This is a genomic window from Photorhabdus africana (genome assembly GCF_035181445.1).
GTDB lineage: Bacteria > Pseudomonadota > Gammaproteobacteria > Enterobacterales > Enterobacteriaceae > Photorhabdus > Photorhabdus laumondii.
The window spans coordinates 1-55,233 of record NZ_JAXBVE010000032.1 but is presented as its reverse complement, the minus strand read 5'-3'; the positions used below and the strand labels follow the sequence as shown (position 1 = coordinate 55,233).

48 protein-coding genes and 2 pseudogenes are annotated in these 55,233 nt (G+C 42.8%); 26 read left to right on the top strand and 24 right to left on the bottom strand.

Annotation, left to right across the window (positions count from 1 at the left end):
* The first annotated feature begins 151 nt into the window (after nucleotides 1-151).
* The 8 genes and pseudogenes from SLS51_RS17050 to SLS51_RS17020 form a co-directional block, all read left to right on the top strand.
* The gene (locus SLS51_RS17050; RefSeq protein WP_323839847.1) at nucleotides 152-283 is read left to right on the top strand and encodes a hypothetical protein; all 132 of its coding nucleotides are present in this window, start codon (nucleotides 152-154) and stop codon (nucleotides 281-283) included.
* A 15-nt stretch (nucleotides 284-298) separates the two neighbouring features.
* A complete protein-coding gene (locus SLS51_RS17045; protein ID WP_323839846.1) occupies nucleotides 299-556 on the top strand; it encodes an acyl carrier protein in 258 nt (85 codons plus the stop codon).
* Between the two features lie 3 nt (nucleotides 557-559).
* Nucleotides 560-1,288, top strand: coding sequence for a WbqC family protein (locus tag SLS51_RS17040; RefSeq protein ID WP_323839845.1), 729 nt, complete (start codon nucleotides 560-562; stop codon nucleotides 1,286-1,288).
* Between the two features lie 717 nt (nucleotides 1,289-2,005).
* Nucleotides 2,006-2,383: a glycosyltransferase gene (locus SLS51_RS17035; RefSeq protein ID WP_323839844.1), complete on the top strand. Its 378-nt coding sequence runs from the start codon at nucleotides 2,006-2,008 to the stop codon at nucleotides 2,381-2,383.
* 4 nt (nucleotides 2,384-2,387) lie between these two features.
* Nucleotides 2,388-2,774 (top strand): hypothetical protein, encoded by a 387-nt coding sequence (locus SLS51_RS17030; RefSeq protein WP_323839843.1) that lies wholly within the window; start codon nucleotides 2,388-2,390, stop codon nucleotides 2,772-2,774.
* 152 nt (nucleotides 2,775-2,926) lie between these two features.
* Nucleotides 2,927-3,253, top strand: a complete 327-nt coding sequence (locus SLS51_RS17025; protein WP_323839842.1) for a hypothetical protein — start codon at nucleotides 2,927-2,929, stop codon at nucleotides 3,251-3,253.
* A 250-nt stretch (nucleotides 3,254-3,503) separates the two neighbouring features.
* Nucleotides 3,504-3,605 (top strand): annotated as a pseudogene (locus tag SLS51_RS24705) (IS630 family transposase); the annotation flags it as partial.
* Nucleotides 3,600-3,782 (top strand): annotated as a pseudogene (locus tag SLS51_RS17020) (IS630 family transposase); the annotation flags it as partial. The pseudogenes SLS51_RS24705 and SLS51_RS17020, both read left to right, overlap by 6 nt.
* A 15-nt stretch (nucleotides 3,783-3,797) precedes the next feature.
* Here the strand turns inward: SLS51_RS17020 and SLS51_RS17015 are convergent.
* From SLS51_RS17015 to SLS51_RS16935, 17 genes are all read right to left on the bottom strand, one after another.
* Nucleotides 3,798-4,793, bottom strand: a complete 996-nt coding sequence (locus SLS51_RS17015; RefSeq protein WP_323839841.1) for a hypothetical protein — start codon at nucleotides 4,791-4,793, stop codon at nucleotides 3,798-3,800.
* 194 nt (nucleotides 4,794-4,987) lie between these two features.
* Nucleotides 4,988-5,890, bottom strand: coding sequence for a Pvc16 family protein (locus tag SLS51_RS17010; protein ID WP_323839840.1), 903 nt, complete (start codon nucleotides 5,888-5,890; stop codon nucleotides 4,988-4,990).
* 24 nt (nucleotides 5,891-5,914) lie between these two features.
* Nucleotides 5,915-8,011: an ATP-binding protein gene (locus SLS51_RS17005; protein WP_323839839.1), complete on the bottom strand. Its 2,097-nt coding sequence runs from the start codon at nucleotides 8,009-8,011 to the stop codon at nucleotides 5,915-5,917.
* A gap of 9 nt (nucleotides 8,012-8,020) precedes the next feature.
* Nucleotides 8,021-9,595 carry a contractile injection system tape measure protein gene (locus SLS51_RS17000; protein ID WP_323839838.1) on the bottom strand — a complete coding sequence of 525 codons (1,575 nt, stop codon included), beginning with the start codon at nucleotides 9,593-9,595 and terminating at the stop codon, nucleotides 8,021-8,023.
* Nucleotides 9,596-9,658: 63 nt separating this feature from the next.
* Nucleotides 9,659-10,606 carry a hypothetical protein gene (locus tag SLS51_RS16995; protein ID WP_323839837.1) on the bottom strand — a complete coding sequence of 316 codons (948 nt, stop codon included), beginning with the start codon at nucleotides 10,604-10,606 and terminating at the stop codon, nucleotides 9,659-9,661.
* Between the two features lie 118 nt (nucleotides 10,607-10,724).
* Nucleotides 10,725-13,574 carry a baseplate wedge protein gene (locus SLS51_RS16990; RefSeq protein ID WP_323839836.1) on the bottom strand — a complete coding sequence of 950 codons (2,850 nt, stop codon included), beginning with the start codon at nucleotides 13,572-13,574 and terminating at the stop codon, nucleotides 10,725-10,727.
* Nucleotides 13,567-16,278, bottom strand: a complete 2,712-nt coding sequence (locus SLS51_RS16985) for a baseplate J/gp47 family protein (RefSeq protein WP_323839835.1) — start codon at nucleotides 16,276-16,278, stop codon at nucleotides 13,567-13,569. Before SLS51_RS16985 ends, SLS51_RS16990 begins: the two co-directional genes overlap by 8 nt.
* 43 nt (nucleotides 16,279-16,321) lie before the next feature.
* Nucleotides 16,322-16,738 carry a contractile injection system spike tip protein gene (locus SLS51_RS16980; RefSeq protein ID WP_323839834.1) on the bottom strand — a complete coding sequence of 139 codons (417 nt, stop codon included), beginning with the start codon at nucleotides 16,736-16,738 and terminating at the stop codon, nucleotides 16,322-16,324.
* Nucleotides 16,735-17,178 (bottom strand): GPW/gp25 family protein, encoded by a 444-nt coding sequence (locus SLS51_RS16975; RefSeq protein ID WP_323839833.1) that lies wholly within the window; start codon nucleotides 17,176-17,178, stop codon nucleotides 16,735-16,737. The genes SLS51_RS16980 and SLS51_RS16975 overlap by 4 nt, the downstream gene beginning before the upstream one ends.
* Before the next feature lie 13 nt (nucleotides 17,179-17,191).
* On the bottom strand, nucleotides 17,192-18,793 hold the full coding sequence (locus tag SLS51_RS16970; RefSeq protein WP_323839832.1) for a phage baseplate assembly protein V: 1,602 nt from the start codon (nucleotides 18,791-18,793) through the stop codon (nucleotides 17,192-17,194).
* Nucleotides 18,790-19,473, bottom strand: coding sequence for a CIS tube protein (locus SLS51_RS16965; RefSeq protein ID WP_323839831.1), 684 nt, complete (start codon nucleotides 19,471-19,473; stop codon nucleotides 18,790-18,792). Before SLS51_RS16965 ends, SLS51_RS16970 begins: the two co-directional genes overlap by 4 nt.
* Nucleotides 19,460-19,639 carry a DUF5908 family protein gene (locus SLS51_RS16960; RefSeq protein ID WP_323839830.1) on the bottom strand — a complete coding sequence of 60 codons (180 nt, stop codon included), beginning with the start codon at nucleotides 19,637-19,639 and terminating at the stop codon, nucleotides 19,460-19,462. Before SLS51_RS16960 ends, SLS51_RS16965 begins: the two co-directional genes overlap by 14 nt.
* Nucleotides 19,636-20,094 (bottom strand): phage tail protein, encoded by a 459-nt coding sequence (locus SLS51_RS16955; protein ID WP_323839829.1) that lies wholly within the window; start codon nucleotides 20,092-20,094, stop codon nucleotides 19,636-19,638. The genes SLS51_RS16960 and SLS51_RS16955 overlap by 4 nt, the downstream gene beginning before the upstream one ends.
* Nucleotides 20,095-20,107: 13 nt before the next feature.
* A complete protein-coding gene (locus tag SLS51_RS16950; RefSeq protein WP_323839848.1) occupies nucleotides 20,108-21,316 on the bottom strand; it encodes a phage tail sheath family protein in 1,209 nt (402 codons plus the stop codon).
* 61 nt (nucleotides 21,317-21,377) lie between these two features.
* Nucleotides 21,378-22,760: a phage tail sheath family protein gene (locus tag SLS51_RS16945; RefSeq protein WP_323839828.1), complete on the bottom strand. Its 1,383-nt coding sequence runs from the start codon at nucleotides 22,758-22,760 to the stop codon at nucleotides 21,378-21,380.
* Between the two features lie 11 nt (nucleotides 22,761-22,771).
* Nucleotides 22,772-23,836, bottom strand: coding sequence for a phage tail sheath family protein (locus tag SLS51_RS16940; protein WP_323839827.1), 1,065 nt, complete (start codon nucleotides 23,834-23,836; stop codon nucleotides 22,772-22,774).
* 104 nt (nucleotides 23,837-23,940) lie between these two features.
* Nucleotides 23,941-24,390, bottom strand: coding sequence for a phage tail protein (locus tag SLS51_RS16935; protein WP_323839826.1), 450 nt, complete (start codon nucleotides 24,388-24,390; stop codon nucleotides 23,941-23,943).
* A 1,118-nt stretch (nucleotides 24,391-25,508) separates the two neighbouring features.
* Here SLS51_RS16935 and SLS51_RS16930 point away from each other — a divergent pair.
* From SLS51_RS16930 to SLS51_RS16885, 10 genes are all read left to right on the top strand, one after another.
* The gene (locus SLS51_RS16930) at nucleotides 25,509-26,081 is read left to right on the top strand and encodes a type 4 pilus major pilin (RefSeq protein WP_323839825.1); all 573 of its coding nucleotides are present in this window, start codon (nucleotides 25,509-25,511) and stop codon (nucleotides 26,079-26,081) included.
* A gap of 157 nt (nucleotides 26,082-26,238) precedes the next feature.
* The gene (locus tag SLS51_RS16925) at nucleotides 26,239-27,033 is read left to right on the top strand and encodes a prepilin peptidase (protein ID WP_323839824.1); all 795 of its coding nucleotides are present in this window, start codon (nucleotides 26,239-26,241) and stop codon (nucleotides 27,031-27,033) included.
* 39 nt (nucleotides 27,034-27,072) lie between these two features.
* Nucleotides 27,073-28,233 carry a shufflon system plasmid conjugative transfer pilus tip adhesin PilV gene (gene pilV / locus SLS51_RS16920; RefSeq protein WP_323839823.1) on the top strand — a complete coding sequence of 387 codons (1,161 nt, stop codon included), beginning with the start codon at nucleotides 27,073-27,075 and terminating at the stop codon, nucleotides 28,231-28,233.
* A gap of 101 nt (nucleotides 28,234-28,334) precedes the next feature.
* Nucleotides 28,335-28,859 carry a hypothetical protein gene (locus SLS51_RS16915; RefSeq protein WP_323839822.1) on the top strand — a complete coding sequence of 175 codons (525 nt, stop codon included), beginning with the start codon at nucleotides 28,335-28,337 and terminating at the stop codon, nucleotides 28,857-28,859.
* A 103-nt stretch (nucleotides 28,860-28,962) separates the two neighbouring features.
* A complete protein-coding gene (locus tag SLS51_RS16910; protein ID WP_113043217.1) occupies nucleotides 28,963-29,304 on the top strand; it encodes a toxin co-regulated pilus biosynthesis Q family protein in 342 nt (113 codons plus the stop codon).
* 4 nt (nucleotides 29,305-29,308) lie between these two features.
* Nucleotides 29,309-30,913: a PilN family type IVB pilus formation outer membrane protein gene (gene pilN, locus SLS51_RS16905; RefSeq protein ID WP_323839821.1), complete on the top strand. Its 1,605-nt coding sequence runs from the start codon at nucleotides 29,309-29,311 to the stop codon at nucleotides 30,911-30,913.
* A 30-nt stretch (nucleotides 30,914-30,943) separates the two neighbouring features.
* On the top strand, nucleotides 30,944-32,206 hold the full coding sequence (locus SLS51_RS16900; protein ID WP_323839820.1) for a type IV pilus inner membrane component PilO: 1,263 nt from the start codon (nucleotides 30,944-30,946) through the stop codon (nucleotides 32,204-32,206).
* Nucleotides 32,193-32,732, top strand: a complete 540-nt coding sequence (gene pilP / locus SLS51_RS16895; protein WP_323839819.1) for a type IV pilus biogenesis protein PilP — start codon at nucleotides 32,193-32,195, stop codon at nucleotides 32,730-32,732. The genes SLS51_RS16900 and pilP overlap by 14 nt, the downstream gene beginning before the upstream one ends.
* A 21-nt stretch (nucleotides 32,733-32,753) precedes the next feature.
* Nucleotides 32,754-34,310, top strand: a complete 1,557-nt coding sequence (locus SLS51_RS16890) for a GspE/PulE family protein (protein WP_323839818.1) — start codon at nucleotides 32,754-32,756, stop codon at nucleotides 34,308-34,310.
* Nucleotides 34,311-34,316: 6 nt separating this feature from the next.
* A complete protein-coding gene (locus tag SLS51_RS16885; protein WP_323839817.1) occupies nucleotides 34,317-35,414 on the top strand; it encodes a type II secretion system F family protein in 1,098 nt (365 codons plus the stop codon).
* Nucleotides 35,415-36,210: 796 nt separating this feature from the next.
* Here SLS51_RS16885 and SLS51_RS16880 read toward each other — a convergent pair.
* On the bottom strand, nucleotides 36,211-37,524 hold the full coding sequence (locus SLS51_RS16880) for an FAD-dependent oxidoreductase (RefSeq protein WP_323839816.1): 1,314 nt from the start codon (nucleotides 37,522-37,524) through the stop codon (nucleotides 36,211-36,213).
* A 162-nt stretch (nucleotides 37,525-37,686) separates the two neighbouring features.
* Here SLS51_RS16880 and SLS51_RS16875 point away from each other — a divergent pair, with 162 nt between their 5' ends.
* Both SLS51_RS16875 and ldtD read left to right on the top strand, forming a co-directional pair.
* Nucleotides 37,687-38,361, top strand: a complete 675-nt coding sequence (locus tag SLS51_RS16875; RefSeq protein WP_323839815.1) for a TetR/AcrR family transcriptional regulator C-terminal domain-containing protein — start codon at nucleotides 37,687-37,689, stop codon at nucleotides 38,359-38,361.
* A 317-nt stretch (nucleotides 38,362-38,678) separates the two neighbouring features.
* On the top strand, nucleotides 38,679-40,391 hold the full coding sequence (ldtD, locus tag SLS51_RS16870; protein WP_323839814.1) for a L,D-transpeptidase: 1,713 nt from the start codon (nucleotides 38,679-38,681) through the stop codon (nucleotides 40,389-40,391).
* Between the two features lie 19 nt (nucleotides 40,392-40,410).
* Here the strand turns inward: ldtD and SLS51_RS16865 are convergent, their stop codons facing one another.
* On the bottom strand, nucleotides 40,411-40,536 hold the full coding sequence (locus SLS51_RS16865) for a hypothetical protein (protein WP_323839813.1): 126 nt from the start codon (nucleotides 40,534-40,536) through the stop codon (nucleotides 40,411-40,413).
* On the opposite strand from SLS51_RS16865, the gene mepK reads away from it, so the two are divergent.
* On the top strand, nucleotides 40,519-41,067 hold the full coding sequence (gene mepK / locus SLS51_RS16860) for a peptidoglycan L,D-endopeptidase MepK (protein ID WP_011146027.1): 549 nt from the start codon (nucleotides 40,519-40,521) through the stop codon (nucleotides 41,065-41,067). The genes SLS51_RS16865 and mepK overlap by 18 nt on opposite strands.
* Before the next feature lie 45 nt (nucleotides 41,068-41,112).
* On the top strand, nucleotides 41,113-41,760 hold the full coding sequence (locus SLS51_RS16855) for an MBL fold metallo-hydrolase (RefSeq protein ID WP_323839812.1): 648 nt from the start codon (nucleotides 41,113-41,115) through the stop codon (nucleotides 41,758-41,760).
* A gap of 416 nt (nucleotides 41,761-42,176) precedes the next feature.
* Here the strand turns inward: SLS51_RS16855 and SLS51_RS16845 are convergent, their stop codons facing one another.
* The 5 genes from SLS51_RS16845 to pncB all read right to left on the bottom strand — a co-directional run bounded on the left by SLS51_RS16845 (nucleotide 42,177) and on the right by pncB (nucleotide 49,544).
* Complete coding sequence (locus SLS51_RS16845; RefSeq protein ID WP_323839811.1) at nucleotides 42,177-43,367, bottom strand: amino acid aminotransferase; 1,191 nt, start codon at nucleotides 43,365-43,367, stop codon at nucleotides 42,177-42,179.
* 221 nt (nucleotides 43,368-43,588) lie between these two features.
* Complete coding sequence (gene ompC / locus SLS51_RS16840; protein WP_323839810.1) at nucleotides 43,589-44,737, bottom strand: porin OmpC; 1,149 nt, start codon at nucleotides 44,735-44,737, stop codon at nucleotides 43,589-43,591.
* Between the two features lie 505 nt (nucleotides 44,738-45,242).
* Complete coding sequence (locus SLS51_RS16835) at nucleotides 45,243-46,388, bottom strand: porin (RefSeq protein WP_323839809.1); 1,146 nt, start codon at nucleotides 46,386-46,388, stop codon at nucleotides 45,243-45,245.
* 336 nt (nucleotides 46,389-46,724) lie between these two features.
* The gene (gene asnS, locus SLS51_RS16830; RefSeq protein WP_323839808.1) at nucleotides 46,725-48,125 is read right to left on the bottom strand and encodes an asparagine--tRNA ligase; all 1,401 of its coding nucleotides are present in this window, start codon (nucleotides 48,123-48,125) and stop codon (nucleotides 46,725-46,727) included.
* Between the two features lie 204 nt (nucleotides 48,126-48,329).
* Nucleotides 48,330-49,544: a nicotinate phosphoribosyltransferase gene (pncB, locus tag SLS51_RS16825; protein ID WP_323839807.1), complete on the bottom strand. Its 1,215-nt coding sequence runs from the start codon at nucleotides 49,542-49,544 to the stop codon at nucleotides 48,330-48,332.
* A 346-nt stretch (nucleotides 49,545-49,890) separates the two neighbouring features.
* Here pncB and pepN point away from each other — a divergent pair, with 346 nt between their 5' ends.
* From pepN to SLS51_RS16805, 4 genes are all read left to right on the top strand, one after another.
* Complete coding sequence (gene pepN / locus SLS51_RS16820) at nucleotides 49,891-52,503, top strand: aminopeptidase N (protein ID WP_323839806.1); 2,613 nt, start codon at nucleotides 49,891-49,893, stop codon at nucleotides 52,501-52,503.
* Between the two features lie 233 nt (nucleotides 52,504-52,736).
* Nucleotides 52,737-52,991: a CCDC90 family protein gene (locus tag SLS51_RS16815; protein WP_265512478.1), complete on the top strand. Its 255-nt coding sequence runs from the start codon at nucleotides 52,737-52,739 to the stop codon at nucleotides 52,989-52,991.
* Nucleotides 52,992-53,334: 343 nt separating this feature from the next.
* Nucleotides 53,335-54,345, top strand: coding sequence for a quinone-dependent dihydroorotate dehydrogenase (gene pyrD, locus SLS51_RS16810; RefSeq protein WP_323839805.1), 1,011 nt, complete (start codon nucleotides 53,335-53,337; stop codon nucleotides 54,343-54,345).
* Between the two features lie 191 nt (nucleotides 54,346-54,536).
* A complete protein-coding gene (locus SLS51_RS16805) occupies nucleotides 54,537-55,082 on the top strand; it encodes a cell division protein ZapC (RefSeq protein WP_323839804.1) in 546 nt (181 codons plus the stop codon).
* The last annotated feature ends 151 nt before the right edge of the window (nucleotides 55,083-55,233 follow it).

Here is a 55,233-nt window from a genome sequence, read left to right as displayed (position 1 = left end):
CGCGCGTTGGGTGTTTCTGGCCTTTGAAGGGATCAGCACCTTTGAATTTCAAGAACATAAAATGGTGACAGGAATGCAATCTTACCACCATGAGCTTTTGAGTTTATTAGGTGCACAATATAAAGCGGTTTATTCCTGAATTAGGTGCGGAATGAAGGATAAGAAAGAATTATTTGATTTATGTCGTGAAAAATTATCAGTACATAAGATACCCCAAAATATAGAAGTGAGAAGTTCATTACCAACTTCTTCAATGGAAAAAATTTTAAGAAAAATTAAATGAATATAGGTGATTATTATGATAACAAAAGATTATATTGAATTGAAACTTGCTCAAATGCTTAAAGAAATTCTTGAACTAGAAAGTGTTCCTGAGATAAAAATAGATAATTTAATAGAGCAATTTAATATTGATTCTATTGCAGCATTGGAATTATTGTTTAGAATAGAGCAAGAATTTCATATTCAGATTCCAGATGAGGAGTTAAGTGTTAATTTGATTAATTCTTTTCATGGTCTAGTTGTTTATATTGAAAGAAAATCTAATAAAAATTAGAAAATGCGTATATCAATACATCAGCCACATTATCTCCCTTGGTTGCCATTGATTTATAAGATTATAACTAGTGAGATATTTATTTTTTTAGACCATATCAATTACTCCAAGAATGATTGGGTAAATAGAAATAAACTAAAGAATGCTAATGGATCTTTTATTTTAACGATTCCTATAAAGAAAAAAAGCAGTAAGATAATTAAAGAAATATCTATTTATGGAGATGAATGGAAAGACAAACATCTAAAGGGATTTTATTATAACTATAATTCAGCAATGTATTTTGATGATATATTCCCATTTTTAAAGGAAGTATACCGAAGAGAGTGGGTACACGTATCTGAAATAAATTATACTATGCTAAAGTGGGTTATTAATTTTTTGAAGTCAGATGTAAGGGTCATAAAGTCTTCAGAGCTGGGATTATGTAGCATGAAAAACGATTTGTTAATTGATATTTGCAAGATCATAGGAGCAACAGAGTATATTGCTGGTAAATATGGATATGAAAATTATTTAGATCACCAACTTTTTGAAAAGAACGATATAAGTATAAGGCCAATAGAATGGAATTGTCCTATTTATACACAATGCTATGAAAATAAAGGTTTTATTCCTAATCTATCGATATTCGATTTACTTATGAATTATGGCTCGGATTCAAAAAGCATCTTGCTCCAAGGTGGTACATTGGAATATGCCATACGGTGTGACACTGATGATTCCGGGTAATTGCCTTACGTAGTGTCTGTTACAGTCGTTCAACATGGTTACCTTACAGCGAATATACTGGCTGATAAATCAATTCTAAATCTGACTAGGGTGATGTATTTCTGTTGTTCACTCAACTGCTAGTTAGCACCAATTTTGGGGGAAGATAAATGCCTACTCTATCTTTATAAAAAATCGGATATTCTGTACTGCGCTGGCACAGGGCATCATCATGATGTTTATCCCATGTTTTGTGAGTCGTTTTCTGTATCAGGAGTTGCTCATTTCCGGTTAGAGATTTGTTTTGATTTGGTGATTAATCAGATTGCTCAATTCGGACTGAGTTCCCTTCATGTGATTTATTATTTGGAATAGCTATTTAGCCCGTTTTGCTAACAGAGGACTCCTGTTTAACCGATATAATCTGCGATGGTTTACAATATTGGGGCATGTTGGGGTATTATCTTCAGTAATTAATTGGAGATGAGTAAAGCTATTGTGTGTTAGCGAATGAATGACGGAATTTAGAGAATGTGAATCAACAGTGTTACTATTAGTGGAGTGAGGATGGTTAATAAGTTGGGGCGGATAATGTGGAAGATCCTTGCCCATAACTCTAGATGTACCAGAAAGATTACGCCAGTGTCAGACTCTTTTAATCTGATATCAGGTAAACATTAACGCTTAATTCAGGGTGAATGTAGAAATGAAGAAATAACTATATATCAAGCGCAAAGTATGATTGAAATTTGGCCTGGAAGTAAAATAAGAGAAATGCTTTCTATATGTGATATATTCCTTTATCTTACACCTGATGATAGCTTGGAAGGATTTGCTAATGTAATTTCTGAAGCGATGGTTGCGGGTATTCCAGTGATTGCAGAAAAAAAAGGAGGGAATCCAGAACAGATTATTCATGGAAAAACCGGTTTTTTGTGTACTGGATATCGACAAGCAAGAGATTTTTGTCAGCTTCTTATTCAAGATGAGATTCTTCGTGTGAAAATGGGAGAGAATGCCAAAAAGCGCGGGGTAACGTTTGATCGCCATATAATGGGGAGATTATATGATCAAGTGTATTTTAATTTAGCAGAATTAAATGAATATTCAAGGTGAATAGATGAGTAAGCATATTGATTTTATAGGTAATTATTTTGAACATTTAGGCCCATACGATTGTTTCTTTAATGCACTTGTTTATTGGATGGAATATCATAATATATGTACTGATGAACTTCATACTTTTAACTTGGATATTTCTTATCATTCGCCAACAGAAATTTTTTCTGGAAGTGCCGAACCACATATATTTTTCATGTTCTTACAAGAATTTCTTCATATAGAGACAAATGTATATTATCTACAAGAGTTAAATGAAATTCCGCTAAATGAACTTTTTATTTTAGAATCCAATTCATATTTTTTTCAAATGAATTTGACTATTATCAGAGAGAAGATCATACAAAATATGTTGTTTCTAAACGAGTTGGGCCAAATAAATTTCTAATGTGGGATCCTTATGATAATGAAACTATTTTCTCATTTATTTCGGACTTGCGTAACAGAGATAAATTCAAGATCAACGGTTTTTATCTATCTAGATCGAGATACAAACCAAATACTTCAATGATAATTCCTTATCTGTTGAGTAAGGATTATATGAAAGAATATATTATTATTTTTAATCATGCGAGGAAGCGGATTTTATATATGAAGGAAAATAACTTTGATAAATTTCTTTTGAAGAATCATTACGTATTTAGAAAATTCTATGGTTGTTTTCGGGGTATTTTTATGGCAAGAGAGCGTCATTTCAGGAGCAAAACAACGTCGGAGAATGGAGTCGAAATTTTAACTGGATGGAACCGAGTACAGAAAAATATGACTAAATTTGGGTTGCAGTTTGAAAATAGTGTTAGTGAACTCATGATTTCTTTGGAACATGTTTTTGATAAAGAAATAAAATATTTGGATTCCTATAAATAATTTGTTAATGTGATATGGTTTTATCTAGTAAAATCTTGTTATTTCCTACATTTGTGATCCGAAAAATATACTATTGAGATATTCTTATCTGTATAAGTGGGAATTTAAATCTTGCTTTTATACCCGTCATCTTTCAAGTTGCCTCTTTGTTGGCGGCACTCACTCACCCCGGTCACATAGTTATCTATGCTCCCGGGGATTCGCTCCCTTGCCGCCGCGATGCATCTTGAAATCCATAGGGTATATATTAGTAAGTTATGTCGCCAAAACCCTTCGTGCCGCACGCTCTTCTGTCAATCGTTGGGTTGAGTGGTTTACATTATATTGGCTGGAAGGGTTTAAAAGTTTACCAGTCTATTCAGCGTGGTTGAATAAAATAGAACGGTTATGGCAATTACTACACGGGACAGTAACACGAAATCATTATTGTCAATTTATGTGCCAGTTGTTCAATTATGTTGATATCTTTTGGGAATCATTTTCATCGCAGAAAAAACTGGGAAGACAAAGAATGGGTGTAACACTATGATGAAATTTTATTTAATTATTCATTCCTGTTTTGTGAGGAAAGTTTTGCTACTTGTTTGTTAATGCTATTAAGCATAATTTCTATTTTGTTTTTTGTCCTTACCATTGTACCTAAGGTTAATTTTTTTCTCATTATTTTAGAAGAAAGTCCAGAAAGTCCCATTGCGTTATCGCCATAGTTTCTACGCATAAATGCGACCGCATCAGAGTGACTTTCATTGAGAACTTCACGGATACTATTGGTAAAATCTAATATATGTCTGGTTTTATCATCACTCAATCCTTCTAATGCCCTATGGTGTGATATAGCCAGATCAGCAAGTTTATAAGCAGGTAATTTTATTGGTAGTAATTTTTTCATAACTTCTGATGTTAATAAACTTCCGGCGGTGACTTTTAGATTATCTTTATTGAATTTCTTTTTTATTACCTTAGTGATGGGATTTTTATCGTAATTGTTGATATCAATTATCATGTTTCTTGTTTTAGGGTAAGGATGAGCTACTTTCAGCTTTTTATTTAATTTCCCAATCGTTGTATCATTAAGATAATTTAATCCTGTTCCGGCTAATGCGCCAATACCCGCGCCCGCTATAGTGCCAACACCTGGTGCTATAGCACTTCCTATGGCACCGCCAATAGCGCCGCCGGCTATACTGCTTCCGGTACTTAATAGTGTTTGTAGTGCGGTTGTCCCTATATTTTTAGCCACATTATTTCCAGCAGATTCAGGGGAGTCCATTGATTTTAAGGTCCAGTCTAATTGTGTTAAGTGACCTTTGACCACGACCATCCATTTGTAATATTCAGAAATGTTTTCTTCCCAGAATGCATTGTCCTGAATTTGATCTAAGTTAACGGAACTATATCCCATCATGGTATTTAAATCCGACCCGATTTCTAACGGAGCACTGTCTATATCATCATTAATAGAATGACTTGACTGTATTGTAAGCTCTTTAGCGCTATTTTTAAGATGGTTTTTATTTTCACTATATTTATTTTTTGGCATATTATCACCTAATGGTTTTATGATAAGAGAAATAGTGGTAATTTTTACCTATACTCGTCATCTTTCAAGTTGCCTCTTTGTTGACTGCACTCACTCACCCCGGTCACATAGTTTGCTATGCTCCCGGGGATTCGCTCCCTTGCCGCCGCGATGCATCTTGAAATCCGTAGGGTATATAATAATTAAAAATGGGTTTAAATTCCGATCAGTTTTTCAGAATCCTCTTTTGAGATAATAATGTTTATTCCATTGATCTTAACAATGGTTTCTTGACTATTTACCCATATGGAAAGGATATCTTTTATTTTAGCTAAATAAGTTGAATGGGTAATGCCCGAAACTTCAAGAATAATGTTTTCATTTTCCTGACCATCATTATTGTCTGTGGCGGATTGAGTGATCAGATTCACTTTATTAAGGGCAAGGCGAGCATCTTCTGTACCACCTAAGTCGGCACATAATTTATCTGTCAGAGCTTGATTTATTTGTGAGTTGTCCAGACTTAGTTTTTGAACCACAGAAGCGGATATTTTGCTGACTGGGATGACACTGTTTTCAATATTTTGGAGCTTCATTGGCACGGTAATGGAATAGAGTAAGGAGATGCGCGGGCGATTTCCCAGTGCTTGCCAAAAGTTACCTAGGCTGTTTAAATTTTCCTGTTGTGGAATAACCTTGGTATATGAACCGGGGATCCCGGTTAATTGGCGATTATTGATTAATGCATTTAAAACCCGCGTCATAATTTGTGCCGCCTGATTATCCGGTTGGCTATCTGGGCTGGAACTGTCACTTGAGGGTTTATTGGCATCCCAGTAAGTGATTAAATAGTTACAATTGATATTGACCCATCCCGGTAATAATGTGCTGGTTGCCGGGTTATAACGTCTTGCTTCGGCGGATCGTAATTGTAGATCTTCATGTATCTCATAAAGAAATACACTGACTGTCGGTTCTGATTGAATAGAGTTAATTTCAGGTAAATCAAAACGGATGTCGATGTTATTCTCTTTAGTATTTAAATACAGGGATAAAATAGTATTTAATGCTTTGTTAACTTCAATAATAGCATTGTCGTAAGCAATTATCGTTGTCATATTAGCTCCAATTTTATGAAATAGTTAAAATACCAATCTGCCAGTTTTGTTTAATTCAAGTATCACAGCTCGTTCTATATGTTCATTTTCAATTTGTTCACAATTATCATCTGCTGATAATATTGATGATAATAAGGCAATATTTCTGATATTCGCCCCGGTTAGGTCAGCTCGTTTAGCCAGATGTTCAAAATCAATTTCATCGGATAATTTAAGTTGTTTCGGCCAAATGATTTGCCACATTTTTTTACGTAATGTTTCGTCGGGATAAGTAAAACGAGTAATAAAGGTAAAGCGGCGATTAAACGCACTATCCAAATGGCTGCGATTATTGGTGGCTAAAATGACTAATCCCGGATAATCTTCTAATCGTTGTAACAGATAAGAAACTTCAATATTGGCATGTCTGTCTTGGGCATCTTTAGTTTCACTGCGTTTGCCAAATAAGGCATCAGCTTCGTCGAAAAATAGCACCCCAGAATCCGCTTCGGCCAAATCGAAAATATGCGCGATATTTTTTTCCGTTTCGCCAATATATTTATTCACCACAGTAGAGAGATCGACTTTAATCAGATCAACACCAAGCTGTTCGGCAATCACTTCTGCGGCCATTGTTTTTCCGGTTCCTGATTCACCGTAAAATAGCGCACTAATACCGGTACCATAACCTATTTTTTCTCGAAAGCCTGTTGCCAGAATTTGGTCACGGTAATTAATGGCGGCGATAATTTCTTTTAATTGCTGTGCTAATGTATCTGAAATCACTAAATCTTTAAAGCTGCGTTTGGGGGTGATTCTCTGGGCTAATTTGCCAAAGTTTTGTTGAGCGCGGTAATTTAATGCTTTACGTAGATCGGTTTCTTCTAATTGGCCTGATGGTTGCCGGAGTATTTGATATTGATGTGCTTCTTCAAGAATGAGTGGTAATGTTTCTGCTGTAAATGAAAAACGCTGACATAGCCGAGTCATATTGATTTTCTGAGTGGTATTATCCGGTAAATTTGCTTGCAGCATGGTTTTTCTATCCGCGAAGGTGAGTGTTGGCATATTAATTTGTACCATCGGCAGATGTTTAATCCACATTAATGAATCTTGTGGTTCTGTTAGACAAACTACGCGTAATTTGGGTTGATTGAGTAGGGTGGATAATTCGTTGTGCCATATTTTATTTTCTTGTGCTAATAAAGAGAAGTTGCGGATTAATAAACAAGCATTGTGTAGTCGGGTTTCCCGTATTGCATTCGTCAGCAAGTTAGCTATTTCAGTTGGGTTTTCTTCATCTGGCAGACGGGCTAAATCGAGAGTTAAAGTATTGATATCATGAGATGCCATAATATTACTGACCGCTAATTCTCTGGCGCTGTCCTGTTTTCCTCTAAGTATGACCAACGGGCGAATCTCTTCGGTTCCATTTAATAATATCTTTTCAAGTACATGATAAAGAGCTTGTGGATACCAAATTTGTGAGGCAGGAATGCTCCAATAAGCGCAGGTTGTTAGAGGCGGTAAAATAACCCGCTGACCTGATAGAAAATGCCAGACAGCATTGTGGGTTAAGAATTGCGTTTGTAACCAGATAGATTCTTCGTGATTATTGAGTCGTAATAATTGGTGACTGATTAACGGTGTTTGCGGCAGAAAGCTGTTTTGCAGTAATTGCCAATCATTTTGACGTTGGCTAAATAATTCAATTGTTAAAGCAAAACTGGGCCACTGTTTTTTGCTGTTACCATTTAGAGCAGCAAATAGTGAATGATAACGACTGTCAAAATGGGGTAATAAACCTAACAACAAGGCGTCGCGTTCAAATTCAGTGAGTTCAAAACGTTCGACCAATAGTGATAATGCATCAAAGGTAGGGTTTTCTTCGATTTCTGGATGCTTAATAATATCATCCGCTTTAGGTAGCCAATGAGGAACACCGAAGGGTACTGCCAGACGTTGTTCTACTTCATCTTCGGCAAGTAAAAAACTCTCCGGTAATGAATCGTATCGGTCTCTTTTCTGGTAATAATAGTGCTGCAATAGCAGGTCAATACGTTCCAGATGGGAATAAATCCAGCGTAATTCAGGCGTTATAGGTTGAAGTTCACCGTGGTTATTTGTCAGTAGGTAGTCCATATAAACCTTTTAAATGTTTTGCCAGTCAATCCTTAGAGGGCGATCCAGCCAGGGAAATTTGGCGATATTTAATGGCCACGGCCAATCAGTTAACAGCACATCGAATGGTTGATGTTCTACCGTGATTTTGATTTCTTGTTCATTTATCAGCAATTCTCCTGGCCGTTGTAAAAATAGTTGGCGGGCGTCATTGCGACTTAATTTTTTCCAGCCAGGAAGTTGATTGATAACCACATCCAGCCATTGCGTGATTATTAATTGTTTTTCTGGTTCAAGAGAGGTTGATTTACTGTTTTCATCAGCCATTATCCCACAAAGAACATTATTTAGGACTTTTCGTTCTGTCTGTGTTTCTTCGGTTCCCCAAATCAGGTAATCAAGGGAATTAATCGCATCAAACTGGGCCTGACGATGGATAAATTTTTTCTCCTTAAGTAGGTCAAGTTGATTAAACAGCGTGGGCAGCATCGGCCATAGTATTAATATACCGGCATTATTAACTTGGCACGATTCAGGTAATAAAACCGGTTGAGAGTGTGGTAGGTTAATTGTTCGAAGCGGGTTGTTGTTATTTATGCCTGTAATGAAAGTGTTATTTACGCCTGTAATAACAGTGTTATCTGATGCTGATTCTGCGTCAGATCTATTTTTATCTAATTTATCTGAAATGAAGTATTCTGATAAGTACTGGTATTCAGCAACCGATAAATATTTTTTACAGAGTTGTGAAACAGGAATAGCCTGCCAAAGCTGTTTTGACCCACTATTTAATGGAAGCTTATGAGTTATAATTTGATGAAATAATTCAATAATAGGTGTTGCATTAAGTTCATCGTTATTCAGTTCAGTTATGATGCGTGATATGACTTTCGCATCGGGTTTAGGTATTTCCTGTGTATTATGCCGCTGCATGTATCCCAATGCATTGAGTATCAATTGCCCGGAGGAGATAAGCTCCTCCCGGTGTTGTGGTCTGTTTGTTCTTTCAGATAATCTGTAATTGATAGCGTTTAATAAAGCAGGTTGTTTGATTGCCAAAAGTTGTTTTAGGCTCTGTTCAGATAAACAGCTTTGGGCTAATAATAATGCTAGCTTGCTCTTTATCTGTGTTATTTGATTAATTAAATGTTTAATATCACTATTTTTACTGTCTGTTATTGCCTCCATTTGATCTAATATCGACTCTTTTTGATATAAAGTGTGAATGAATTTCTCTACATTGATTGAACTATAATCGCCAAATGAAATAGGATTTTGGGTGGTTTCATTTAGTATGCGTGTATTCAAACCCGTTTTTTCTTTATGATTTATTTTATATTGATTCAGTGCTTTACTTAAAGCTGTATTAAGTTGACGTGGAAACACTGAATTGAAGTTATGTAAGCTTATTTCACCAAGATCTAAGGTCAATGTTTCTAGATAGATATCCTGATTAATAGGATGTTGAGTAAAGAATGTATTGAATAAGCTATTTATATTGGCTTGATTAAGCAGGGAGCCATGCAATACGGTTTTAGCCACCTGTTGATTGTTAGCTTCAATAGTCATGGTAATCCGATTTAGCAGATTTAGCTCCTGAGCCATATTAATCTCTCCTTTGTCATGAGCAAATGATAGATAATTTGAATCTATCTGTGAGAAATGAAGTTAAATCTTCATAATAAATGCCAGAATATAATAAGGGGGGATAATATTAGCATTAGCATCCACATCATGGGTATGCTCATTGCCCTTACCGACATTAGAGGTGTAGAAATAATAAGAATAATTGTCGGCTTCTACAAAAAGGCTTCTGCCGTTTTTTGTTATATAACTTGTAAAATCGTAAGAATTAGGGTTATTGTCAAGTCGTCTGGGGGTTTGAGTATCATAAGGTTGAGTTGCATCATATCTTGCCCCTTCTTTGCTAAAGTAACCCATTCCTCCTATATGTTGATGTTCTGGTATTTGATCTAGGGACAGTTTTGTACCTTTTATTGTGATTGTGAGTTCTTTATTCGTCGTGCTTATTTTAAATTGCTTATTATTAGCAAGACCAGAAACTTTTTTTCCATTATTTTTATTAATATCGGAAACTTTACCGCCTAAAATAAACCGATCGATTAAATTTGGCGTGTCATTATTACCATCACACAGCGCCCAGCCATTAGGAATGTCACTACCCGAAAACATCACAATTATCCCTTTGGGGAGTACATTATTGGAGTCAATACTGATACCGTTTGAATCAACAATGATTCCGCTGCCTGCTTTGACTGAAACACCATTATTATCAACGTTAATCCCATCGTAAGGTTTAATTGCTAACGCTTTTTTATCAAAATGCAGTCCGCCAGTTGAATTAATAACTGCCTGTAAAGTTCCGTCATCTGTCAAACTTAAACCATTACCCAGTTCTCCTGATTGTCCGGGGGCTTGCCCGGTTGCTTGGCGGCCAATATCAGCAATATCAATCAAGTCAGAATAATCGGTTTGGAGGGGAATACTGCCTTCTTTAAAACGGCTTTTTAGATCATTTGTTGAAGGGCCTGTTGATTTAAGATTAGTGTTTTCTGAGTTGTTTTCTGAATTATACGGATTATATTTGTTTTCCATTTTATCACCTTGTATATAATATCAAATAATTCTATTTTTCTCGATTTATCGTTCGCAGTTTAAATCTGAGAATTTTAAACTGATATTCTTTTACCATTACGCTTATGAATGTCAGTATTTAAATTTTTTTACTAGAATAGGGTACATATAATAATTGATTGCTGATAATGACTTCTGTATTCCATTCAGTGCCGGATTCACCAATCACGTCAATACGCTGCTGTGCGGTAGCAATTCGCATACTACCAATACCGGTTGTCGCAGAAGGCACTCTTCCCAAGGTTAAGGTTTCTAAAATATTATATGCCTCGTCCCCTAAAGGAGCGCCATTGTTTTGCCAGCGTTTATAGGTACTGGCAAAGTTCTTAAAATGTTCCGGTGAGAGCCAGTGAATAATCATGGAAAGATGAGCAGGAAACTCAGCCAAAATTTCGGTTTTCACCCAAGATTCCAATTTATAAGGATCAATGCCTTCATTTTCAATGAGTTGTCGATTAATCACCACACTGACCACGAATGAAAAGCGATCAGCTAAAGCGTATTTTTCGCTGGAGAAATACCAACGATAGCGCCATGCTTCTGCCTCTGATGGAAAATTATCTGATGAATTTTTACTGCGTTTAATCAGTATCTTGCCTTGAATGCGATCAAATTTAACGACTGTTGCCTTGAGTTCATAATTAGCTTCTTGGGTTGGTTTGGATGGGGTAATGACATATTTCAGGGTAATTTCATCATTTTCTTCGATCATCGCTGGAAAGGGGCTTTGGGCGCTGGAAGTGATCCAGCGTTCATCTTCGGCATCACTTTGATAGGCTTGACTGGTATAAACCAGTTGGTAATCCATATCTTCCAGCCAGACCAGGCTGTTTAGCCAGCGCAGTTTATCTTGCTCAAATGCCTGTTGTACTCTGCTCAGATTGCGCTCCAGTTCGCTGCTGTTACTGATACTAAGAGAGAAGGTATCGTCTGTAACATCTGTAATCATTTGACCACGCAAGACGAGTTTATTATCACCGTCATAGACAATGAGATTGATTACCTGTCCTTGCAGTAACCGGCCTGCTGTACCTTGCTGGGTAATTTTTAACTGTTCCCCTTCGATCACCAGAGAATCTGGTTTTTGCTCAGTATCGAATCGCTCATCAGGTTTTACCGGTAAGAGTTGACGATGTTCAATCAGATAGAAAGGCAAGTTAGCCAGATTAGGCGTTTCACTAAAACACTCTCCTCCCAGACCTAACCGGGCAGCAATGCGTTTCTGGAGTGCCGACACCTTATCAATACGAATATTGTTACGTTGATAGGCCAGTTCAGGTTGTTGAGCTAAGTATCCCCGTTGGGTAGATAAAAAATCCAGTAAATCTAGTGTGAGAGGCCGGGTGGCGCGCTGAGTACCAAAATAGCCTAATAGATAATCTACAATTGTCAGCTCTTTTGCATAGTTTCGAGTTTGAATCGCGTCTTCATGAGAGATTTGTGAATCGTTGTCAAGCTTTGCTATCAAATCAGATGCGATGTTTTGATGGACTTGCTGACTGACCGTATCGGTCTTAAAAGGCCATTGAACACCGTAGACGTTATTTCCCCGCTGTTTAAAGGCTAATAGTTTTGGCAATAAGTCGAGTTCGGCGCAGCCATTAGCCAGCATCTGTTCAAACGGCAGCATAAATTGGTGTAATTGTATTTGTTGTTGGGTATTGGTATAGGTTTGTAATCCATAGCAAGCAGGTAATTTATTGCTGACCGGATAGTAATCCAAGACTTTTCGATGTTTGCCCCAATTTAATAATTCCGGCTGAGTATTAATGAGCGGCTCTGCAATAATTTTTTCCTCTATTTGTTGTTTGGAAACGATAATATTAATTCCACCTTTGGCGATAATGGTGAGTGGGCTGTCTGATGAGGTAATTAATGCCAGTGGATCGTTGCCCCATAATCTGGGGTAATATCCTTGGGAGATTTTCCAAGACCAATTATCGCTCGGTAGCGGGGAAATTATTTCATCGTGCGGAGTGAGGGCTAATCGGGTGATATTTTGCACTCCTTTAATCGCCAGTAATTGGTTAACCAAGTGGCTCAAATTTAATACGGTAGCGCCGGTGTAATCTTTGACTTGCGGTAATATCGGTATCCAGCCGTGACGTAAATAGGGACCGGCGAATATCTCTTCGTTACTGTAACCCTGATCTTTTATGGTCTGAGTGGTATAACGTGCGGGCTTTGCCTGCACCATTTTTTCCGCTGTCATATAAACCTGGGCGAATATGTCGGCGATATCGTTGACATCGTCATCAAGTTCAATGTCAATCTGTAGCGGAAAATCGGTCGGTTGTAGCCAGATAATATGGCTGACAGATTCCCCTAAATTGCGATTATTTTTTAGGAAAGTCTGCAAACTTTTCTGAGCGAGCGCTTTGTTGTTTTCAGTTTCCCGACTGGGGAGTAAATAGAGCCAATAATTTCCTCTTAACGTTAACCGTTCGCTATCCGGGGTTGAAGTAAAACTGTATTCACGTTTTTCTTTGTTATACCAGTACTGATAACGTTGATTTTCAGGTTCGCGAATAAGCTGTACATCGTTAAAGAAAAAATAACCTGTGCTTTTTTCACTAAATGCGTCGCTGCTATGCAGATCCAGCAAAGCACGGCGATAATCTTCCGCAGTAATCGGTCCACAGGTCAATATTTGTTGTGGTCCAAATTCTTGCGGGAAAATACCGTTATTGGGAGGCTGTTCCTCTTTTTTCGGGGTAAGCAGATCCCTGAGTGGCAGTGAATGACGATAGGCCAGATCGGAAGCACCATAGCAGCACGCTTCTAGTAAGGTGATACCGGGATCACTTTCGTTGGTATTGCTCCAACATTGGCCCGATTGTTGTTCAATAACGGCTTTGGCCTGCAAGAGTAAGGTGTCAAAGGTAATATCGTCTTTCACAATGGGGAATAGCGCATCCTGATTATTCATTATCAACTCCTTGGCTTGGGGAAGTGTCATCAGGCCAGACTAGAATCAGCACCTCGTTATCGGCAGCCTCGATACTTTCACCCACGGAACTGGTGAAGCGGTTGGCGATTGTCATACTTAAGTCAGTGACGCGTTCTACCAGAGGCGATTGTTGGATGGTGGCTAGCAAGGGGTAGTAGTCAATGCGATTACCGGTTGTGACGCCGATAGCGGTATTTTCTCCCCACGGCATGTATTTTCGGCTTAGTTCCTGTTGTAGCTGATGATGACCGTAGTCAGGGTTAACGCCCGGGGCAAACACCAGTTGATAGTGGATCAGGACATCAATGTAGGTGGGATTGCTAATTTCAATGGTTGTCCAAGGGCTGCTGAGTCGAGCTAACCAATCGACCATCTCTGTCAATCGAGCCGGATTTAGTGTTGGACGTAATGCATCATCGTTATCTTTATAACGGCTGTCAGGGATAACAATCAGTCGTTGTATTTCCGGTGCCGGGATTTTGGTTAATTCATTGACAGAGGGGTATTGGACATCAAATAAGCTGACAAAATGATCTTTCAGTAAGGTGGCAATATTTCCCCAACTGAGCACCCGATTACGGTGTGACAAGCGGGCAGAGATGCGTGTCAGGAAGGATTGTTCGGTTTCTGGTGGGCGACCGTTCCAGGAGGCCCAAGGTTGCGTGACGCGATTGATTGCAACGGATGCGTTGACCGGTTGTTTAATGCTGTTGGCGGTCAATCCGTTGATAAAATGCGCCTGCTCAACGGTTTCTGTGTTGATTAACGTTGCCGTGGTGGCGTTATACAGCAGGCCCTTAATGTGTGGATAATCTTGAGAATCAGTTTGATCAGTTATCTCTGCTTTCAGCCAATATCGTCCCGCTGGCATCCGGGCGGCCTGATTTGAAGCATCCTGTGGTAATAAGGTCCGCCAGATACCCCGGTCAAATAGGTGATGAGTTTGATCATCAACTAATTTATCCAATTTGCTCCAGGTATTGCTGGTGTTGAGGTAAGACCAGGATAAATTGAGCGCCTTAAAACCGACTAATTGCCAATAGAGAGATAAAGTTTGCCCCGGCAATATACCCGCAAAGCCTAAGTAGAATGCTTCGTGAGTGAGTGTTGGCGTTTCTGTGTTTGCATTCCCCCAACCAAAAGGGGTCAAAGGATAGATGGCGAATTGCTGCGGTGCTATTTCGGCACGGAATTGAATCTGCAAGGCACTGATTTGTGGAGTATAGGGGACGTTTTTGCCCGTGGGATTTTGCCAATATTGGGCATGCATAAAATCCTGTTCCGCCAGTTCTATGCGTACTGACGCAGGCCAGTCGTTGGGAGATGAACTGTCTGCAACAGGGTAATCCATCGTCGGTAAGGTAAAACTCAGGTTTTGTCCTTGTGGTTCTTTATCTCCATTAAATAATGGTTGAGCCTCATTAAGTTTTTCTCTCGTTTGAGGTGTAACTAAGTAGCCCTGTATTTTAAACGCATTATTCTCAGGTTCAGGTTTATACCCTTTATACCACGCTTTAAAACTGGTTGTAGGCAAGCCAACCCATTGCGGCGTCAGGGTCAGCGTCGCGTTTTCAGAACCATACCATTCAGGGGCAACCAAATTAAAACCGGAGCCTAGCGACGGTGATTGACCAAAGGGGAAGCTGGTGGTATCCGTTTGTTCAATACCACTGTCAGAGGCGTAGTTCACACTGCGGTTGCCGTTAATCTTAATTTCAATACCGGTAATTTTAGGCAGTGTGGGTTGCTGAGTGGTGCCTAATTGTAATACCGGTACGTCGAATGTCATGCCATCAAGGTTATCTGGCGGGCTGATAGGATCATCAGTGGATGATAATCCCAGTTCAATTGTGTTTTTGTTAGCAGGATTAGGATTTACCGACAACGATAACCAGTGATCTTCCGCACTGATTTTAGCGGTGAGATGTTCAGCTTGACCGGCCCAATCGTTTTCCAGCGTCAATGTGATATGACGTTCTCCCGCGGACATCGCAAATAAAGATGAGGTCATTAGATAACCGGATAGAACCGGCCCGTCATTGGCTGTTGGACTAAAAAGTTGAATGCCCGTTTCAGGTAATGCCATGTTATCGGAGAGGTTAAAAGGGATTGCCGATTGCCAGCCATTGTTACCGTCTTTCCGATACCAACGCAGGTCGGTTAGTTCTCCTTGGTTCGCCAGTAAATCTGCTTCTGATGCATAGTGTAATGGGTTGCCGACGCTATCCTGCCCGGCATCAAACAGGGTTCCTTTAGGGATAAGATATTCTGTGTTATCTGTATTCAGGGTAATGCCTAAAGCAACGCTATCCGCTTGGGCTTCTCTGGGGTTCAGTCCCAATAATTCCCGGTAATAAAGATCACGGTGTCGTGCCGGGAAGGTGTTTAATAAGCGTTTGGTTGTTTCTAATAGTTTTAAAAAAGCCAGTACAAAAACTTGATGTGCGGGTAAGAGGCCATTCGCTTGGTTAGCGTGTTGGTAAATATCGGCTAATTGCTGAGGACTATTTTCTTGAATAAAGTAAAAACTGTCCCAGAACTGTTTTTTCTCTTGATCGAAAGGGATGATTGCGGTGTATTCCTTAAGCCAATTTAAAATATCCAGCGTACTTCTTTCATCAAGTTTAAATGCAGTATCTGGCACAATAGCAGAGAGTTTATTGTTTAACTCGGCCTGTCCCATATTTATTCCACCTGTTGTTTAAAAATAAGGTTGAAGAGGTTATTTATCCGGCAGTGACAGTATATTGACTGGCAATAAAACGGCCTTTTCCCATACTCGGCGTTGTCACATCCGGGCCACTCGATGGATTATTTGCGGGTTGTGTCGGGGTAAAACGGGCGATAAATTGCTGCCCGATAATAATTACCGTGACAGGAGTGCGGCAAAAGTTTACCTGCTGGCTGGCATCCAACTGAGCAATGGTGACCATTCCCATGCCGGGTACCGGATGGCTGGGGGTAATATATTGCGCTTGAAGCTGTACTTTTTTTTCGTCACCCACAATAACGATTTTTTTGCCCTGAATTTTAGCGTGTCCGCTGCCTCGAATGGTCGCCGGCCCCAAGATTGTGACTTGCCGGTTGCCGAATAACGGTTCAAATAGCAGGTTGTCGCCATCAACCACCAGTTGTTTACTCATAAGCTCACCCGTATTTGGCCCTCGTTAACCTCAAGGACGCCTTCAATCTGCTGGTTGATGTTGCTGCCTCTCAACGCATAGGTAACCTGAACATGCAGGGTATTGGGTAAGTTTGTTCTCTGGTTTACTTGAATCGCGGTAATTTCTGCGCGTGGTTCATAGCGCAGTACCCGTTCTTCAATGCGGGTTTGAATGTCTGCCATCAATTCATCACTGATATTGGCGAACAGGTAATCATTCAGACCACAGCCGTAGTCTTCACGCATAATGCGTTCACCGGGTTCAGTCAGGAAAAGGATATTTATACTCTGACGGACATTTTCTGCTCCCTCCGCTATGATGACGCCAGATTGTATTTCAGGTGGGTTGTCATTGATAAAAAATTGTGGCGGAAATGCCCAGCCGCGACCATAAATATCGGTCAATATTTTATTTGTCATCTTACTTGCCTTGCTATTGTGTTAGGTTAATTTTCGCCCCTTTAATATCAACGCCAGATTTTCCGGCGGCGGAGAGGGATTTTTCCGCCTGTAGGTTAATTTCTTGCGCATGAGTAATGAGATTCTTCGTTGAATTAAGCGTGATATCTTTGTCCTGTTGCAGGGATAAGGTATTTTTTCCGCTATTAAATGAGAGCGTTTTATTTTGATTATTGAAGGCGAATGCTTGCTGATTATCCCCTTGTTTTATCACTAAGGTTTTTACCGGATTTTTTTCACTCGGTTCTAGCGGGGATTTATTTTTCGGGTTGTGCATCGCGCCTAATATCACCGGGAAACGGGGATCGCATTCAAAGAAACCGATAATCACTTCATCCCCCGGTTCCGGGTAGAAGCAAAATCCACTCTCATGACTGGCGTAGGGTTTACCTAAACGGGCGAAAAGTACCCCATTAGTTAAATTTAGGGCCGGTATTTTGACCGGAATACGGTCCAATGATTGGCGATCTGGCTGGTATTTTTCTACAACGCCGATGTGTAGCTCTTTTACTGGCGGTACAGCATGCTCCGTTTCCGGCAATAAGCCGAGTGTTAATCGGGTACGCCAGCCTTGTCGCTGAGAGAGTGTTTGACTGACGCCGGTGATAATACCTTTACCATCCATCCCTTGACCAAAGCCGCTTAACGCCAGAACATCCCCCGGTTGATAACGATCATCGCCTTCGACTTCAACATTGCCGGAGACATTATGGCTTCGCCGGTTGTCCAGCATGCCTTGTGCAAGGTGTCTGGCTTGTTCATTATCCAGCGGGTAGCTGAAAGTCCATTGCCACTCTTGATTGGTCAGATCTGACAGGCCATCTATGGCAAGTTGACCACCGCCAAGGCCGCTGTTTTTGGCCTGAATGGCCTGAGACAGTTTTTGTTGGGTAATGTCCCAAGAGTGCACGCTCACCGTTTTAGGGCTTTGTTGGTTATCCCATTGTAGATTTGCTTCAAATAGCACAATGTCCTGATCGCTGGCCCGCTGACGAACAGTATGCACGGTTGATTGATTAAGGGCTTTCGGCGTGATCAGCGTGACAGCCTCGTTACCGGGTAACAACCAGGTATTGGTGGCAAGCAGCCGATTTTTTAAAAAGGTCCAGTCATTGCAACGGAACTGCACCATTTGTTCATGCACCGTTTTAAGTTGAGGTGCCTGTTTTATCGTGGCAGTTATCCCTATTTGACTGCATAACTTTCTGATAATTGCCTCATCACTCTGTTGACTGAATAGTTGCGAATGAAGGCCGTGAGTGAGTTTTTGTAGCGGATGCTTGGCTGTCAGGGTAATTAGGCTGTCCTGACCTTTGAATTTAAGCGCTTGCCGAACAATGATCCCCTTAAACAATACTGTTTTTTGCATCTGGACGATAAGTTCATGATTTGGACGGCAGTTTGCCAGCTCAGCCTGTGCTTTGGCACCAAAAATTTGGCTGGCATCACCGGCTATATTCAACGTGATGTTGGCCGAAGGGATACCATTGATGTGATGGTTGACAGTCAGCGTGATGACAGAGAATTGGTTGAGGGTTTTTCCATCTATTTTAATGATTATTGCGGGTATTTTCATGCATCCCCCTGCGCTTGCAGTGTTTGACCGGGAGTGAAGTCATCAAGATTATCCAGATCGTTTTGCCAGGCGAGGGTCAGGTAATCAATGCCGCCCGCCAGAGAGGCTCCAGCACCTAAGGCGATCAAGGGCAGGGAGATCATATCGGTTACGCTGACCGCGGTAACCGGTGGCGATTTTAATTGTTGCTCGGTGGCTTGAATAACCAAGCTTTCGTCTGCGACTAAGGATAAGGTGGCGCTAGCCCGCAACGGCGTCGCATCACGATCAAACAGGGTGTAATGAATCGCAAGGCCGCTGGCCCGGCAGGCAAAATAGCCTTTGTTTTCCCAACGCATTTTGCCCCATTTAATTTTAAGAAAGTGGGGCACGTGAGTGCTGGCATCGACCGCACACAAGGATTTCAGGGTTGCCAGTTGGGTTTCTACCGGGGTGTTATTGCCGGGCATAGTGGCATCAAACAGCAGAATTAATGACAAGCCAGCCGGTTGCGATAACACATAGCGGCTGCTTTGACTGGCACTGTTAACACTTTCATCTTGTTGATAGCGAGTCTGATAATCGAGTTGGATGGCGTCAGGGTTATACATGGCTTGTAAACTGCCCACCGAGGCTTTACCTTCCCGGTCTTTGAAGGCGGTGAGAGTGAGTCTGGACAGGCTGCGTTCAATTAAGCTCATAGTAACCTCCGGCTTCACGCAATGCCTCTAATACTTCCTGTTTCACTATCTCAATCAGGCGGGCATTATCCAGCGTTTCCTGAGCTAACGTCCGTGGAGGCGCGGGGTCGTTCACTGAGTCGGTGACTTTGACTTGAATAATCAGTTCCTTAATTTCGACGGTCATATTTTCACTCCTAACCAGCGCATATCTTGATAACGTAATTCCAACGAGTTCACTAAAACAGCATTGCTATTGGCATCGAAGTCGCCGGTGGACCAGCGAACCGGCAATGCATTACTTAATGTCCAGCTTGCCACCGGTAACGCATCTTCATTCAGTAACATGATGACAACATCGGCATAGACCGCTTTTTCACCACGCAGGACGCGATCAAATACCAAAGTCAGCGGTGTAATTGTCATCACGCCGCGCTCCAGAAGCAGGCTGCCATGTTGGATTTTCTCGGCCAGCCAGGTGTTTCTGGCGTTTTCTCCACCTTGACTGTATTGGGTGGTTTGCAGTTCGCGGCTCAGGCCCGATATGCGCTGAAAGGCAATGTCCAACGGGCTGGGGATATTGTTAAACAGAAAACTGGCGATAAAACGGTGTGACACTGACGGGGTATAGAGGTTATGCATGTTTTGCCCCTGTTTAACTAGGTATGGTTCCGGTACGAGTATCAAATGTCAGATTCAGCTCAATGAATTCCGCCGGAATTAAAACGGCCAGTCTGATCTTGATGATCATCTTTCCGGCCTGCAGATCCGCTTCACTCATTGATTCGTTAACCCCCAGTAATACTTCAAATGCTTGATCTTCTTGGGTACCCCGCAGCCCACCTTTTAGCCATAACTGACGCAACCAGTTGTGGGCTTGACCTTTAAATTTCATCCAGGTAATGGCGTTATTGGGTTCAAAGACAAAGGCCCGGCCCAGTTGAGTCATATGGGCTTCGATATAGGAAACCAAACGGCGGATTTGAATATAACGCCAGGGGGAGCCGGGGGTGTTGTCCAAGGTTCGGCATCCCCAGATCTTGATGCCTTTGCCGGGAAAACTGCGCACCAGATTCAGTGAAGTACCCTCTGGGTTGAAGAGAGCATCAGCGTCAATATAAGAACGTACTGGGCTGATGACTTTGGCTAACGCGACATTGGCCGGTGCATGCCAGACGGCCATTTGGTTATCGTAGTGTTGGATGACGGCAGCAACCGCAGAGGTTGGTGAGAGCACGATAGGCTGGTTGTTTTCTTGGTAAGCACTTTTCACTCTTGGCCAATATACCGCGCCCCATTGTCGATCAGCGGAAGAAAACTGTTTTAAACACTCCGCGGCTAATGTGGGATTGTCCGGGGCATCCAGTAATCCCATGATACCGCGCCGACTTTTGCAAAGATCGAGTACTGATTGCCACGATTGTAACCAGAGCTGAATTTTATTGTGTTGGCCGAGTTTTGGACTGACATTATTTATCTGATTAAGATGGGCAATCTCAGGGACAACAATCAATGTGATTTCGTTCTCTGTGGCAATTGCCTGTTTAACCCAATCCTGTTGCAGCGCGGTGAGTAATGACGGAAGATCTTGTCGCTGTTTATCAGAGCCCAGAGACAGGACATAAGCTTGCTGACCGCCATTTTCAAAGAAGTGGCGCACGGAATAGTAGATTAATCCTGACTTATCCCAGATCAGGGGAAAATCGGCCAGGCTGTTTAGTTTGATGGTAAGGTTATCGTTAGCATTTTCGTTGGTGATCGGTCGGGTATAACCAACAAAGACCGGCACACCGACGAATTCATTATTTGGTTTCAGGGATATTAGGTTTTCCGTTATCGTAACGCTTGGCTGTTTTATCTCCATTAGCATTATCGTCTCCTCAATTGGCTGAATAGACGCGGTATTAAGCCGCGTCTCAGTACGGTTACTGTGCTACATTTTGGCTAAACTGGAGGATAATAAATTCAGCCGGGCGTACCGCCGCCATGCCAATTTTGACGATCATTTTCCCTTGTTTAATGTCCGCATCGGACATAGTGATATTCTGACCAATCTGGACAAAATAGGCCTCTTGTGGCTTGTTCCCCGCTAACGCGCCTTGTTGCCAAAGTTGATGGAGATAGTTGTCAATGGCTGATTTCACCCGTTCCCAGGTGGGTTGGCTGTTAGGTTCAAAAACGGCAAATTGCATAGCTTGCTTGATGTCCCGTTCTGCCGCGTTAAATAAACGCCGAACTGGAATGTAGCGCCAGTTGTCATCGTTTTGCAGAGTCCGTGCACCCCACACGACAAAACCTTTGTGGCTGAAATAGCGAATAGCGTTGATGCCTTTCGAGTTCATCTCCCCTTGTTCATCGTCAGTAAGCCGTTCGGCCACATCACTAATCCCGCTAAGTACAACATTCGCCGGGGCTTTCCAGACGCCACGGTTGGTATCAGTGGCGCAATACACGCCTGCCATGACTGCGCTGGTAGGAATGGCGTTGCCGCCGGCGGCTATTTTGTCCTGTATTGCTTTAACCGCTTGTTGGTGGACCGTTGGATTTTTCTGTTTGAGTTGTGCCAGATTTTTGACTTCATCCGGTTTTGTTTTTGCATCTTCATAACCGGATATTGCTATCTGGCTATCTTCCGCTTGAATAAGTTGTGAGATTTTTACCGCAGGGTAATACGTCGCAGTTTGTGATGCTACGTTAGTACTGAGTGCGGCTGTTTTATCCCGATTGTCAGCGATCAGGAAATAGCCAGCGTTTAATAATGAAGGTGTCAGGCTGCTATATATCTTACTCTGGTAATTAGCATCCTGTTCAGGACAGACGATTAAGGTAATTTCCAGAGCCTGCTCAATGAGTGCAGGAATTAAGGCCAGAGTGTTAGCATCGTCGGGATTAGTCATGGGCAGGATATAACAGGGGCTTCCGCCATTTTGGAAATACAGTTTTATCGCATCACTGCTGGTTGTGTAGGTACCCGTTGTCACCTCGTAAGTGTAATCGGAGTTTGTATCATCCGCGTCAAGCGCGATATTGGCAGTAGCAATAGTTGCTGCATTGTCTTCAACGTTCCCAGAAGGCGGTGGCGTTGGTTTTGTTGCTGTAATGGCGATTGACGTAATACAACCTAAATTAAATTGATTAGTAAAATCCAGCCAGTTATTAACGCGCGTTGCCTGTAAGGTTGCGGCGGTGGTTTTCGGAGAAAAACGGCCAATAAAAACGGGTATTGCGGTATTTCCTCGGTTAACAGAGAGGGCTAATGACGCATCTTCTTCAATATAGACGCCGGGATAGGTTGGTGTTGTTGGCATTATGCCTCCAATTATTGTGCGATATCCTGCGTGAACTGCAAGATAATGAACTCGGCTGGACGAACCGCCGCCAGACCCACTTTGACAATCATTTTGCCTTGTTTGATATCGTCATCGGTCATAGTGATACCTTTACCGATTTGGACAAAGTAAGCTTGTTCGGCTTTGTTGCCCATCAGCCCGCCTTGCTGCCAGAGAGCATAGAGATAGTTATCGATAGCCCGATGAACGGCTTTCCAGGTGGGTTGGCTGTTAGGTTCAAACACCGCGAAACTCATGGCATTTTTAATGTCTCGCTCTGCGCTGTTAAACAGGCGACGCACTGGGATATAGCGCCAGTTATCACTGTCATCAAGTGTGCGAGCGCCCCAAACGGTGGTACCCGTATTCGGAAATTCGCGGATGATATTAATGGCTTTGCCAGCGTTATAGATGCCTTGCAAATTATCGGTCACTTTAAATATCGGTTGCATCCCACCTTGTAACACGACATTAGCCGGTGCTTTCCAAACGCCACGGGAGCGGTCAACCGAGCAATAGACACCGGCAATGGCGGCACTTGGGGGGATAGGAGTATCGGTTGCCCAATCTGCCGTTAGCCAAGGATAATAAACGGCGGCAAACGGGTTTTGGTCATAATCATTTCGGGATGTGCCATCAGATTTTAGTGAGGTCGTTGGGCCATCAAAAATGGCAAATAGACCTTTGCCCGGTTGGCAAAGTACACTTACGGCATCTTTAATTTTTTCTCCAGCAGCAACCAGTAATGTCACATCATCAAGTACGGGAAGCTGCTTTTCTAAATCTTGAGTTCTGATGAGATAACCATATCCCCCGCCGTTAATAAAATAGGCTCGCAGTGAAACATCAATGATATTTTTAGGATCAAATGGTTCACCTTTTAGTGTCAAATAATCCAGCCAGCTATTAATACGGGCGGGGGTATCCGTGGGTAAAAATGAGTTGTCATTTGCAACGGCAAAAACAGGCACTGCTGTTGATCCTGAGCTAACCGAGAGTGCGAGTGAGGCGTCTTCTTCAATATAAACGCCGGGATAGGTTGGTATCGTTGGCATGTTGCCTCCAATTATTATGCAATATTCTGCGTGAATTTCAGAATGATGAATTCAGCCTAATCCATACATTGTGATGATCATTTATCGGCGTATTGGCAGCCTGATTAGGCCGCTTGAATGGTCACCCGATCGGCTGTCAGAGTGATTTCCTGAACTGCAATCTCGTTACTGGCGGCATCAAAAGAGGGGGAGGTTAATGAGGTTGGAAAGGCATTTGCCACGTTCCACGACATTAAAATTTCAGTTCCTGTTTCATTGGTCAGGCTAATAGAAATATCTTTTTTTTCAACTTGATTAAGCTGAATAGAATTAATCCAGTCAAAAAGTTTCGTATCGCCAGAGAATATACCTTTGCGTAAAGTAATATTAATCGATTGACGTTGGCCTGGCATTTTATAGTAATTACCGATGCCATCTTTATATTCGATGACGTCATGGGAAATGTCGAGTCCGGAAACGCTGGTAAAAGGGATTTGTTCATCACCAATCGATACAACAAATCGATAAGTAGGAATGGGATAGTCAACAACAATTTGTTCTGGAGTGATAGCCATGATTTTTCCTTTGTTTATTATTTACATGTGTACCCGTTATCTTTCAAGTTGCTTCTTTGTTGGCTGCGCTCACTCACCCCGGTCACATCGTTATCTATGCTCCCGGGGATTCGCTCCCTTGCCGCCGCGATCTATCTTGAAATCTATAGGGTATAAAATATTAAGAAAGCGATTTTTACTTTGTTTTCATTTGTCATGAATTATGGGTATAGCTACCGCAATGACCTGAATTTAATAGGTTATAATTCATGCAAAATGTTTGTTTAGTGATTTAAATAAACCACTTTTAGTTGAATAGTTAAATAGTTAAATTATAGGTATAAGGTCTGTATATCATTTTTATTTTATGATTATCATTAATTAATAGGGGGCGCAAGATGAATTTATTAATGATGTTACGTATCTATATATTTATATTTTTTTTGTAATTCAGGAGGGGTAATTAATAGAGTTATTTTCTATTTATCTGGATTAATGACTTAATTTTATTTTTTTATCTGATCAACTTATGATCATTATGTGTATTTCGTTCTGTTATTTAAAAGATGAGTGGGTGTTATTTGGCTTTAATTGAGTTTTTAATTCCCGATTCATTTCTCAATAAATAACTAGTAAAAATTCGCTGTCGGCATTTAAAAAAAGCCTTGGTTATTGAAAGGTGTTTTTCTTTAGCAAAGAACGCTGTTGCATGTCCTATTTTTACGAAAATGTGATCTGTGACAGCTTGGTACAACAGTAAGTCTTAACAACAAGCTAATTTTATATATAAAAAATATTTATCAATTGTTATTTTCCGCTGATTGGCAGAATAAAATCCATTGATTTTTTAATGAGCTGTATCATTAGTTTTAATCGATGTTTGCGATCTAAATTAATAAATTTGATAGTTTTTATCGATCGATTGCATGATTTTTGAACGATTTAAACAATTTTATTTTCTAAATGATAACTTATAGTATTAATTTCATAATGAAACATTGAAATTTTATAAATATTTTTATCAATGAAATCATAACGTAAATGTTTTATTTCTTTTGCAAGTATGTGAGTGATTCACCGGCAACAGTTCTTAAGAACGAGTTGTAGCACATCTATTTTTCGATTTTGGAGTGATCAGCATGAATAAGAAAGTCAATGTATTGCGTGGTGCCAGGTATCAATTAGGTTTTACGCTGATTGAAGCATTAGTTGTGATGATTGTTGGTATTGTGATATTAGCCGCCGCCGCCGCGGGGATTGGTAAGTTGTTTCGGGCTTCGGAAATCTCAACCGAATCGTCGAATATTACTCAGATGGCCGCAAATTTGAAGTCAATTAAAAATGGTGCCAAAGGCTATGACAGTTTGGATAACAAAATTGCCATTAATTACAAAGTCGTGCCGACCAATATGACTCAGGATGGTAAGTCCGGGATTATTTTTAATAGTTGGAATGGCAAGGTAACCATTTCTCCGGGAGATACCACCGCTCAGACTTTTAAGATTGAGTATCAAAATGTGCCTGATGAGGCTTGCCAGCAACTTTCGCTGAAATTGCGAGTGGCGGGTTGGTCGAAAATGACCGTGGGTGGTGGAGGTGGGAAAGGGCAACAGTCAGCCACGGAAATTAAATCAGATTCGACTTTGGCGCAAATTGAAGCGGCGTGTAATGCCAATGATGCGAATACCGTGACGTTGGTTTCTGCCAGTTAGGACATGGATTGATGGCTTGATATGACGTGTGGCTTGGCAAGCTTAGTGAAGGCTTTTCAAGCAGCATTTTCTTGGTGAGGGAAGTAGCCGGTTTCTCTGGTTTTGTTGTTGTTTCCCTTATCCCATCGTTGTGTGCTGAATCTGCCGGGAGATCATCATGATGATAGGGTGGTTGCAATCTTCTACTGGGTGTTTGGTGCTGGCATCAGGGTTGCTAGGGTTGTGCGTCGGAAGTTTTCTTAATGTGGTGATCTGTCGCCTGCCGATGATGATTTTCGCTGAAATCAATAATGAGGTTGCCAGCTTTAATCTCTGTTTTCCCCGTTCCCATTGTCCACGTTGCCGCCACGTGTTAGCGGCCCGCGATAACATTCCCCTGTTGAGCTATTTGCACCAAAAAGGGCTCTGTCGATACTGTAAGGGTGCGATTTCTATACGTTATCCACTGGTTGAAGGCGCGGTAGCGGTGCTCTTTTCTTTACTGGCTTTGGACTTGGGGTGGAGTTATTCGTTGTTGGGGTTTTTAGTGCTCAGTTCGATGTTGGTCGTACTGGCGGTAGTCGATTTCGAATATATGCTGCTGCCCGATCAACTGACACTGTCTTTGTTATGGCTAGGGCTGCTATTTAATTTGCCATCCACCGGTTTTGTCACGTTGCCTTTGGCTGTCATTGGCGCGGTTTGTGGGTATCTGTTTTTCCGGCTGGTTGAGTGGATCGCCCGCCGATTGACTCGGCGCGATGCATTAGGCATGGGAGATGCCAAGTTTCTGGCGGCGCTTGGTGCCTGGTTAGGGTTGGAAGCGCTTCCAGTCGTGATTTTGCTGGCGGTGGAGTTCACGCTGGTAAGTTATCTGGCAATGGGGTGGTTACGCAAAATTAAAACACCACAGATACCTTTCGGGCCGGGTCTGGCAGTGGCTGGATTAATTGTTGCGCTTTGTCATCGGTAGCTAGCCGTGGTGCAGCTTTATAAATAAGAAGGGCTGTTTATGCATGATGGTAAGTCTGTATCTGTATTGATGATATGCCGCCGTAATGCCGGTTTCACTCTGTTGGAAGTGACGATTGCACTCATGGTACTGGCGTCAATGATGGTGGTCGGTGTGATTTATCTGAATAGGCAGAGTGATATGTTGGTAAATCAGGTGGTAGCCGGGCAAATCCAGCACCTCGGCGATGCCGTGGTGGATTATGTCAATAATAATTACACCGCTTTAACTCAAGGGCCTACGTCGGCACCAATCCATTGGGCGGAGATGCGCCCTTATTTGCCACCCGGATTGGATCAAAATACGGTCAATCCGCTTGGTCAGAAATATGATGGCGTATTACGTGTCGTTGTGCTGCCTAATGGCAAAAAACGCATCGATCCACTGATTTACACCGTTCCAGCAATAGCGGGCGGAAAACAGCCGGATGTGGCGGCACATGCAATGAAAATCGTGCAATTGATTGGCGTTGGCGGCCTCTATCTCGATTACCAAGATCGTGACAGTCATAATCCAGTCACTTATTGGAACAGCTACGGTCAGGTCAATGTACCGGAATCTTTTGCCGGTTTTTTCAATCAACGACCTACTGAAATTGGGCGCATTTTTTACGCTCCATTTGTTAGGGATGCATCAACTTATGGTCCCGGTACCTTGGCCGGTGATTTGCTTCATCGGCAAAAAATAGATGGGCATCCAGAGTGGAATAAGATGGAGACCAGCATCAACATGAGTGGCAATCGCCTTGATCAGGTCGATACGCTGTCGATGCAAGGGACCGGTATGGTTGAGGGGGTGAATAAGGTTGCTTTCGCTTCCCGTTTTCAGCAAAAACAATCTTATATCGCGCAAGGTAATGATGGTGCAATGGTTGTTAATCCAACACATGGCACGTTATTTATTTTGGATGGTAATGCTAATCCCGCGAGGAAAGGCACCTTGGCAGCCGGTGATGTTCATGCGGATAAAAACGTGGTTGTTGGTAATAACTTGGTGATAAGTACGAAAACGGGCAGTTTTGCCGGTGGGGGATGTCCTGCGTTAGGTAGCGTATCCATGAGTAAACAGGGAGAGTTGTTGATTTGCCAGCATGCGGGTTTTGGTATCCCAATTTTGCAATGGAAAGATGCCGCAGGGCAGAAGGCAGAGTACGGAAAATAGAGTACGGAAAACAGGGTATAGGGAACGGATGATTGGCTGTGTTCAATGTTGATTTTTCTGGTGGGTGGATTTCTACGTTTTTAATTTGCAGGAGAACGAAAATGTGGCCATTAGCGATTGTTAGCGTTGTGGTTGTGTTTTTCATGCAACTAATTTTCGGTCAGTTGTTACATGAAGTGCGTGTGCAGTCAGTGCGTGCCAGGACCGATGTTGCAGCGCTGTTTCGTAGTTATGCTTCAGCCGGGGTGCAATTACTTGATCATCCTTCTCAAGGAAAGGTCAGGCGCCGGAATATGCAGCAGGCATTAACCGCTTTGCATATGGAGTGGGTCAACACCGATGCTTGGTGTGACAATTTTTCCAGTCAGTGTCTTTGGGGAGGATTTATTTCAGGGGCTCATGTCTATATTTTCCGCAAAAATATCAGCACCGGTGACAATGTATTGTTGCACGGGGCTTTCGCAGAATTGCTGAGATGGGGAGCAGAACCCGATCAGATAGGTTTCAAGCGTGGCTCTTGGCTTATCGATGGCAAGGGAAAACGCATAGAAAGCCAACTTGCCAGACGATTACCGGGTGATGTTCGGGAATTTGTTTCTGACGGGGCGCTGGTGGAAATATTGTAGCTGGTAGAAATATTGTAGTTGCCATTCCGCAAGCGGGCTTTCTTCGGGTAACTGACCTATTAATGGGTTGTTTGGCTACTGATTTTCCTTTGGAGAAAGATCGATGAATAAAATAATCGCATCTGTTTTTATGGCGCTTGTCTCTCTGTCAAATGTCGCCGTTTATGCCACACCAGTGCCAACATCGGTTCCTCTGGCGGCAGTGTGGACAGCAACGTCGGGGCAAACGTTGCGTGATGTTATACAAGCGTGGGCCAGTAGGTCCGGTTATGAGGTGGTGTGGGATGCCTCCTATGATTTTCCGATCCGGGCTAATCTGCGTTTCAGTGGCACGTTCATTCAAGCGGTGAGTGCGTTGTTCGACGCTTACACAATGGCGAATCGTCCTTTCAACGTCGATATTTATCAGGAACAGCGGCTTGTCCATGTACAGGCTCAGGGGTAATAACATGGCTATTCAGTTTTTGGCGTTTTACAGATGGTTATTGTTGCCCTGCGTAGCCGCTGGCCTGTCAGGTTGTGCCGCAATCGCTAAGGTCGATCAGCAGGCAGATACCGAGATGGCGCAGGCGACGGAGATTGTTAAGGGGTTACGTGATAGTGCCGCAGCAACGTCGGTGCATGTGCATGTGCATGGTTATTGGGTGTCAACTAAGGAGATCCCCTCGAAGAAGGAGAGTGAAACCGTCTCTTGTCGGTTGACCCTTGAGGAAGCTGAGCCGATTACCTTGGGTGAGTTTGCGGATAAGATCAAACGTATTTGCGGTGTACCCGTGGTGATCAGCGCCGATGCCCGGCTTGCTGTCTATCCCGGTTCGACATTGGGTGAAAGAGGGAGCGAGCGGGGCGTTGTGGTGGTCAATTCAGGCACACAGCCGGTATCTGGAGAGGGGGCGCCGGACGTGTTGAAAATTCATGTGAATTGGCATGGATCGCTAGTGGGGTTGCTCGATTCGGTTGTTTCGTCGTCTGGTTTGCATTGGAAAGTACATCATGGTGCAGTGCATATTTTCAAAACAGAGACGCGGGTGTTTCAAATATATGCATTGCCGGGTACGGATGCATTGTCTTCCAGCGTGACCGCGACGACGAGTGCGACGTTTGGCAGTGGAGTAAGTGAGGGTGACAGTGGTAATAGCGGTAGTACTCAAACCCTGGCAACTTCTTTGACCCGTTCGGTGATGGATGAGATCCAAAAAACGGTATCAGCCATGCTGACACCGGGGGAAGGTAAGCTAACTCTATCGATGGCGACAGCATCGTTGGCGGTAACCGATTCACCCGAAGTACTCGATAGGATTAAGGATTACATTGATCAACAGAATAAATTGCTGACCACGCAGGTGGTGCTTAATGTCAAGATCTTGAATCTGACTTTCGATCGCGTTGATCAGTATGGTGTCGATTGGTCGCTAGCTTATAAAAGTGCTCGTATAGGATTGAGTAATGAGAGCAGGAATAGTGTTATTGATGACGGCGGAATCAGTACCAATATTCACATCCTCAAAGGACCATTCAGTGACAGCGCTTTGCTAATTAAGGCGTTATCAGCACAAGGCAAAGTATCCATAGTGACTCAACCCTCTGTGACTACGCTGAATTTGCAGGCAGTACCGATGCAGGTGGCAACTCAGACCGGTTATGTTGCATCCATTTCCAATACTTCAACGCCACAAGTCGGTACTTCGGTGGGGATTGAGCCCGCAACAGTGACGACGGGTTTTAATATGTTGATGCTGCCTTATGCTATGGCGGATAAGCAAATATTGTTGCAGTACAACATTAGTTTGAGCGATTTAAAGAGGCTGGAGAAATTTGGCAAGGAAGAGACCGGTCAGGTGCAGTTGCCGACGATAGATTTACGTGCATTCAGTCAGAAAGTGCGGCTGCATTCAGGTGAAACGCTGGTGTTATCCGGGTTCGAGCAACAGTCAGATACCAGTGATCGCAGTGGTTTAGGTAGCCCGGATAATCAGCTTTTGGGCGGGAGTCGTCAGGGTAAAAGGAATCATAATGTGATCGTGGTCATGATTACGCCTATAGTGGTAGATTAAAAGATGACCGAGATAGGCGTGGAGCGTGTCATGCAAATCAAGTTATATGGTAAGACTCTGGTGGCTGGCATCATCTGGCGGCCACCGGTAGCGGTACTGGCGCGGGCTAACATGCGCAGAAATGGAGTTGCAGCGGGGTTTACCCTAGCCGTTCGCCATCGTGTTGGACGAGGTGTTCAGGTCGGTTATGCGTCAAAGGAGGCAGGAGAACCCGGTTATTATTCATTGGCGGCTGTCTTGGCTAAAGTGGTGGATAAATCTAACTGGATCGGCGCGTTTCACTTGTCTGATGCGTGTTATGCGTTAGTGGCAGTACACCAGGGGGCAATCATGGCTGGACGTGATTTGATCGGAACTCGCGAAGAGATCGAGACGAAGTTGCGTGAGACGGTACAGCTAGTAGAGGATGCTAATGGGCTGTGGCATGCCATCTATGCACCGAAGGAGTTTGAATCACTGTGGCCGGAGATGCCATTAGAGCAGCTATTATCGAAATCGATATTGAAAAAGTCGGTCGGTCAGCTAGAAAGTTTAACCGGCGAAATGTCGAAGTATCAAATTAAGGTCTTTGCCATGACCGCCGGTTTAACACTTTTGTTGGGGGGCGGTTGGTGGATGTGGCATACCTATAAACAGAATAAGGTGGTGGAACTACCTGATTTACCCCGTGAGGTGGTGGAAGCCCTACCACCGCATCCGTGGCTTGCACAACCGCAAATGGCATGGCAATTCTCTATATGGAAGAGGGTGTTAGCCAGCGTGCCCTTGTCGCTGGCAGGTTGGCGGGTTGAATCGATTAGCTTGGATACTGATACGGTTTCCGTGAGTTATCAGCGTCATGAAGGCATGCCGATCAATATTTTTCAGGTCGCTGCCATCAATATTTTCCGGGCTGGTCCAGTGATCTCCAATGGGGGAGAACAGGCACAGGTATTGATACCGATTGAGCAGCAGAGTGAGGATCGGGCAGATGATGATGTATTGCAGTCGTCCGATCAGGCGTTGATTGAATTGATCTCTTATTTTCAGGCGCTAGATTTGCCCCCTCCGGTTTTGACTGAGAGTGCTTCCGTCTTGCCCCCACCACCGCCTCCTAGAGCAGAGGGAGAGACACAGGTGTGGGCCAATCCTGATTGGCGGACTTATAGTTGGACGCTCTCTTCTCAATTACCTCCAGATGCTTTGTTTTCAGGTAAGCCTTTCCCTGGACTGAGGGTCACTAGTGCCAAAGTGGTGTTAGCTGATGGTTTTCCTCAGTGGGAACTCAATGGAGTTTTCTATGCAAAAAATTAGTCAGTTTATGATCAGTCTGTTGATGGTGTCGGTATTTTCGTTGGCATATGCACAAGTATCATCCACTGAGCGTTCAGCAATTCAGGCGAAACCTGTTGCACAGAAACCGGTATTGCCAGAGATGACGGCGAACAATAGCGTTGCTGCGCAATTGGAGAAATTACAGACAGATTTGATGTTACTTAAAGCCGAAACCGCAAGGGCAAATGCGCAGGCTGAACTCGATAAAATTTCCAGAGTCGTGAATAGAGGCAGTGTTGTTAATAACGATTTGCCTTTAGTTAAGTCAATCTTTGGACGTAACGGGGTGTTGATTGCCACGCTCCGGTTTCGTTTGGGTGGCATTATGGATGTGAAAGCGGGTGATTGGTTACCGGATGGTTATAAGGTGAGCCGCATTAATACGGGGGTGGTGACTTTCGCTAAACAAGGACGATGCTATGACGTGGGCCTTACCGCAACCAACGATGCATCGTTGTTGGATAGTCTTGATTTAATGGTAGCGCCACCGTTGCCAAGTCGTTAATTGCTGAGTAGGCGGTTTCCTATGGAAATAACAAGCTCCGAGTTGCTGTGTATGGTCAGGCAGGGTGCAAAAGTTCTATCTGCCCTGAGCGGTGCACTTGAAGTAGAGTTAGCTAACCGCAGTTTGATCTGTCTTGTTGAGTTGTCGCAGCCGAAGGGGCAATGCGTGCTTGCTGTGTCTGCTTCCCACCGGCTTGATCCCCATGTGCTGACCTATGAAGAGACGGTCAAAAGACATGGCCTTATCTATCAGACTGTCACTTGTGGCATGGGGAACATATTGGAATTGTATCGTCTCAGTAAGAGCGAAAGTCATGGACTGGGAGGGACTGAATCGGATGTTCAGCGTTATATCATTCGCTTAATCGGCGAAGCGACTGAGGAACGTGCGTCAGATTTGCATATCGTTGCTCGCCGTAATTATTGTGAAATTCGTTGCCGTATCGATGGTTATTTGCGGTCAGTAGGACAGTTGCGCCCGGAGGAAGGATTGCGGTTGTGTGCGACGATTTACCAAAGTATGTGTGATGTGGCGGAGCCGACTTTTAAGCCGATGCAAGCACAGCGTGCGCGAATGAAAGATGAATTTCTGGCCGAGTGCGGGCTTTCTGGGGCACGGATTAATACACGTCCCCTTGATCGTGGCATGTTAATGGTGCTGCGATTGCTGTACGCGGATAGCCCCGGTACCGTGTGCACCTTAAGCGATCTTGGCTACTTGCCGGAACAGTGTCAGATATTGGAAGAGCTGATGGACCATCGGGCCGGTGTAGTGCTGCTATCCGGCGCGACGGGTAGCGGAAAGAGCACCACTTTGAAAGTGGTGATGCAGAAGATGATAACCGAGCAAGCAGGCATCCATCTGTTGACCCTTGAAGATCCACCCGAATATGAAATTGAAGGCGCTAATCAATCGCCTATAACCGGAGATCGAGGTGATAGCATGATTGTCGAACAGGAATGGGCGATGGCAATTGCGGATGCAATGCGGCTCGATCCTGATGTGATTATGGTCGGTGAGATACGCGACGCAGTGACTGCAAAGATGGCATTTCGTGCAGCAATGACCGGCCATCTTATTTGGACCACGATACATGCAAACGATGCTTTAGCGATCTTGCCTCGCTTGCAAGATGAGGCGGTGATGGAGTCGCTATTAATGGATTCGCGGCTGGTGATTGGTTTGGTCAGCCAGGCGCTGATTCAGGTGTTATGTCCTCATTGTAAAGTTCCCCTGCGAGGGCATGAACAAGAAGTCTCCGAGCGTCTGTTGAAACGACTAAATCTTTATTGTCAGCCGGAGTCGGTTTGTCTACAGGGGGAAGGTTGTGACCATTGTAAACAGTGCGGCACCTTGGGCCGAACAGTAGTCGCTGAAGTGATACGCACTTCTCCTGGCTTAATGCAAGCTTATCGAATGGGTCACCATCACGAAGCGACTCGATATTGGATCTCGGAGATGGCGGGATTAAGCAAGATCGACGCACTTATTCGCAAAATAAATGACGGAATAATCGATCCCCGTGCTGCAGAACGTGTGATGGGGCCGATTATTCCTGCGATCCATCAAATAGAGTGAAACGCTATGTCCATGACCGATTTTGTTGAAAGCCTGAACTATCGATTTGCGAAGATCCAGTTTGGTAAGAAAGCGCGAATTCGTTTTTACGGGCATCTGATCATGATGCTGGAAAATCGTATCATGCTGATTGATGCATTACGTGAAATGTATAATATTGCCAGCAACGAAGGCCATAAACCCAACAATGGTTGCGCATTGGTGTTAAGTAGTTGCTATGAATCGGTCAGTCAGGGCAGTACCTTGGCGGAGAGTTTACAGCGATGGATTGGCCCCAATGAAGTCGCGGTGATTGCTGCGGGTGAGCTTTCTGGCGACATACGTAGCGCTTTTATGGATGCGATCGCCATGATCGAAGCGGGTAGCAAGATCCGCAGTGCTGTTATTGGCACATCTATTTATCCACTTATACTCATCGGGATGATATGTGTATTGCTGCATATTGTGGCGGGTAGTTTGGTGCCCAAACTGGCCGCTGTTTCTAAGCCTGAAACATGGGATGGTGCGGCTTATACCCTTTATTTGATGGGAACATTTGTCAACGATTATGGATTTTATTCGCTGATATTTCTGGTGATATTGATCATTTTATTGTTGTTATCGCTATCTTTTTTGGGGGGACGACTGCGAACGGTGCTTGACCGGTTTCCGCCGTGGTCACTGTACAGAACCATTCATGGCAGTATGTTCATACTGAATGTGTCGTTGCTGATCCGTTCAGGGATGATGTTGCAATCGGCGCTGGAATTGCTGCTGGAACAGGCGGGTTCCCGCTGGCTGTATGTGCGTATCGCAGCTACGCTCGAACATATTTCAATGGGGGCTGGTTTTGGTGAGGCATTGCGCGATACCGGTTACCGTTTCCCTGATAACGAGGCGATCAGTTATCTGAGGTTATTGTCACGGTTACAGGGTTTTGATCAATCAATGGCAAAGTTCGCTCGGCACTGGCTGGATGAAACGATCGTTAAGGTTCAGATAGTGACGCGTGGATTTCTGTTGGCTTCAATTATTATGATTGGTGGCATGTTGATGCTGGTGGTGACGGCGGTATCGGGCATTGAAAACGCCATTGATCAGTCGTTATCTATGCCTTCTGTTTAATGTTGAGATTGATGATGAAAATCAGTCGGGATATGGAAACTAGAAACGTGTGATACATGTCGTGAGAATGTGTTGAATGAGCTAAGAAAAACTTGCGGGCCGATTATCCTCTGAGCGCTTAATGACAAAGATGTGGCGGAAATAATAATGAAAATATAAGAATAATAATGATAATAAATTTATCTATAATTCATTATCTGATTCTATTAATGGAATGTTTTTTATTTTTAAGATAATGATATTCCAGGTTAAATGATTAAATACTGCTGAATATTGATGTTTGTAGCTAAGAATGATAATTGATTTTTAATTATTTTCATTAATTATCAATGAATTATCTGGATATTATAAATGACAGAATTAATAGATTTATACCTGTCGTCTTTCAAGTTGCTTCTTTGTTGGCTGCACTCTCTCACCCCGGTCACATAGTTATCTATGCTCCCGGGGATTCGCTCCCTTGCCGCCGCGATGCATCTTGAAATCCATAGGGTATACAAACGCATAATTCCCTTAAGTTTTTATGGCCCGGATAATATAGGGTTAAGCCATTGTAAATTTGGCAAAAACCTACCAAATAATCCGGGCGTGGATTTTTATTATATTTTTTAGACAAAGATATTCCGGCCGATACGATGGTAAATAATCGATTCTGCCTTATCAAGTCTTTATTTTTAAAAAAGAAGTTCTCACCGGTTTACCAAAACCAGACGCTATTCCTGAGCCGACGCAATATTACTGAAAATTCTTTGCTAATCGTTCATGTAAGTTATCTGGAGGTAAAGTGAAAGCCTCTTTATTGCGTACTACTAAAAGAGTGTGTAGTACCTAATTTTATTTTTCCCTGGTGTTGCGCAGATTTTGTTATCGGGAATAGCACTCGCTTTATTGGCGGTAAAGTTTGTGCAACCCGAAGTACAGTTCGAAACAGTATTCGCTTGATCATCGATCGATCGGCTGCATTTAGCGCGGCACGTAACGAAGTCTCAACGGCTTCATTAGCATATGTCCGCATTTGTTGTTCATAATCTGAAATCGCCTTGATTAAGTTTTCATGACCAGATGCTACGCGAGTTAGCGTCTGTGTGAGTAAAAGTGCGTCTCGAAGCGCTATGTTTGCTCCCATTCCTACCATTGGCGTCATGTTGTGAATAGCGTCACCAAGTAGAGTGACAACGCTGGAACGCCAGGGTAAGAGATGCTTCATACTGCGTAACGGAATCACAGAGATGTTTTCCATATCACTCTGCTTAATCAGGGTATGCAGGTTTGGGTCCCATGAAGCAATATGGGAGCGGATCAGATCACACAGAGATTCAGCAGGAAAATCAGTAATCGCATTCGGATAGCTATTCGTTGCTGCTGCATAGGCCCACATGACAAAATCACCAATTTCTGTCGATGTGGCCTTTACTTGAGTGTTGATCGGAGCACGCCATAGAGAGACAAACAACCCTCCAGGGCTTTTAGGCACGATATTGTTGGGTGATCCATCTAGCAAATATTGCGGCAATGAGGCAGCAAGAGCCGGAGTAAGGCGTACACGTCCAACGATGAGGGTAACACCAATATCAAGTCTTTTTATCGCGGGGAGGTACTGCTTGCGTACTTTTGAATTGCTTCCATCTGCACCAATAAGAACATCAACGTCTTCGTGACTTCCATCGGTGAAAAAAAGCCTGACTTTACCGTTTTGCATGTGTTCATAACGCTCGAACGTTTTGTTCCATTGAACGGTATCTGAGAGCCCTTCGTTTAGTATTTCTATCAGTTCAGCTCTGCTGATTGACATCCGATCTTCGGTAATGATCTGTCCATCCTCCTGATGAATATCTCTCTGAGCTGTGAGAAGAAGACGCAGATGTTCATCATAGAATCTTGTCTGTCCACCAACAGGTTTTGAGATCTTTTTAAAGGTTTGCCAGTTGGTTTCCGGGAGGCATTCCTGCATTGCTTGCTGGCCGAATGTATCGACGTAAATTCCATAACCGGGAAGTATGGATGACGTAGCAGAGCCTCGTTCATAGACTTTCACCTTTATTCCGTTTTTGCGCAAGCCATGTGCCAGGCATGCTCCACCAATCCCTGAGCCAATTATTCCAACGTTCATTTCTTTTTTCTCCATAAGTAGTACGATGTGATTCTGAAAGAATCATGGTGACTGTAGCTGGCTAGGACCATTTGATCACAGCCATCGGGTTGTGTTACTGCTATAGTCTTAATAATAGTATACCGTACCGTTCGGTACCAATAAAATTTAGGTTTTTTTTACATGACAAATACACCTAAAGCCCAAACAGATCACAAAAGAACCCGTTCGTACTCTAGAATTTCAGGAGAACGAGTTAACGAGCTGTTAAAAATTGCTGCTCAAGTATTTGCAGAACGGGGTTTTGATGGTGCCAGTATCAATGAGATGGCAAAGCGTGCTAATGCTTCGAAGGGAACCTATTATAGTCGATTTCCTTCTAAAGAAGAGCTGTTAGTCGCTGTTGTTCGGCAGAGAATAGAAGAGGTTGAAGGCGGTCTGGACAAGACCATGAATCCCGAACCCGATATTGGGAAAGCGTTAACCATTTTTGCAGAGGAAATTTTTACGGTAATTCTTTCTGAGGCGATGATTGCAAATTACCGGGTGGTCACGCTGGAGGCCCAACGTTTTCCACAACTAGGTAAAATTTATTATGAGAAGGGAGTCAAAAAGATAGTCGATTTTCTTGTCGAATATCTGGTACGAAAGGTGAAGGAGGGAAAATTGAACATAGTAGACCCGAAAATCTCCGCGGAGGTGTTTATCGATGGCATCATTGGAACGCCAAGGCTTAAGGCTACTTTGGGCATGGGTTTACCTACTCCAGAGGAGAAATCTCAGCGAATTGCTATCGCTGTTCAGTCATTTCTCGCTGCATATGGTACTTCCTCATGTGATAGTACTTCTTCATCATGATAGTCGCGCTGTAGTAAACCAGATGTAGTAAATCAGAAATTATCGTAGGAATAGCGCTGAATTAAGGGCCTGCCTGTTATCAGGTAGGTCTTTCTGCTGAATTAAGAAAGCGGTTTGCATACCTTGAATGATAGACGAGATGCTTTGGCGTCTTTTTTGCTGTTTTGTGTTTGGTTGGCTGGCGATAGCGTATTATATTTCCTTTGTAGATAAATAGTTTACAATGTAAATAACTTGTTGTTTTTCTTTGATTAGAGTTTGAATTTGTCATAATTAAAATTAACTCATGAGAATGTTCTGAAGGTGGGTATGTTGATATGGTAAAAAGAGCGATAAAGCTACTGTGTATTTCGGTTATTTGTAGCACATCGATAATAGCTGGATATGCTTTAGCTAATCATCAGAATAGGCTTATTGAAGGTGATATTCAAAATCTGCCCAAAATGCAGATTGAAAAGATATCTGAGATAACAATACCTGAACAAGTACAAATTCAAACTGCTACAATTTCAGAAACAGAACGTCGTAAAATGCTGCGAAGCTGGTTACCGGCACAAATTAAGCCCGTTTTTTTTGACCGATTGGTTAGTTTGTACTCCTCTAACCAGATGCAACCTTTGTGGCTAGATAAAATCGCGGTTCAACGCTTTGAACAACAACTTTCAGAACTGGCATTGGCTGGGTTTCAACCGCAATTTGGTCAATGGCTGGTTGAACTCAATGATGCTCAATTGAGTCAGATGGGACGTGATCTCATCTTATCGGATGCTATGCTAGGTTATTTACAATTTGTCTCAGATGTCGGCCATCAGGGCCAAAGCTGGCTCTACCGCACTGTACCATACAAAATTGTATTACCTTCACCAGTCGTTATAGATCAGTGGCAGCAAGCTATTATCGACCACAATGTGGCCGCTTATGTCGCCGCACTGGCACCACAACATCCTCAATATGAGAATATGCGCAAGGAGATGGTGAAACAACTGGCTGATAGTAAACCGTGGCCACAGCTTTCTGACAAAAGTGCGCTAAAACCGGGGCAGAATAGCGCTGATGTCGCTGTGTTGAAGGAAATACTTATTCGTCTTGGTATGTTGAGCGAACTGACAACTCAATCAGATAATATCTACGATCCTGAACTGGTGACTGCGGTAAAAAATTTCCAGCATTGGCAAGGGTTGGCACCGGATGGTGTAATCGGTAAACGCACAAGAGATTGGCTAAATACTTCGCCTCAAACCAGAGCAGGATTGATGGCGCTTAATATCCAGCGTTTACGTATTATCCCAGGAGATGTGTCCACAGGAATTATGGTCAATATTCCCGATTATTCATTGCATTATTATCTTAATGATCAGGAAGTGTTGGACTCGAAAGTGATCGTTGGTCGCCCAAGCCGGAAGACACCCATTATGAGTAGTGTGCTGAATAATGTGGTGATTAATCCTCCCTGGAATGTGCCAACTAGCCTGGCAAGAAAAGATATCGCACCACGAGCAGTTGATGATCCCGGATATTTTCAACGGCGAGGATACGTTATCTTTTCAAATTGGCGTGCTGATGCCAGTGTAATCGACCCTTACACTATTGATTGGAACGTGATTACGCCTGCTAACTTTCCTTATCGAATATGGCAAGCTCCGGGGCCGACTAACTCATTAGGTCGTTATAAATTTAATATGCCAAATTCTGATGCTATCTATTTGCATGATACGCCGAACCATAACCTGTTTAACAAGGACATCCGAGCGATCAGCTCTGGTTGTGTACGGGTTAACAAGGCTTCAGAATTAGCAAGCATGTTATTGGAAGATGTAGGTTGGCATCAGAGTAGAGTGAATAATATCCTGAAACAGGGCAGTACCGTTTATGTAAACATCCCACAGCGTATTCCAGTTTATTTGCATTATTTAACTGCTTGGGTAGATGAGCAGGGGGTACCTCAGTACCGTACCGATATTTATGACTACGACAATAGTGTGAGACAAGGTGCCCAGTTTTTGTCAAAGTTGTTACCTTTACAAAACTAAATGCAACTAATTTTTGTTATTAATTGTCATAGTGACCAGTGACCAGTGACCAGTGACCAGTGACCAGTGACCAGTGACCAATTGCCTGTTGGCCTATTTTTTCTATAATTTGGGTAGATGTTTCTTCATGGATATTATCGATCATAATCGCCGTAAGTGGCTTAGTGCGGGAGCCGCTGCTTTAGGTTTGAGTTTGTTGCCGGGGCATACTTTTGCGACTCTGGCCACTCCACGCCCACGAATTTTACGTTTTGACAACTTACATACGGGTGAAACGATTAAAGCCGAATTTTTTGACGGCTATCGTTACAACAAAGAAGAGCTGGCCCGCTTGGATCATCTGTTTCGAGATTACCGTCAAAATAGCGTTAAGACGATCGATCCTAAATTATTTGATCAGATTTATTTGCTGCAAATGATGATAGAGATTAATAAGCCTGTACAACTCATTTCTGGTTACCGTTCACTGGTAACCAACAATCAGTTGCGCAAGCAAAGTAAAGGCGTGGCTAAACAGAGTTACCATACTCGCGGGCGGGCGATGGATTTTCATATTGAAGGTATTGAGCTTAGTCGTATCTGCAAGGCTGCTCTGAAAATGAAAGCGGGAGGGGTAGGATACTATCCACACAGTAATTTCGTTCATATTGATACAGGTCCCGTCAGGACGTGGTAATCTGGTGAGTAACTATTTTGTTTTGACTATGGAGTAAATGAAATAATGAAATACCAAATTATTCCTGTTACTGCTTTTATGCAGAATTGTACCCTTATTTGGAATGAAGATAGTAAGGAAGCGGCAATTGTTGATCCGGGTGGTGAAGCAGAAAAACTGATCGCCGAGATAGAACGTCGTGGTCTGAAATTGACCCAGATTTTATTGACTCATGGTCATTTTGACCATGTTGGTGCAACAGCGGAGGTCGCTAAACATTTTAATGTGCCGGTCTACGGGCCACAGCAGGAAGATGCTTTCTGGATCGAAGGCTTGCAAGCTCAAAGTCGGATGTTTGGCATTGAAGAATGCCCATCATTTGAACCTGATCGCTGGTTAAATGAGGGTGATGAGCTGCGGGTGGGGGGCGTTGATTTGTCTGTATTGCACTGTCCGGGACATACGCCGGGGCATGTTGTGTTTGTGAATCATGTAGATAAGCTGATTTATATGGGAGATGTTCTATTTAAAGGAGGGGTTGGGCGTAGTGACTTTCCACGTGGTAATCACCGGCAGTTAATTAACTCAATTAAAGATAAACTTCTGCCACTTGGTGATGATTATGAATTTATTCCGGGGCATGGGCCAATGTCGACGATAGGTTGTGAGCGGCAGACTAATCCATTTTTACAGGATGAAGTATCAGGTTGGTGATGTGGCGTAGCGTTTATATTCAATATACCCATCATCTTTCAAGTTGCCTCTTTGTTGGCTGCACTCACTCACCCCGGTCACATAGTTATCTATGCTCCCGGGGATTCGTTCCCTTGCCGTCGCGATGCATCTTGAAATCCATAGGGTATAAGTGTCAATTTGAGGGCTGGCTGATAGTTGTTTGATAGCAACTATAACTGATTGGAGACTTCAATTAGATTTTGATCCAGATCACGAAAATAAACGGACATAATGACTCCGTTTGCTCCGGTACGTTTAACCGGCCCTTCAAGGATTTCAACTTCATTCCGATGTACTCAATAAGATTAATATCACAATTGTGTCGGACATCGAATCTTCTGAATGATAAAAGCCGCTGAATTTCAGCGACTTTTCATCGTGAGGTAAATGTTAATTTAGAGTACTGCAACAATGGCTTCACATAGTGGAGCCATGTTTTCTAACGTCAAGCCAGCGACGTTAATACGACCGGAGCTGACAGCGTATATACCAAACTCATCACGCAGACGTTCTACTTGTTCTTTTGTCAGGCCACTGAATGAGAACATCCCATTTTGGCTAATAATAAAGCTGAAATCCTGTTTTGCCCCTTTTTCCTGCAAGGTATTGACAAACAGTTGACGCATACGCTGAATACGTTCGCGCATGGTGGTCAGTTCCTGTTCCCAAGCTGCTTTCAGGTCTTCATTTGACAAAATGGTAGTGACAATAGATGCACCATGAACGGGTGGGTTGGAATAGTTAGCACGGATAATCGCTTTAGCTTGGCTGAACGCTTTTTCTGCTGTATCACTGTCACTAGCAACAATAGTACAGGCACCGACACGTTCATTGTACAGGCCAAAGTTTTTGGAGTAAGAGCTGGCAACAATCAGTTCATTATGATTTTTCGCAAAAATACGTAGGCCCTCTGCATCTTCATTCAGGCCCTTGGCAAATCCTTGGTAAGCGAAATCAAAAATAGGCAGCCAGCCTTTCTCCGCAGATATGTCTGCCAGTTTAGCCCATTGTGCCGGGGTTGGATCGACGCCTGTCGGATTGTGGCAGCAGCCGTGGAACAGAACAACATCACCTGCCTGAGCTTCAGACAGGCTTGCCAACATACTTTCGAAATTCAGCGCGTGTTTTTCAGCGTCATAGTATTTATATTCACAGACTTCCAGGCCAGCGGCGGAAAAAACGTTTTTATGGTTTGGCCAGGTTGGGTTGCTGATCCAAACCCGTTTAGCATTAGTCTGTTTGGCAATGAAATCCGCAGCAATACGTAAAGCACCGGTACCGCCTGGGCTTTGTGCTGTGCGGGCGCGTTTATCTGTAACGACTGGGTGATCTTTGCCAAACAGTAATTCTTGAGTTACGCGACCAAATTCGGCTAAGCCGCTAATCGGTAGATAATTCTTTGTTGTTTCGTTTTCCAGTAAATATTGTTCAGCTTTTTTAACACTGGTCAGAACCGGAGTTTTTCCTGTTTCGTCTTTATAGACACCGATACCAAGGTTGATTTTATTTGTACGAGGATCAGAACGGAAACTATCGGCTAAGCCAAGAATAGGGTCGGCAGGCGCTGCGGTAATTTTCTCAAACATGTTTGTAATTCCAAAGCTCAGAGTTAAGCCCAAAAGGGCAGTCAGGTTAACGCTGCTAAAACAGTTTGCCAACTATTTGTCGCAAAAAGAAGATAATCTTGTGAGGCAGTTTGCGGAGTGAGAAAAAGAAAGAAAACATAAGACTAAAAAAGCAGCACATAAGCGCTGCTTTCTCTTAATGATGTTTAACTTGTTCAGCTAAATCTATTTACCAACGGTAATTAGAATTGGTAAATCATACCTACGCCAACAACGTTGTCAGTGCTGATACCCGCTTCTTTGGTGAGTTTATTGCTATCCAGCAGGTTGATTTTGTAATCAACATAGGTAGTCAAGTTTTTGTTGAAGTAGTAGTAACTACCAACAGAGACATATTTTACGAGATCGCGATTGTCGGATTCTTTCTCGTCATTACCGAGGTCACCGAACAGGTTTTTACCTCTGGACTGAACGTATGCCAGAGATGGACGTAAACCGAAGTCGAACTGATATTGAGCGGTCAATTCAATGTTCTGGGTTTTGTTGGCGATGTTTTCCATATTTGTGCCATTAACTTTTCCACCAAAGCGGGTCATGTTACGGGTTTCACCGTACATGGCCGCCAGGTAGATGTTGTTAGCATCGTATTTGGCACCAATGTTCCATGCTTCAGCGCGATCACCTAATGCATCAGAATCATACTCAGTCTTAGAAGTCCCTTTTTGTGCAGAAGTACGGGCAGAGTTAGAGTATGCACCACCGACGCTGATACCGTAACCTACGTCATAGGTTGCAGCGAAACCATAACCATCACCGTTGTCTTTACGGTTGGCACGGCCATTAGCAGTGTTGCCACTATTTTCACCCTGATATTGCAGAGCAAAATTCAGGCCATCAACCAGACCGAAGAAATCGGTATTACGGTAAGTCAACAGACCAGTAGAACGACCAGTCATGAAGTTATCAGTCTGCGCCATTGAGTCGCCACCGAATACTGGCAACACATCGGTCCAAGCGTTGACTTCATAAACCACACCGTAGTTACGGCCATAGTTCATTGAACCGTAGTCGGACAGTTTCAAACCAGCAAAAGCCAGACGAGTTTTAGTTTCTTCGTCAGTACCTTCTGCACGGTTACCTTTGATATTGTATTCCCAACGGCCAAAACCGGTCAGTTGGTCATTAACTTGAGTTTCGCCTTTGAAACCCAGACGAGCAAAGGAGTTATCGCCATCTTCGCCGCTTTTGTTGTTAGCGAATTTGTGCTGAACTTCAACTTTACCGTATAGATCCAGTTTGTTGCCGTCTTTGTTATAAATTTCAGCTGCATTTGCTGCGCCAGCAGCTAACAGAGCTGGGATTACTACTGCAAGAACATTGCGTTTCATCATTATTATTACCCTCATTGGTGTTATTCGGACACCTGCCACTGCCAAAAATAATTCTTTAAAAATTTACGGAACTATTTGTGAGAGTTTAGTGTCGTCTGTTTCGCTGTCAAGTGTTTCATTGGTTGTTATTTTTATCCACTCACAAAATGCTATAAAAAAGAAAATTTAGTAAAAATGTGAAATAAAGTGTTTCAAAATGTAAATGAGAGATTATTTTTTAATCTCTGGTTGGTCCAGTTGATCAAAAAAGTGAAAAATGACTCGCAGTCAGTGGCGGAGAAAAATTACCTGTTGATCTTAATAAAAAGAGTAAAATGTGGTGTTTATTTCATCAATCATATTTCTTATATGTAACTTGCTGATATGCTTATTGATGTGTTGTATATTATTTTTTAACAGATACCTGATAATGATTATTCTTGAAAGGAAGTAGTGCTCACTTTTAGTGAGCACCATAACATGTTAATTGGATTTTCTATTAATCTACCTAATTTATTTCAGACTGTTAGAATTGATATACCAAACCTATACCCACAGCGTTATTCGTGTTGACATCAAGATATTTGGTGAAGGGGGTGTCATGTACTAAGTTGATTTTGTAATCAACATAGGCAGACAAATTTTTGTTAAAGTTATAATAAGAACCAAGAGAGAGATATTTTACCCAGTCTTGATGAGTGAAAAAAGTTGTTCCCTTGGATTGAATATATGCCAGAGATGGGCGCAGACCAGAATCCAACTGATATTGGGCCGTTAATTCGATATTACGCGTTTTTGCAGAGACAGTATCTTGGTAGCCGAAAGAGGTCATATTGTGAGTTTCGCCATACATGGCAGCCAGATATAGGTTGTTTGCATCATATTTGGCACCAACGTTCCATGCCTCAGCCCTTTCACCACGAGCAACAGAGGTAACGAGCCTTTCATGTGTAATAGGGCGGTCAGCATTGGAGTAGGCTCCTCCTACGCTGATACCATTGCCTATATCGTAGGTAACAGAGAGGCCGAAGCCGTCACCATTACTACCACCATTGGGCTTACTACGACTACCGTATTTACTGTGTGAATTGCGGCTGTTTTTGCTGTCTTCGTCGTTCTTACCTTGGTATTGCAGGGCGAAGTTCAGACCATCAACCAGACCAAAGAAATCCGTATTACGATAAGTCAGGACACCGGTAGCACGATTAGTCATGTAGGTGTCAGCCTGTGACATGGAGTCAGCACCGAATACTGGCAGTACATCAGTCCACGCATTGACGTCATAGAGAACACCGTAATTACGACCGTAGTCTAGAGAGCCATATTTAGCCAATTTTAGACCCGCGAAACCTAGACGGGTTTGATTACCTTCGGAATCATTTGCCTCAACTTGGTTGGCCTGAATATTGTATTCCCAACGACCATAACCGGTCAGTTGGTTATTGATTTGGGTTTCACCTCTGAAACCCAGACGGACGTAGCTTGCATCACCATCTTCACTATAGATAGGGTATATATCTGATTTTTGGGTAATTTTAGCGAATTGATGCCGTACATCAACTTTGCCATAAAAATCCAGTTTATTACCGTTTTTGTTATAAATTTCAGCGGCATTTGCTACACCAGCAGTCAACAGCACTGGGATGACCACGGAAAAGATACTACCCTTCATTATTGTTACCTTCATTTAATTACTATCGTTAATGACCATCATTGGTGTTATTCGGATACTGTTACTGACATAAATAATTCCTTTAAGAAACTCGTTGAAATTATTTATGAAAATATCGTGTTGTCCGAGTCGGGGCACAGTTTTCCATTAGCCGTGGATTTTATCTATCATTTAATTGATACAAAGTGACGATTTTTGTAATAAAGTGAAAATAATATATTGCAAAATGTAAATGAAATAGGATTTTTGATCGTGTCTTGAATTGGAAGAATAAAAAAAGCCAGCTTTTGCTGGCTTTATACATAATGATTTTTTAATGTTTGTTTTACGCAATCATTAGAAGTTTGCGCTTCTTGGTGTGCGCGGGAAGGGGATGACATCACGTACATTTGGCACGCCAGTCACGTAAGCAACCAGACGTTCAAAGCCCAGCCCAAACCCAGAGTGAGGTACGGTGCCATAACGACGCAAATCACGGTACCACCAGTAATCTTCTTTATTAAGCCCCATCTCTTCCATACGCTTATCCAGCATATCCAGACGCTCTTCACGCTGTGAGCCACCGATAATTTCGCCAATGCCTGGTGCAAGTATATCCAGTGCCGCGACAGTTTTACCGTCGTCGTTCATTCGCATATAGAAGGCTTTAATATCTTTTGGATAGTTTTTCACGACAACCGGAGCTTGGAAATGTTTCTCTGCCAGATAACGTTCATGTTCCGAAGAAAGGTCAACTCCCCAGAAGACTGAATTTTCAAATTTCTGGCCACAGTTTTGCAGAATTTCAATGGCATCGGTGTAATCAATCTGAACAAAGTCAGAATTGATAAATTTTTCCAGGCGGGTGATAACATCTTTATCTACGCGTTCAGCGAAGAATTGCAGATCATCAGCACGCTCTGCCAATGCGGCTTTGAAAACATATTTCAGCATATTTTCAGCTAATGTGGCGGCATCATTGAGGTTAGCGAAGGCGATTTCTGGTTCAAGCATCCAGAATTCTGCCAGATGGCGGCTGGTATTAGAGTTTTCAGCACGAAAAGTCGGGCCGAATGTGTAAACTTTGCTTAATGCACAAGCGTATGCTTCACCGTTTAATTGTCCAGATACGGTCAGAAATGCTTCGCGGCCGAAAAAATCTTGGTTGAAATCCACTTCACCTTTGTCAGTTAAAGGCAGATTTTGCAGATCCAGCGTAGAGACGCGGAACATTTCGCCGGCACCCTCTGTATCAGCCGCCGTGATTAATGGAGTGGAAACCCAGAAGTAACCATTTTCATGGAAGAAACGGTGTAGTGCTTGAGCAAGGGTATGGCGCATACGAGCAACGGCGCCAATCAGGTTGGTACGTGGACGCAGGTGAGCCACTTCGCGCAGATATTCAATGCTGTGGCGTTTAGCGGCCATTGGATAGGTGTCAGGATCTTCAACCAGACCGATCACGACGATTTTCGTCGCTTGCAGTTCAAAGTTCTGCCCTTGACCAAGGGAAGCAACCACTGTCCCTGTCACTTCGACAGAACAACCGGTAGTTAAATGCAGAACTTCATCCTGATAATTGGGCAAATTATTATTAACGACGGCCTGTAATGGATTAAAGCAGGAACCGTCATAGACGGCGAGGAAAGAGATGCCAGCTTTAGAATCTCTCCTTGTACGTATCCAGCCGCGAACGGTGACTTCACTATCAACCGCAACCCGGCCTTGCAGTACGTCGACTACAGGCGCTACGCTCATAGATTTCTCTCTTCTTTATCAGTTCAAGTTTATGAAAATAAATATCCCCACAAGGGGCAACTTATTCTATGTTACTTGCCCTGTTTCAGGAAACAAGGGGAAATCATCAATTTAAACGGTGAAATAGGGGGGAAAGCGCACTTTTCAGATGTGCTGCTGCCTTATTTGCCAGCAGCACAGTGGTATTTTTTAATGAAACTTGAGTTAACAAGCTTGTTTAACCTGGGGTATATCAAAAGCGGCACGTAGCCTGTTTACAAACTCGTTATCTTCACAAATGGTTTTGCCAGGGCTGTCAGAAAGCTTTGCGACCGGTTTGCCATTGCACTCGACAAGTTTGATGACGATGTTCAGTGGCTTAACCCCTGGGATATTGCAGGTGAGCTGTGTACCGATACCGAAAATCAGGTTTATTCTGTTGTGGAAATGACGATAGAGCGCTAGCGCTTTTTGGAAGTCCAAGCTATCAGAGAACACTAAGGTCTTCGTCATTGGGTCAATACCCAGTTTTTGATAGTGGGCGATCGCTTTTTCACCCCATTGAACGGGATCACCCGAATCATGGCGTAAGCCTTGATAATTTTTGGCAAACTGAGTATCAAAGTCCCGCAGAAACGCGTCCATTGTAATGCAGTCAGTCAAGGCAATACCTAATTGGTTAGGATATTCTTTCAGCCAACTCTGTAATGCTTCTCGTTGACTGCTAGCCAGATCCGGGCTGATTTGCTGATGAGCTTGAAACCACTCATGCGCTTGTGTTCCAACAGGGGGGAGCCCAAGCTGTTGTGCAAGTTGGTAATTGCTAGTACCAATCAGATAAGGGAAATGCTGTTGCAGCTCACTGACGACAGCGTGTTGAACATGGTGTGAGAAACGACGGCGTGTACCGAAATCCATCAGTTTAAAACTGGAGAGATCGATTCCTTCATTTTCAGCATGTTGATAGAACAGTTTGATCAACTTGCGTAGCTGGTTGACGGCATTTTCCACCGCGTTATCTGGTAAGTGATGACGATGAATTAATTCACTGATTAACGCCAGTAATGGGACTTCCCACATAATCACTTCATGCCATAATCCTGAAATATGGATAGCTAATTGGCCGCCATTTGTAACAGAAATATTGACTTGCTGTGGATTAAAACGAAAGGTTTTTAACCAGACCAGATAATCAGCCTTGAAAAAAGGCAGACTGGAAAGGTAACTAAATTCAGCATCGGTTAATGCCAGATCAGCCATCCTATTAACTTGATGACGTAATTCTGTGGCATATTCACCTAGCAGTTCGTCGCCGCGGCAGCGAAACTCTGCAACAACAGGGATGTGGCTGTAGCGGTGGTACACTGCTTGTTGCATATGAAGTTTATAAGCGTCAGTATCAAGCAGTGATTTAATAATTGGGGTAGCGTCTAGTGTCATAGCGCGTTATGCATCCTCACGGAGCGTATTCGTATTAGCTAAATCGATAAAGTTGGAAGAGTATACCGGGATTATTTTGTTATTGAAGTCACATAATGTCATATAGTTCACCAAAATATCGAGGCTAAAAAGGGTCTTTGGTTAAATGTTATCATGTTATTTGATCATTAAGTGATAACAAGCACCAAAGAGTAAACATATTCCTTACATAACATCATACTCGTTCTTAATGAATGTTAAACGCCAGAAGGTGCGTTATTCACTCTTGAAATTCAACCTCTTTCTATGGCAGCGTAAGGCCTAGTATTGAATTAATTCCATCAGGCATGAAACAAAAAGGTTTCTTATGACACAACAGCGACAAGCTAAGTACCGCCGGGATTATCGCGCTCCCGACTATACGATTTCTGATATTGAACTCGATTTTAATCTTGATGCCGATAACACGGAAATCACCGCAATCAGCCAGATAAAACGTTTGAGTCATGAAATAACGCCATTAGTGTTGGATGGTGAAGACTTGACACTGAAAAGTCTTCATGTGAATGGTCAACCGTGGGCGCATTACCGCGAGCAGGAGGGGGCGCTAGTCATTGAGCAGTTGCCGACTCAGTTCACTTTGAAAATTGTCAATGAGATCCATCCATCGAAAAATACGGCGCTGGAAGGCTTGTATGTTTCTGGTGATGCACTTTGTACTCAGTGTGAAGCAGAAGGGTTTCGCCACATTACTTACTATCTCGATCGGCCTGATGTATTGGCTCGTTTTACAACGCGTATCACAGCCGATAAAGCCAAGTATCCGTATCTGCTTTCAAACGGTAACCGGGTTGAACAGGGAGAAACCGATGATGGACGCCATTGGGTGAAATGGCAAGATCCATTCCCAAAACCATGTTATCTGTTTGCTCTGGTCGCGGGTGATTTTGATGTGTTGCGCGATACTTTTATGACGCGTAGTGGCCGTGAAGTTGCATTGGAGCTGTTTGTTGATCGTGGCAATCTCGATCGGGCTGATTGGGCAATGACTTCCCTGAAAAATGCGATGAAGTGGGATGAAACCCGTTTTGGTCTTGAGTATGACCTCGATATTTATATGATTGTTGCGGTGGATTTCTTCAATATGGGCGCTATGGAGAATAAAGGGCTGAATGTCTTTAACTCCAAATATGTGCTGGCAAAATCTGAAACTGCGACTGATAAAGATTATCTTAATATAGAAGCTGTGATCGGCCACGAATATTTCCATAACTGGACCGGGAATCGCATTACTTGTCGCGATTGGTTCCAACTGAGTTTAAAAGAGGGATTGACAGTATTCCGTGATCAGGAATTTAGCTCTGATCTTGGCTTTCGTTCTGTTAATCGTATTAATAATGTGCGAATTATGCGTTCGGCACAGTTTGCGGAAGATGCCAGCCCAATGGCCCATCCAATTCGCCCGGATAAAGTGATTGAGATGAATAACTTCTATACCCTGACTGTGTATGAGAAGGGCGCCGAAGTTATCCGTATGATTCATACCCTGCTAGGTGAAGAGCAATTCCAGGCAGGGATGCAGCTTTATATCCATCGTCATGATGGTAGTGCCGCAACATGTGATGATTTTGTTCAGGCAATGGAAGATGCATCAAATGTAGATTTGTCACTTTTCCGTCGCTGGTATAGCCAGTCTGGTACACCAGTATTAACCGTCCGCGATGAATATGATGCAGAAAAGCAGCAATATAAGTTGCATGTCAGCCAGATGACACCATCTACCGCCGATCAAAAAGAGAAGCAGCCTCTGCATATTCCCTTGGATATTGAGCTCTATGACAGCAAAGGTCATGTGATTCCGTTACGTTATGATGGTCAACCGGTCCACAATGTATTGAATGTGACTAATGCAGAACAGACGTTTGTATTTGATGATGTGCCATCACTGCCGGTTCCCTCTTTATTACGGGAATTCTCAGCACCAGTGAAGCTGGATTACACATTCAGTGATCAGCAATTGGCATTCTTGATGAAACATTCCCGTAATGCGTTTTCACGCTGGGATGCGGCTCAGTCATTGATGGCAAACTATATCAAACTGAATATTATCCGTTACCAGCAGAAGCAGCCGATCGAACTGCCAATGCATGTGGTGGATGCTTTCCGTGCAGTATTATTGGATAAAGAGATTGATCCAGCTCTGGCTGCTCATATTCTGGCTTTACCATCAGAGAGTGAGATAGCAGAACTGTTTACGATTATTGATCCTAAAGCGATTCATGAAGTTTTGGACACAATCACCCGTACTTTGGCTCAGGAAATGGCTGATGAATTTGCGGTGGTTTATAACGCTATCCATATCGGTGCATATCGCGTCGCTCATCAGGATATTGCTAAGCGCTCTCTGCGTAATATCTGTCTCTATTATTTGGCTTTTGGTCATCAGGAACAGGCTGATAAAGTGGTATCAAATCAATATCATCAATCTGACAATATGACTGATGCATTGGCGGCATTATCTGGCGCGGTGCTGGCAGAGTTACCTTGCTGTGATCAACTCATGGCGGAATTTGATGGTAGATGGCATCAGGATGGCCTGGTGATGGATAAATGGTTTAGCTTGCAGGCAAGTAGTCCGTCGGCAGACGTTCTGGCTAATGTGCGTAATCTTCTGAATCATCGTTCATTTAGTATCAGTAACCCAAACCGGGTACGTGCTCTGATTGGGGCATTTGTTAACAATCCAGTTGCATTCCATGCTGAAGATGGCAGTGGTTATCAATTCTTGGTGGAGATTTTGACTGATCTTAACAGCCGTAACCCACAGGTTGCTTCTCGTTTGATTGAACCGCTGATTCGCCTGAAACGTTATGATGAAAAACGTCAAAACATGATGCGTAGTGCGTTGGAGCAGTTAAAAGGGTTGGAAAATCTGTCTGGTGATCTATTTGAAAAAATTACCAAGGCATTAGAAAGCTGATAGCTATTTATTTATCGGGCTAATGGTTATTTAGCCCGATATTTTTTCCAATTTATGCCCTATGGATTTCAAGATGAATCGCGGCGGCAAGGGAGTGAATCCCCGGGAGCATAGCAAACTATGTGACCGGGGTGAGCGAGTGCAGCCAACAAAGAGGCAACTTGAAAGATGACGGGTATATCTTCTGGATAATAAATTTCTGCTTGCAAGCATTGGGTTGGAGGTAAAACGCAGTGGATATACATACAGCAGTTAAGGCACTCAAAGCGTCTGGTTTTAACGATGAGCAGTCTGAAAAAATCGTTGAAGTTATTACAGAACTGCAAAACATAAGTGTTGTCACCAAAGCAGATCTAACAGTTGCTACTGAGAGCATTAAAACCGATATTGGTACTATAAAAACAGATTTAGATTGGATTAAGAAACTGACATTAGCAGTTGGTATTGCTGTTGTTATTGCGGCATTGAAATACATTTTTATTGGTTGATGCTTGTAGTATGAAAATTGCTCAAGATATTAAAGAGCATCCATTGGTTTGCTCCCCTTTGTAGTTGTTCGAGAGAAGCTAAGTATCTTGGGCAAAAATGTCAACGATTGTAGTCACCAGTGTATTCTTGTTTCACGCGCAACATCTGGGAGAGATTTGCGCCTAATTAGCATATTTCTGTAGATTCAGCCCATGTTATTCGGTTACCCTACCTGCCGAAATATTTGGGGGTTGAAAGTGGGCGTTTTTTAGCTCAGAAACTTCCAAATGGTATATGCATGTGTCATGTGTAGCTTTATCTTTGTAATTTAATGTTTATAAATTAATTAATGGGTTTAGAATTATGTGCTACCCACTAGTCAGGAAAGCGTTGTTCCAGCTTGATCCGGAACGGGCACACGAATTAACCTTCCGCCAGCTCAAGCGTATTACCGGTACTCCTTTTGAGTTTCTGATCCGCCAGTCAGTGGCGACAAAGCCTGTGACTTGCATGGGCTTGTCATTTAAAAATCCCCTCGGTCTGGCTGCGGGTCTTGATAAAGATGGCGATTGTATTGATGCATTTGGTGCAATGGGATTTGGTTTTATTGAAATTGGCACTGTAACCCCACGTGCTCAGGCAGGAAATGATAAACCGAGGTTATTCCGTATCGTTGAAGCAGAAGGGTTAATTAACCGTATGGGCTTCAATAATCTTGGTGTTGATAACCTGGTAGAAAATGTTAAAAAGGCAAAATATGGCGGAGTGATTGGGATCAATATTGGCAAAAATAAAGATACGCCAGTAGAGCATGGAAAAGATGATTATTTAATCTGCATGGATAAAGTTTATCCTCATGCTGGTTATATCACGATTAATATTTCTTCGCCCAACACGCCGGGCTTAAGAACATTGCAATACGGCGAAGCGTTGGATGATCTATTATCGGCGATTAAAAATAAACAGAGTGAACTTCAGCAAAAATACCAAAAATATGTCCCTGTTGCGGTAAAAATCGCGCCGGATCTCTCTGAAGAAGAGTTGATTCAAATTGCAGATAGTTTAATTCGTCATAATATCGATGGTGCTATTGCCACTAATACAACGTTAGACAAGAGATTAGTCGAAGGACTTAACTATTGCCAACAAGCTGGTGGGTTAAGTGGTCGGCCGGTTCAGTTACGTAGTACAGAGATTATTCGTCAGCTCTCTCAGGAATTAAGCGGTAAAATTCCCATTATCGGTGTTGGTGGAATAGATTCACTTGTCTCTGCCAGAGAAAAAATAGTGGCGGGGGCTTCTTTAATACAGATTTTCTCTGGATTTATCTATCATGGTCCAAAATTAATCAAAGATATCGTCAATCATATCTAAATCTTGCTGTTAATTTATCATTGGGGGTTTATTTTTGCTCCCAACTCATTTATATTTGCTCTGAACACCTAAATTTTATCTGTATCTTCGCATGTCTTTTAATTATGGCAGGGCTTATTTCACTGAATAGCGGGCAAGTTATTTACAATCTGTTTGGCGATGTAAGTTTTTCTGGCATAAAAGGATAACTCATGAACATTAAACCCGATGACCAATGGCGCTGGTATTTTGATACTGACCATGACCGTGTAATGCTCGACCTGTCTAATGGTATGGTTTTTCGTTCCTGTTTTCCTGCTAAGATGCTGATACCCTATGCAATGGGAGAAACTTCCTTTTCTGTAGAAGATGCGACGCTTTATTATTGTTTTGAAGAACAGACACGCCGAATTAATATTTCAGATGAATCCAGGGCGGAATTAGTTCTTAATGCGTTAGTGGCTTTCCGCTTTATTAAGCCACAAATGCCAAGAAGCTGGTATTTTTCTCGTTTTGCCATGATAGAGAAGCCGGTACAAGGAGAACTGATTCAGGTACGGCTCCAGGATTGCGCGACAGATGCTATATTCTTGGTTGTAGAGGCTGGGGATAGTGCGAGCCTTTGTCTGCTAGCTCAACCACAATTAACATTATCCGATCGGGTAATGAATTTTTGTGATCCAATTAAGATTATGAATGATCGATTGATACCATTTGTGGAACCTATTTATATGCCAATTTATGGCACTGCGATTTGATTTGGGTTTAAGATCCCATTGTTCTGTGATTTCCAAGAGTAAACCGTCATTCCGCACCGTATTTCTGATTTCAAAATAGTGTGATCTTACACAGGTTTTTTGTATTGATGACATCGGTGGGGTTGACGGTAATCGCCAATTTTGATCTATT

Excerpts from the sequence above, each read along its gene's own strand:
- SLS51_RS17050 (WP_323839847.1), top strand. The coding sequence starts at position 152 with ATGAAGGATAAGAAAGAATTATTTGATTTATGTCGTGAAAAATTATCA.
- SLS51_RS17045 (WP_323839846.1), top strand. The coding sequence starts at position 299 with ATGATAACAAAAGATTATATTGAATTGAAACTTGCTCAAATGCTTAAA.
- SLS51_RS17040 (WP_323839845.1), top strand. The coding sequence starts at position 560 with ATGCGTATATCAATACATCAGCCACATTATCTCCCTTGGTTGCCATTG.
- SLS51_RS17035 (WP_323839844.1), top strand. The coding sequence starts at position 2,006 with ATGATTGAAATTTGGCCTGGAAGTAAAATAAGAGAAATGCTTTCTATA.
- SLS51_RS17030 (WP_323839843.1), top strand. The coding sequence starts at position 2,388 with ATGAGTAAGCATATTGATTTTATAGGTAATTATTTTGAACATTTAGGC.
- SLS51_RS17025 (WP_323839842.1), top strand. The coding sequence starts at position 2,927 with ATGAAAGAATATATTATTATTTTTAATCATGCGAGGAAGCGGATTTTA.
- SLS51_RS17015 (WP_323839841.1), bottom strand. The coding sequence starts at position 4,793 with ATGCCAAAAAATAAATATAGTGAAAATAAAAACCATCTTAAAAATAGC.
- SLS51_RS17010 (WP_323839840.1), bottom strand. The coding sequence starts at position 5,890 with ATGACAACGATAATTGCTTACGACAATGCTATTATTGAAGTTAACAAA.
- SLS51_RS17005 (WP_323839839.1), bottom strand. The coding sequence starts at position 8,011 with ATGGACTACCTACTGACAAATAACCACGGTGAACTTCAACCTATAACG.
- SLS51_RS17000 (WP_323839838.1), bottom strand. The coding sequence starts at position 9,595 with ATGGCTCAGGAGCTAAATCTGCTAAATCGGATTACCATGACTATTGAA.
- SLS51_RS16995 (WP_323839837.1), bottom strand. The coding sequence starts at position 10,606 with ATGGAAAACAAATATAATCCGTATAATTCAGAAAACAACTCAGAAAAC.
- SLS51_RS16990 (WP_323839836.1), bottom strand. The coding sequence starts at position 13,574 with ATGAATAATCAGGATGCGCTATTCCCCATTGTGAAAGACGATATTACC.
- SLS51_RS16985 (WP_323839835.1), bottom strand. The coding sequence starts at position 16,278 with ATGGGACAGGCCGAGTTAAACAATAAACTCTCTGCTATTGTGCCAGAT.
- SLS51_RS16980 (WP_323839834.1), bottom strand. The coding sequence starts at position 16,738 with ATGAGTAAACAACTGGTGGTTGATGGCGACAACCTGCTATTTGAACCG.
- SLS51_RS16975 (WP_323839833.1), bottom strand. The coding sequence starts at position 17,178 with ATGACAAATAAAATATTGACCGATATTTATGGTCGCGGCTGGGCATTT.
- SLS51_RS16970 (WP_323839832.1), bottom strand. The coding sequence starts at position 18,793 with ATGAAAATACCCGCAATAATCATTAAAATAGATGGAAAAACCCTCAAC.
- SLS51_RS16965 (WP_323839831.1), bottom strand. The coding sequence starts at position 19,473 with ATGAGCTTAATTGAACGCAGCCTGTCCAGACTCACTCTCACCGCCTTC.
- SLS51_RS16960 (WP_323839830.1), bottom strand. The coding sequence starts at position 19,639 with ATGACCGTCGAAATTAAGGAACTGATTATTCAAGTCAAAGTCACCGAC.
- SLS51_RS16955 (WP_323839829.1), bottom strand. The coding sequence starts at position 20,094 with ATGCATAACCTCTATACCCCGTCAGTGTCACACCGTTTTATCGCCAGT.
- SLS51_RS16950 (WP_323839848.1), bottom strand. The coding sequence starts at position 21,316 with ATGGAGATAAAACAGCCAAGCGTTACGATAACGGAAAACCTAATATCC.
- SLS51_RS16945 (WP_323839828.1), bottom strand. The coding sequence starts at position 22,760 with ATGCCAACAACACCAACCTATCCCGGCGTCTATATTGAAGAAGATGCG.
- SLS51_RS16940 (WP_323839827.1), bottom strand. The coding sequence starts at position 23,836 with ATGCCAACGATACCAACCTATCCCGGCGTTTATATTGAAGAAGACGCC.
- SLS51_RS16935 (WP_323839826.1), bottom strand. The coding sequence starts at position 24,390 with ATGGCTATCACTCCAGAACAAATTGTTGTTGACTATCCCATTCCTACT.
- SLS51_RS16930 (WP_323839825.1), top strand. The coding sequence starts at position 25,509 with ATGAATAAGAAAGTCAATGTATTGCGTGGTGCCAGGTATCAATTAGGT.
- SLS51_RS16925 (WP_323839824.1), top strand. The coding sequence starts at position 26,239 with ATGATGATAGGGTGGTTGCAATCTTCTACTGGGTGTTTGGTGCTGGCA.
- pilV (WP_323839823.1), top strand. The coding sequence starts at position 27,073 with ATGCATGATGGTAAGTCTGTATCTGTATTGATGATATGCCGCCGTAAT.
- SLS51_RS16915 (WP_323839822.1), top strand. The coding sequence starts at position 28,335 with ATGTGGCCATTAGCGATTGTTAGCGTTGTGGTTGTGTTTTTCATGCAA.
- SLS51_RS16910 (WP_113043217.1), top strand. The coding sequence starts at position 28,963 with ATGAATAAAATAATCGCATCTGTTTTTATGGCGCTTGTCTCTCTGTCA.
- pilN (WP_323839821.1), top strand. The coding sequence starts at position 29,309 with ATGGCTATTCAGTTTTTGGCGTTTTACAGATGGTTATTGTTGCCCTGC.
- SLS51_RS16900 (WP_323839820.1), top strand. The coding sequence starts at position 30,944 with ATGCAAATCAAGTTATATGGTAAGACTCTGGTGGCTGGCATCATCTGG.
- pilP (WP_323839819.1), top strand. The coding sequence starts at position 32,193 with ATGCAAAAAATTAGTCAGTTTATGATCAGTCTGTTGATGGTGTCGGTA.
- SLS51_RS16890 (WP_323839818.1), top strand. The coding sequence starts at position 32,754 with ATGGAAATAACAAGCTCCGAGTTGCTGTGTATGGTCAGGCAGGGTGCA.
- SLS51_RS16885 (WP_323839817.1), top strand. The coding sequence starts at position 34,317 with ATGTCCATGACCGATTTTGTTGAAAGCCTGAACTATCGATTTGCGAAG.
- SLS51_RS16880 (WP_323839816.1), bottom strand. The coding sequence starts at position 37,524 with ATGAACGTTGGAATAATTGGCTCAGGGATTGGTGGAGCATGCCTGGCA.
- SLS51_RS16875 (WP_323839815.1), top strand. The coding sequence starts at position 37,687 with ATGACAAATACACCTAAAGCCCAAACAGATCACAAAAGAACCCGTTCG.
- ldtD (WP_323839814.1), top strand. The coding sequence starts at position 38,679 with ATGGTAAAAAGAGCGATAAAGCTACTGTGTATTTCGGTTATTTGTAGC.
- mepK (WP_011146027.1), top strand. The coding sequence starts at position 40,519 with ATGGATATTATCGATCATAATCGCCGTAAGTGGCTTAGTGCGGGAGCC.
- SLS51_RS16865 (WP_323839813.1), bottom strand. The coding sequence starts at position 40,536 with ATGATCGATAATATCCATGAAGAAACATCTACCCAAATTATAGAAAAA.
- SLS51_RS16855 (WP_323839812.1), top strand. The coding sequence starts at position 41,113 with ATGAAATACCAAATTATTCCTGTTACTGCTTTTATGCAGAATTGTACC.
- SLS51_RS16845 (WP_323839811.1), bottom strand. The coding sequence starts at position 43,367 with ATGTTTGAGAAAATTACCGCAGCGCCTGCCGACCCTATTCTTGGCTTA.
- ompC (WP_323839810.1), bottom strand. The coding sequence starts at position 44,737 with ATGATGAAACGCAATGTTCTTGCAGTAGTAATCCCAGCTCTGTTAGCT.
- SLS51_RS16835 (WP_323839809.1), bottom strand. The coding sequence starts at position 46,388 with ATGAAGGGTAGTATCTTTTCCGTGGTCATCCCAGTGCTGTTGACTGCT.
- asnS (WP_323839808.1), bottom strand. The coding sequence starts at position 48,125 with ATGAGCGTAGCGCCTGTAGTCGACGTACTGCAAGGCCGGGTTGCGGTT.
- pncB (WP_323839807.1), bottom strand. The coding sequence starts at position 49,544 with ATGACACTAGACGCTACCCCAATTATTAAATCACTGCTTGATACTGAC.
- pepN (WP_323839806.1), top strand. The coding sequence starts at position 49,891 with ATGACACAACAGCGACAAGCTAAGTACCGCCGGGATTATCGCGCTCCC.
- pyrD (WP_323839805.1), top strand. The coding sequence starts at position 53,335 with ATGTGCTACCCACTAGTCAGGAAAGCGTTGTTCCAGCTTGATCCGGAA.
- SLS51_RS16805 (WP_323839804.1), top strand. The coding sequence starts at position 54,537 with ATGAACATTAAACCCGATGACCAATGGCGCTGGTATTTTGATACTGAC.